The 54,226-nt window shown below is 62.0% G+C and carries 62 protein-coding genes and 1 pseudogene (1 of these 63 cut by a window edge); 44 read left to right on the plus strand and 19 right to left on the minus strand.

The genetic code is table 11. The annotated features are described in order from the left end of the window. Positions 1–61, minus strand: a pseudogene (locus ACB034_RS19960) (type VI secretion system tube protein Hcp); the annotation flags it as partial. Between the two features lie 425 nt (positions 62–486). After that, positions 487–2,592 carry a TonB-dependent hemoglobin/transferrin/lactoferrin family receptor gene (locus ACB034_RS19965; RefSeq protein WP_371173571.1) on the minus strand — a complete coding sequence of 702 codons (2,106 nt, stop codon included), beginning with the start codon at positions 2,590–2,592 and terminating at the stop codon, positions 487–489. A gap of 189 nt (positions 2,593–2,781) precedes the next feature. Between ACB034_RS19965 and ACB034_RS19970 the strand changes: the two genes are divergently transcribed. The 3 genes from ACB034_RS19970 to ACB034_RS19980 are packed head-to-tail and all read left to right on the plus strand — an operon-like array spanning position 2,782 to position 4,746. Then, positions 2,782–3,747, plus strand: coding sequence for a ChaN family lipoprotein (locus ACB034_RS19970; RefSeq protein WP_371173572.1), 966 nt, complete (start codon positions 2,782–2,784; stop codon positions 3,745–3,747). A gap of 24 nt (positions 3,748–3,771) precedes the next feature. Then, positions 3,772–4,326 carry a cysteine hydrolase family protein gene (locus ACB034_RS19975; RefSeq protein ID WP_371173573.1) on the plus strand — a complete coding sequence of 185 codons (555 nt, stop codon included), beginning with the start codon at positions 3,772–3,774 and terminating at the stop codon, positions 4,324–4,326. Positions 4,327–4,362: 36 nt separating this feature from the next. Then, positions 4,363–4,746, plus strand: a complete 384-nt coding sequence (locus tag ACB034_RS19980; RefSeq protein WP_026457790.1) for a hypothetical protein — start codon at positions 4,363–4,365, stop codon at positions 4,744–4,746. A gap of 78 nt (positions 4,747–4,824) precedes the next feature. Here the strand turns inward: ACB034_RS19980 and hutZ are convergent, their stop codons facing one another. Beyond that, the gene (hutZ, locus tag ACB034_RS19985) at positions 4,825–5,382 is read right to left on the minus strand and encodes a heme utilization protein HutZ (RefSeq protein WP_026457789.1); all 558 of its coding nucleotides are present in this window, start codon (positions 5,380–5,382) and stop codon (positions 4,825–4,827) included. After that, complete coding sequence (gene hutX / locus ACB034_RS19990) at positions 5,379–5,891, minus strand: heme utilization cystosolic carrier protein HutX (protein WP_371173574.1); 513 nt, start codon at positions 5,889–5,891, stop codon at positions 5,379–5,381. The genes hutZ and hutX overlap by 4 nt, the downstream gene beginning before the upstream one ends. A 171-nt stretch (positions 5,892–6,062) precedes the next feature. Between hutX and ACB034_RS19995 the strand changes: the two genes are divergently transcribed. The 5 genes from ACB034_RS19995 to pepE all read left to right on the plus strand — a co-directional run bounded on the left by ACB034_RS19995 (position 6,063) and on the right by pepE (position 11,220). Beyond that, entirely contained in the window at positions 6,063–6,914 is an 852-nt protein-coding gene (locus ACB034_RS19995) for a hemin ABC transporter substrate-binding protein (RefSeq protein ID WP_371173575.1), read from the plus strand. Beyond that, positions 6,911–7,942, plus strand: coding sequence for a FecCD family ABC transporter permease (locus tag ACB034_RS20000; protein WP_371173576.1), 1,032 nt, complete (start codon positions 6,911–6,913; stop codon positions 7,940–7,942). Before ACB034_RS19995 ends, ACB034_RS20000 begins: the two co-directional genes overlap by 4 nt. Before the next feature lie 11 nt (positions 7,943–7,953). Next, complete coding sequence (locus ACB034_RS20005) at positions 7,954–8,748, plus strand: heme ABC transporter ATP-binding protein (RefSeq protein ID WP_371173577.1); 795 nt, start codon at positions 7,954–7,956, stop codon at positions 8,746–8,748. A 214-nt stretch (positions 8,749–8,962) separates the two neighbouring features. Next, positions 8,963–10,330, plus strand: a complete 1,368-nt coding sequence (locus ACB034_RS20010; RefSeq protein WP_371173578.1) for an endonuclease/exonuclease/phosphatase family protein — start codon at positions 8,963–8,965, stop codon at positions 10,328–10,330. A 164-nt stretch (positions 10,331–10,494) separates the two neighbouring features. Beyond that, positions 10,495–11,220 carry a dipeptidase PepE gene (gene pepE / locus ACB034_RS20015; protein ID WP_371173579.1) on the plus strand — a complete coding sequence of 242 codons (726 nt, stop codon included), beginning with the start codon at positions 10,495–10,497 and terminating at the stop codon, positions 11,218–11,220. An 87-nt stretch (positions 11,221–11,307) separates the two neighbouring features. Here pepE and ACB034_RS20020 read toward each other — a convergent pair whose 3' ends face one another. From ACB034_RS20020 to dnaB, 3 genes are all read right to left on the minus strand, one after another. Further along, complete coding sequence (locus ACB034_RS20020) at positions 11,308–11,727, minus strand: secondary thiamine-phosphate synthase enzyme YjbQ (protein ID WP_061475656.1); 420 nt, start codon at positions 11,725–11,727, stop codon at positions 11,308–11,310. Continuing rightward, positions 11,727–12,800 (minus strand): alanine racemase, encoded by a 1,074-nt coding sequence (alr, locus tag ACB034_RS20025; protein WP_371173580.1) that lies wholly within the window; start codon positions 12,798–12,800, stop codon positions 11,727–11,729. Before alr ends, ACB034_RS20020 begins: the two co-directional genes overlap by 1 nt. A gap of 210 nt (positions 12,801–13,010) precedes the next feature. Next, the gene (gene dnaB / locus ACB034_RS20030) at positions 13,011–14,405 is read right to left on the minus strand and encodes a replicative DNA helicase (RefSeq protein ID WP_123245446.1); all 1,395 of its coding nucleotides are present in this window, start codon (positions 14,403–14,405) and stop codon (positions 13,011–13,013) included. 364 nt (positions 14,406–14,769) lie between these two features. Here dnaB and ACB034_RS20035 point away from each other — a divergent pair, with 364 nt between their 5' ends. Beyond that, a complete protein-coding gene (locus ACB034_RS20035) occupies positions 14,770–15,627 on the plus strand; it encodes a Tim44 domain-containing protein (protein ID WP_223380023.1) in 858 nt (285 codons plus the stop codon). Positions 15,628–15,808: 181 nt separating this feature from the next. Here ACB034_RS20035 and ushA read toward each other — a convergent pair whose 3' ends face one another. Beyond that, the gene (ushA, locus tag ACB034_RS20040) at positions 15,809–17,533 is read right to left on the minus strand and encodes a bifunctional UDP-sugar hydrolase/5'-nucleotidase UshA (RefSeq protein ID WP_371173581.1); all 1,725 of its coding nucleotides are present in this window, start codon (positions 17,531–17,533) and stop codon (positions 15,809–15,811) included. A 267-nt stretch (positions 17,534–17,800) separates the two neighbouring features. Here ushA and ACB034_RS20045 point away from each other — a divergent pair, with 267 nt between their 5' ends. The 3 genes from ACB034_RS20045 to ACB034_RS20055 all read left to right on the plus strand — a co-directional run bounded on the left by ACB034_RS20045 (position 17,801) and on the right by ACB034_RS20055 (position 19,573). Continuing rightward, a complete protein-coding gene (locus ACB034_RS20045) occupies positions 17,801–18,145 on the plus strand; it encodes a DUF2956 domain-containing protein (RefSeq protein ID WP_371173582.1) in 345 nt (114 codons plus the stop codon). A 113-nt stretch (positions 18,146–18,258) separates the two neighbouring features. After that, positions 18,259–18,594, plus strand: coding sequence for a hypothetical protein (locus ACB034_RS20050; RefSeq protein ID WP_371173583.1), 336 nt, complete (start codon positions 18,259–18,261; stop codon positions 18,592–18,594). Between the two features lie 109 nt (positions 18,595–18,703). Further along, positions 18,704–19,573, plus strand: a complete 870-nt coding sequence (locus ACB034_RS20055) for a tetratricopeptide repeat protein (protein ID WP_371173584.1) — start codon at positions 18,704–18,706, stop codon at positions 19,571–19,573. 32 nt (positions 19,574–19,605) lie between these two features. Here ACB034_RS20055 and ACB034_RS20060 read toward each other — a convergent pair whose 3' ends face one another. Both ACB034_RS20060 and fkpA read right to left on the minus strand, forming a co-directional pair. After that, entirely contained in the window at positions 19,606–21,012 is a 1,407-nt protein-coding gene (locus ACB034_RS20060; RefSeq protein WP_371173585.1) for a sigma-54-dependent transcriptional regulator, read from the minus strand. 149 nt (positions 21,013–21,161) lie between these two features. After that, entirely contained in the window at positions 21,162–21,959 is a 798-nt protein-coding gene (gene fkpA, locus ACB034_RS20065; protein ID WP_026457833.1) for an FKBP-type peptidyl-prolyl cis-trans isomerase, read from the minus strand. A 118-nt stretch (positions 21,960–22,077) separates the two neighbouring features. Between fkpA and ACB034_RS20070 the strand changes: the two genes are divergently transcribed. Further along, positions 22,078–23,046, plus strand: coding sequence for a WD40 repeat domain-containing protein (locus ACB034_RS20070; protein WP_371173586.1), 969 nt, complete (start codon positions 22,078–22,080; stop codon positions 23,044–23,046). A 14-nt stretch (positions 23,047–23,060) separates the two neighbouring features. Then, positions 23,061–23,276: a SlyX family protein gene (locus ACB034_RS20075; protein WP_042027198.1), complete on the plus strand. Its 216-nt coding sequence runs from the start codon at positions 23,061–23,063 to the stop codon at positions 23,274–23,276. A gap of 76 nt (positions 23,277–23,352) precedes the next feature. Here ACB034_RS20075 and slyD read toward each other — a convergent pair whose 3' ends face one another. After that, positions 23,353–24,024 (minus strand): peptidylprolyl isomerase, encoded by a 672-nt coding sequence (slyD, locus tag ACB034_RS20080; RefSeq protein WP_268856450.1) that lies wholly within the window; start codon positions 24,022–24,024, stop codon positions 23,353–23,355. A gap of 141 nt (positions 24,025–24,165) precedes the next feature. Further along, a complete protein-coding gene (locus ACB034_RS20085; RefSeq protein WP_042025330.1) occupies positions 24,166–24,369 on the minus strand; it encodes a YheV family putative zinc ribbon protein in 204 nt (67 codons plus the stop codon). 39 nt (positions 24,370–24,408) lie between these two features. On the opposite strand from ACB034_RS20085, the gene ACB034_RS20090 reads away from it, so the two are divergent. From ACB034_RS20090 to ACB034_RS20115, 6 genes are all read left to right on the plus strand, one after another. Continuing rightward, positions 24,409–25,068 carry a hypothetical protein gene (locus ACB034_RS20090; protein WP_042025328.1) on the plus strand — a complete coding sequence of 220 codons (660 nt, stop codon included), beginning with the start codon at positions 24,409–24,411 and terminating at the stop codon, positions 25,066–25,068. Positions 25,069–25,216: 148 nt separating this feature from the next. Beyond that, the gene (locus ACB034_RS20095) at positions 25,217–26,116 is read left to right on the plus strand and encodes a chemotaxis protein (protein WP_223380017.1); all 900 of its coding nucleotides are present in this window, start codon (positions 25,217–25,219) and stop codon (positions 26,114–26,116) included. A gap of 53 nt (positions 26,117–26,169) precedes the next feature. Then, complete coding sequence (locus tag ACB034_RS20100) at positions 26,170–27,156, plus strand: hydrolase (RefSeq protein ID WP_371144994.1); 987 nt, start codon at positions 26,170–26,172, stop codon at positions 27,154–27,156. 145 nt (positions 27,157–27,301) lie between these two features. Further along, positions 27,302–27,526 carry a YheU family protein gene (locus ACB034_RS20105; protein ID WP_042072725.1) on the plus strand — a complete coding sequence of 75 codons (225 nt, stop codon included), beginning with the start codon at positions 27,302–27,304 and terminating at the stop codon, positions 27,524–27,526. Positions 27,527–27,578: 52 nt separating this feature from the next. Continuing rightward, on the plus strand, positions 27,579–28,448 hold the full coding sequence (locus ACB034_RS20110; protein WP_026456725.1) for a phosphoribulokinase: 870 nt from the start codon (positions 27,579–27,581) through the stop codon (positions 28,446–28,448). A gap of 15 nt (positions 28,449–28,463) precedes the next feature. Next, positions 28,464–28,997 carry a DUF4136 domain-containing protein gene (locus tag ACB034_RS20115; protein WP_371173587.1) on the plus strand — a complete coding sequence of 178 codons (534 nt, stop codon included), beginning with the start codon at positions 28,464–28,466 and terminating at the stop codon, positions 28,995–28,997. Between the two features lie 116 nt (positions 28,998–29,113). On the opposite strand, the gene ACB034_RS20120 is transcribed toward ACB034_RS20115, so the two are convergent. Continuing rightward, complete coding sequence (locus ACB034_RS20120; protein WP_026456727.1) at positions 29,114–29,410, minus strand: MliC family protein; 297 nt, start codon at positions 29,408–29,410, stop codon at positions 29,114–29,116. A 49-nt stretch (positions 29,411–29,459) separates the two neighbouring features. Then, positions 29,460–29,864 carry an OsmC family protein gene (locus ACB034_RS20125; RefSeq protein WP_371173588.1) on the minus strand — a complete coding sequence of 135 codons (405 nt, stop codon included), beginning with the start codon at positions 29,862–29,864 and terminating at the stop codon, positions 29,460–29,462. Positions 29,865–30,190: 326 nt separating this feature from the next. On the opposite strand from ACB034_RS20125, the gene crp reads away from it, so the two are divergent. From crp to ACB034_RS20145, 4 genes are all read left to right on the plus strand, one after another. Then, a complete protein-coding gene (gene crp, locus ACB034_RS20130; protein ID WP_005335304.1) occupies positions 30,191–30,829 on the plus strand; it encodes a cAMP-activated global transcriptional regulator CRP in 639 nt (212 codons plus the stop codon). A gap of 115 nt (positions 30,830–30,944) precedes the next feature. Then, the gene (locus tag ACB034_RS20135; RefSeq protein ID WP_223380014.1) at positions 30,945–31,745 is read left to right on the plus strand and encodes a putative RNA methyltransferase; all 801 of its coding nucleotides are present in this window, start codon (positions 30,945–30,947) and stop codon (positions 31,743–31,745) included. A 367-nt stretch (positions 31,746–32,112) separates the two neighbouring features. Next, on the plus strand, positions 32,113–33,225 hold the full coding sequence (locus ACB034_RS20140) for a porin (protein ID WP_042072732.1): 1,113 nt from the start codon (positions 32,113–32,115) through the stop codon (positions 33,223–33,225). Positions 33,226–33,402: 177 nt separating this feature from the next. Beyond that, positions 33,403–34,035 (plus strand): murein L,D-transpeptidase catalytic domain family protein, encoded by a 633-nt coding sequence (locus ACB034_RS20145; RefSeq protein ID WP_342011114.1) that lies wholly within the window; start codon positions 33,403–33,405, stop codon positions 34,033–34,035. A 55-nt stretch (positions 34,036–34,090) separates the two neighbouring features. Here ACB034_RS20145 and ACB034_RS20150 read toward each other — a convergent pair whose 3' ends face one another. After that, positions 34,091–34,522, minus strand: coding sequence for a universal stress protein (locus ACB034_RS20150; protein ID WP_026457772.1), 432 nt, complete (start codon positions 34,520–34,522; stop codon positions 34,091–34,093). A 174-nt stretch (positions 34,523–34,696) separates the two neighbouring features. On the opposite strand from ACB034_RS20150, the gene ACB034_RS20155 reads away from it, so the two are divergent. Continuing rightward, positions 34,697–35,458, plus strand: a complete 762-nt coding sequence (locus ACB034_RS20155; protein WP_371173589.1) for a hypothetical protein — start codon at positions 34,697–34,699, stop codon at positions 35,456–35,458. 25 nt (positions 35,459–35,483) lie between these two features. On the opposite strand, the gene ACB034_RS20160 is transcribed toward ACB034_RS20155, so the two are convergent. Further along, positions 35,484–35,936, minus strand: a complete 453-nt coding sequence (locus ACB034_RS20160; protein ID WP_042072769.1) for an RNA methyltransferase — start codon at positions 35,934–35,936, stop codon at positions 35,484–35,486. 204 nt (positions 35,937–36,140) lie between these two features. On the opposite strand from ACB034_RS20160, the gene ACB034_RS20165 reads away from it, so the two are divergent. Continuing rightward, entirely contained in the window at positions 36,141–37,232 is a 1,092-nt protein-coding gene (locus ACB034_RS20165) for a PfkB family carbohydrate kinase (RefSeq protein ID WP_371173590.1), read from the plus strand. Beyond that, on the plus strand, positions 37,226–38,134 hold the full coding sequence (locus ACB034_RS20170) for a pseudouridine-5'-phosphate glycosidase (protein ID WP_371173591.1): 909 nt from the start codon (positions 37,226–37,228) through the stop codon (positions 38,132–38,134). The genes ACB034_RS20165 and ACB034_RS20170 overlap by 7 nt, the downstream gene beginning before the upstream one ends. A 44-nt stretch (positions 38,135–38,178) precedes the next feature. On the opposite strand, the gene ACB034_RS20175 is transcribed toward ACB034_RS20170, so the two are convergent. From ACB034_RS20175 to ACB034_RS20185, 3 genes are read right to left on the minus strand one after another with little or no spacing between them, the layout of a single operon-like run. Continuing rightward, entirely contained in the window at positions 38,179–38,376 is a 198-nt protein-coding gene (locus ACB034_RS20175) for a hypothetical protein (RefSeq protein ID WP_061475672.1), read from the minus strand. 42 nt (positions 38,377–38,418) lie between these two features. After that, complete coding sequence (locus ACB034_RS20180; protein WP_371173592.1) at positions 38,419–39,480, minus strand: methyltransferase; 1,062 nt, start codon at positions 39,478–39,480, stop codon at positions 38,419–38,421. 12 nt (positions 39,481–39,492) lie between these two features. Then, a complete protein-coding gene (locus ACB034_RS20185) occupies positions 39,493–39,888 on the minus strand; it encodes a hypothetical protein (RefSeq protein WP_225633250.1) in 396 nt (131 codons plus the stop codon). 274 nt (positions 39,889–40,162) lie between these two features. Here ACB034_RS20185 and ACB034_RS20190 point away from each other — a divergent pair, with 274 nt between their 5' ends. The 17 genes in view from ACB034_RS20190 to ACB034_RS20270 are tightly spaced (at most 11 nt apart) and all read left to right on the plus strand, a layout consistent with a single transcriptional unit that may run on beyond the window. Further along, positions 40,163–40,867 (plus strand): beta-ketoacyl synthase chain length factor, encoded by a 705-nt coding sequence (locus ACB034_RS20190; RefSeq protein ID WP_371173611.1) that lies wholly within the window; start codon positions 40,163–40,165, stop codon positions 40,865–40,867. Next, complete coding sequence (locus ACB034_RS20195) at positions 40,852–41,646, plus strand: lysophospholipid acyltransferase family protein (RefSeq protein ID WP_371173593.1); 795 nt, start codon at positions 40,852–40,854, stop codon at positions 41,644–41,646. Before ACB034_RS20190 ends, ACB034_RS20195 begins: the two co-directional genes overlap by 16 nt. Next, entirely contained in the window at positions 41,627–41,887 is a 261-nt protein-coding gene (locus tag ACB034_RS20200; RefSeq protein ID WP_026457248.1) for a phosphopantetheine-binding protein, read from the plus strand. The genes ACB034_RS20195 and ACB034_RS20200 overlap by 20 nt, the downstream gene beginning before the upstream one ends. A 4-nt stretch (positions 41,888–41,891) precedes the next feature. Next, on the plus strand, positions 41,892–42,137 hold the full coding sequence (locus tag ACB034_RS20205; protein ID WP_371173594.1) for an acyl carrier protein: 246 nt from the start codon (positions 41,892–41,894) through the stop codon (positions 42,135–42,137). Continuing rightward, complete coding sequence (locus ACB034_RS20210; protein ID WP_371173595.1) at positions 42,137–42,703, plus strand: hypothetical protein; 567 nt, start codon at positions 42,137–42,139, stop codon at positions 42,701–42,703. Before ACB034_RS20205 ends, ACB034_RS20210 begins: the two co-directional genes overlap by 1 nt. After that, positions 42,700–44,076 carry an AMP-binding protein gene (locus ACB034_RS20215; protein ID WP_371173596.1) on the plus strand — a complete coding sequence of 459 codons (1,377 nt, stop codon included), beginning with the start codon at positions 42,700–42,702 and terminating at the stop codon, positions 44,074–44,076. Before ACB034_RS20210 ends, ACB034_RS20215 begins: the two co-directional genes overlap by 4 nt. Then, positions 44,076–44,441 (plus strand): hydroxymyristoyl-ACP dehydratase, encoded by a 366-nt coding sequence (locus ACB034_RS20220; RefSeq protein ID WP_371173597.1) that lies wholly within the window; start codon positions 44,076–44,078, stop codon positions 44,439–44,441. Before ACB034_RS20215 ends, ACB034_RS20220 begins: the two co-directional genes overlap by 1 nt. Continuing rightward, positions 44,438–46,114 carry a glycosyltransferase gene (locus tag ACB034_RS20225; protein WP_371173598.1) on the plus strand — a complete coding sequence of 559 codons (1,677 nt, stop codon included), beginning with the start codon at positions 44,438–44,440 and terminating at the stop codon, positions 46,112–46,114. The genes ACB034_RS20220 and ACB034_RS20225 overlap by 4 nt, the downstream gene beginning before the upstream one ends. 7 nt (positions 46,115–46,121) lie before the next feature. After that, the gene (gene hutH / locus ACB034_RS20230) at positions 46,122–47,672 is read left to right on the plus strand and encodes a histidine ammonia-lyase (RefSeq protein WP_371173599.1); all 1,551 of its coding nucleotides are present in this window, start codon (positions 46,122–46,124) and stop codon (positions 47,670–47,672) included. Beyond that, positions 47,665–48,087, plus strand: coding sequence for a thioesterase family protein (locus ACB034_RS20235; RefSeq protein ID WP_268856463.1), 423 nt, complete (start codon positions 47,665–47,667; stop codon positions 48,085–48,087). Before hutH ends, ACB034_RS20235 begins: the two co-directional genes overlap by 8 nt. After that, positions 48,084–48,686, plus strand: coding sequence for an outer membrane lipoprotein carrier protein LolA (locus ACB034_RS20240; protein ID WP_371173600.1), 603 nt, complete (start codon positions 48,084–48,086; stop codon positions 48,684–48,686). Before ACB034_RS20235 ends, ACB034_RS20240 begins: the two co-directional genes overlap by 4 nt. Then, the gene (locus ACB034_RS20245) at positions 48,673–50,988 is read left to right on the plus strand and encodes an MMPL family transporter (protein ID WP_371173601.1); all 2,316 of its coding nucleotides are present in this window, start codon (positions 48,673–48,675) and stop codon (positions 50,986–50,988) included. Before ACB034_RS20240 ends, ACB034_RS20245 begins: the two co-directional genes overlap by 14 nt. An 11-nt stretch (positions 50,989–50,999) precedes the next feature. Continuing rightward, the gene (locus ACB034_RS20250; RefSeq protein WP_371173602.1) at positions 51,000–51,542 is read left to right on the plus strand and encodes a DUF3261 domain-containing protein; all 543 of its coding nucleotides are present in this window, start codon (positions 51,000–51,002) and stop codon (positions 51,540–51,542) included. Further along, complete coding sequence (locus tag ACB034_RS20255) at positions 51,539–52,705, plus strand: beta-ketoacyl-[acyl-carrier-protein] synthase family protein (protein WP_371173603.1); 1,167 nt, start codon at positions 51,539–51,541, stop codon at positions 52,703–52,705. Before ACB034_RS20250 ends, ACB034_RS20255 begins: the two co-directional genes overlap by 4 nt. Then, entirely contained in the window at positions 52,702–53,163 is a 462-nt protein-coding gene (locus tag ACB034_RS20260; protein ID WP_371173604.1) for a thioester dehydrase, read from the plus strand. Before ACB034_RS20255 ends, ACB034_RS20260 begins: the two co-directional genes overlap by 4 nt. Next, positions 53,160–53,885 (plus strand): 3-ketoacyl-ACP reductase FabG2, encoded by a 726-nt coding sequence (locus ACB034_RS20265; protein ID WP_371173605.1) that lies wholly within the window; start codon positions 53,160–53,162, stop codon positions 53,883–53,885. Before ACB034_RS20260 ends, ACB034_RS20265 begins: the two co-directional genes overlap by 4 nt. Continuing rightward, a protein-coding gene (locus ACB034_RS20270; RefSeq protein ID WP_371173606.1) for a beta-ketoacyl-ACP synthase crosses the window boundary here: on the plus strand, positions 53,882–54,226 show its 5' end (the start). It continues 900 nt past the right edge of the window; the window shows 345 of its 1,245 coding nt (coding positions 1–345); its start codon is at positions 53,882–53,884; its stop codon lies off the right edge, out of view. The genes ACB034_RS20265 and ACB034_RS20270 overlap by 4 nt, the downstream gene beginning before the upstream one ends.

Below are 54,226 nucleotides of genomic sequence, written 5' to 3' on the forward strand. Positions count from 1 at the left end.
CACCCGCGGTGATGTTGCCCTGGGTTTTACCTTCGATGCTGATATAACATGGAGTTGGCATGGATATGCTCCTGATAGATTAGTGAAATGAGATAGCACTCGAGCGAATCTATTAGCAGCGTCCATGCCAAACAAAAAACTATATAAATATCATATAGATAAAAACAAACCTCTACCCCAATCACCACGACTTACGCAAGTTCTCGCGCAAACTTGCTAAGCGAGCTACCAAATACTGCAATGACAGTGATAAATATCATCATGAAAGCAAGATGTTGCGCATATCAGCATTTATGACTGCCGAGATGGTCTCGATAACCCCCCTCTACCAACATTCCCTCTGTGCGACCAAGGTGCCAGCCACTTTTCCGTGACCTCGCGTCAATCCTTGTCACTGAAGCAGAGATAAAAAAATCCCCGCCTGATCGGGCGGGGATGTGTGCGGGGATCCCTGCTCCCCTCCTGACTGCGTGTGCTGCTTGTTATTTAGAAGACGTACTTGATCCGTGCGCTCAGGTTGCGGCCCGGCTCGGTCATGGCGCTGTTGTCCGACCCTTCGGCACGGCCGGCGATGCGTTCATAGCTGGTGTACTCCTTGTCAAACAGGTTGAAGACTCCAACGTTGAGCTGCAGATCGGCCATCGGATTGAACTGGGCATACATGTCCACTACGCCCCAGCCTGCGCTCTTGACGTATTCGTTACCCTTGCTGTCCTTGCGAACCTTGCCCATGTCGTCGGCAAAACGCAGCGCCGTGTTGAAGTTCCACTTAGCCTGTTCGAGACGCACCCCCACGCTGCCATTAAGCGGGCTCAGGCTGTTGATGTAGTTGCCATCCCCATCCTTGCCTTCGATATAGGCCAGGTTGCCCCAGACGTTGACAATGTCGTTCAGCCAGTAATCCGCCTTGGCTTCAACCCCCTTGGTGGTGGCCTTGCTCAGGTTCTGATACTGATAGACGGAAGTTCTGCCTTCCGTGCCCACCTGCACCATCTCGATGAAATCATCAAACTTGTTGTAGAAGCCGGAGACTTCGTAGCTCAGACCGTGACTGCTGCCGCGCACGCCGAGATCGATGCCGTCGCTGCTCTCCGGATTGAGGTTCGGATTCGGCTCGATACGATAGCCGTAGGCCTGGTGATTGAGGGTGGAGAAGGCGGTGTCATACATGGGAGCCTTGAAACCATGGCTGTACTGGGCGAACAGGTTGGCCGCCTCATGGGCCTTGAATACCAGGCCCAGCTTGGGCGACAACTCCCCTTCGGAGAACTTGTGCAGCTTGTCTCCGGTGTAGGCGGGATCATTGTCCGGGTTCATGCGGTAATAGTCGTAGCGGGCCCCCGGCGTCAGCACCCAGCGCTCGCCAAACTTGATCTCGTCAAAAGCCCACAGTGAGCCACGCTCGCTGGTAGTTGAGGGGAAACTCAGCTCGTTGTAGCCGACAAAATCCCCCGGGGTGGTGGGCCCCTTGTAACGGGATCGCTCGTTGTCCGTATGTTCGTACTCGGCCCCCCAGGCCAGGCGGTGATTGCCAATCGCCTTGTGGAACTGCAGCTGGGCTCCTGCGCTAGTTTGCTCAAACTCGTTGTTGTCCAGCGAGTTCTTGGTCACATAGGGGTTGCCCGGGCTGACCGGGTACTTGGAAGAGGCATATTGATCCAGGGTCTGCTTGGTGCGGGAGTAGTAGACCTTGCTGTCCATCCGATCGGCCCAGCCGAGGTTGAGCGCGATGCCGTGATCCAGCACCAGGGAGAGGTTGTCGGTCTGCTTGTCAGTGATGGACTGCTCGAAGACGCGGGCAGTGCCTGTGCCCACCTTGTTGAGTTTGATGGCATCCGGCTCCTCGCCATCGGTCAGGTAATCGACGGTCAGCTTGAGGAACTGCTCATCGGAGAGGTTCCACTTGCTCTTGAGCAGCAGGGCGTGGGTACCGATATCGAAATCGCTCTTGCTGGAGTCATAATTCTGGGTCACGCCACCATCTCGCCAGGTATAGCGCAGCAGGTTCTCCACCTCGCCGGTACGCAGGGCGCCGGTAAAGCCCGCCATCTTCTGGTGGCTGCCAGAGGCATAGCCGCTGGTCACGTCCAGATAGCTGTCCCTGCCTTTAAGAAAGTCGCCGGCATCCTTGGTGGTGATGGCGATGACGCCCCCCAGCGCATCTGAACCATATGCCGCAGAAGCCGGCCCCTTGGCCACTTCCACCTGCTTGATCATGTCGGTGTCGAAATAGCTCTGACCCACGCCCCCCTTGCTGTAGGCATCGTTCAGGCGCACGCCGTCACGCACCACCTTGACCCGGTTCTCCCCCATGCCACGAATGATGAAAGTCTGGGCATCCCCCTGACCGCCCAGCACGGTCACGCCCGGCTCGTAGCGGAACAGATCGGCGGCATCGGTTACTACCTGTTCTTCAATCTGCTTGGCGGTGATCACCGAGATGGGACCGGAAACATCTTCCAGTTTTTGCTCCATCCGTGAGCCGCTGACGACCACGACCTCATCCGCCTGGTGGCTGGCGGCAAAGAGTGGGGTGGAAAGCCCTGCTGCCACAGCCATGGCAACCAGAGAGAGTGAGTTATGATGGGTCACAGCGAATCCTTGTTGAGAATAGTTATCAATCAAGGCGCATATTACTCACCACCAAACAAAGATCAATAAAAAGAATCATTATCATTTGAAAGCAAACTTCTTGCTCTTACACTGTCGGCGGCTGTTACCCTTTAATCCTGTTTTTCATCCGCGATGCCTGCGCATCCCGAACCATTTGCCGTGAGATCCATGATGAAACGACTCCCTCTGCTCGCCCTGCCCCTGTTGCTGGCGGCCTGTGCCACTCAACCCGTACCACCTGCATCGTTGCAGACCCTCTATGACTACCAACTGAGCAGCGATCGGCAGGATCCCCTCACTCTGGAGCAGGCCATCGCCCGTGTGGCCGATGCCGACATCATACTGGTGGGCGAATTGCACACGCACCCCGCCATCCATCTGCTGCAATCCCGCCTGCTGGCCGGATTGAATGACAGCGCCGCACAGACAAGGCGGCAGCTAATCCTCTCCATGGAGCAGTTCAGCCGGGCCGATCAGGCTACCCTGGATGCCTATCTGGCAGGGCGCATCGGCGAAGCGGCGCTGATCCGCGAAGGCCATGCCTGGCTCAACTACCCAAGCGACTACCGCCCCCTGGTGGAATTTGCCAAAACCCATCGGCTGCCAGTGATCGCCGCCAATGCCCCCAAACCTCTGGTGAGCTGTGTCGGCCAGGAGGGGCCCGAGTGGCTGGACAAGCTTCCCGCCAACCGGCGCAGCCAGCTGGCTCGCGAGCTGACGTTGGGGAGTGATGCCTATCGCCAGAAGTTTATGGCCTCCATGCACCACGGCGATGCCGACAGCAACGCCCGCCGTTTCGCCGCCCAGACCAGCTGGGACGACACCATGGCCGAGAGCATGGTGGATTACCTCGCCAGCCACCCGGGCCGGCAGATCATGCATATCGCCGGCAACTTCCATGTGGAAGGGGGCCTGGGGCTCGCCAGCCGCATCGCCAGTCGCAATCCGGCGCTCAAGGTGGCCCTGATAGTGCCGCAAACCGGTGACACGCCCGCCGCCGGGCGCCCTGCCGATGTGACGGTCACCGTCATGCCGCTGCCGGCACGCTGGCAAAGCAGTGCCGAGATGAAGCAAGATATGGAGGCGCTGCATCAATCTCGCAGCCGTGACTGCAGCCAGTGGCTGCAACCCTAATCATCAAGGAGACGGCGAGCATATATGGACGTGTTACTGATCATCGACGTGCAGCAGGGGTTATTCACCGAGCCCCGTTACCGCCAGGAGCAGGTACTGGCCAATATCAACCGTACCGCGGCCTATATAAGGCAGCACCATGGCCGGGTCATCTACGTCCAGCACGATGGCCCGCCCGGTAGTGAGCTGGTACCGGGCACGCCGGGCTGGCAACTGCATCCGGCGCTGCAACCGGCCAAGGGGGACAGCCGGGTACGCAAGGAGGGCTGTGACAGCTTCCTCGATACCGAGCTCGCCTTCCTGCTGGCCGAACAACCGGTCGACAGACTCATTCTCTGCGGATGTGCCACCGATTTCTGCGTCGATACCACGGTGCGCAGCGCGGCTTCCCACGGCTTCGAGGTGCTGGTGCTGAGCGATGGCCATACCACGGCCGATCGTCCCCACCTGGGTGCGGCGCAGATCATCGAGCATCACAACTGGATGTGGCGCCACCTCAGCCTGCCGCAGGGGCACGGTGTCACCCTGCTCAGCACGGATGAGCTGCTGGCAGTAACACCCGCTGTGCAGCCATGTTAATCTGCGAGCCTCGTTTAGTTTTCACCGGAGTCTGTCGTGCGCCTGTTGCCTGTCACCCTGTTGCTGCTGTTTCCCCTGCTCAGTGCCTGCTCCGGCTTGCCCGGGCAGGGTTATGACGGGCCTGAGCCCCTGTTCCTGACCCATATCAGCGAAGAGGGAAGCAAGCGCTTCACCTTCGAAGCCGCGCCCAACGACACCCTGCCGCGCGGGCTGTCGGCCGCCCAGCACCAGCGACTGCTGGAGCAGCGGGAGGAGCTGCAACAGGATCTGCTGACCGAGACCCTGGCCCGCAAGCAATATTGCCGCGACGGTTACATAGTGCTGAGCCAGAACTCCTGGCGACTGCGGGGGGAGTGCAACGAGACAGCGACCGAGGCCGACCGTGGCGCCTTCCCGAACAGGGGTACCTGGCAGGATTGAGGCGCTGCGCACCGGTGCAAGATATCAATGAAAACGGGCAGCCAGTGGCTGCCCGTTTTGTCATGGTATGACTGGCACTCAGAGAGGTGCATCGGCCGGGCTGGTCAGCTCGGCGCCATTGTCGATGCGCTTGTGCCCTTCCACCAGATGGACGAAATCCACCAGCTCGTCGCCGGAGACGCGAAACGCCTGGCCGAAGCCCTTGACGAACAACCCCTGCTCGGGCTTGAGGCGAAACAGCACGAAATCCTTGAGATTGGAGAGACCGCGGACAATCTCGCCAAAGCGCCCTTCCAGCGCGCCGACCGCCTTCTGCCAGCGCACATCGTCGCGAGCCACCACTTCGGCCACCGCATCGAAGGTGAGGCGCTTGCGGGCAAACAGCTCGCGGGCACCGGTTTCATCCTCGATCAACATCAGCGACACTCTGGGCACCTGCTGCAGGTTGCGGGCGTGACGGGCGATCTCGGAGATCAGCACATAGTAACCATCTTCCTGCAGCACGAAGGGGGCATAGCTGGCATTGGGATTGCCTTCGCTGTCGACCGTGGCCAGCTGCAGGGTGCGGCAGTGGTCGCGAAACTCGCGGATCTCCGGTTGCAGGCGGTTTTGCAGACGTTCCTGACGCTCACTCATGCTTTGACTTCCTCTTGAGACGGGTGGCGCAGGGCCATAAAACGGGTCACCTGATCTGCCAGCAACTGGCGTTTCTCGTCACGCCCCAGGTAGATCTTGAAGATGCAGCGGCCACTCTCGGCGAAGAACTGGAACGAGTGTCCCTCCTTGCCCATGAACAGCTTGCTGACCAGCGCAATCCCCATCACCCTGTCGAGCTTGAGGTGGCCGTGCAGCTCGCCATCACGTCCCATCAGGTTGTAATAGCCGCGCGCATCCTTGCCCTTCGGGAAAGGCGCCTTGACCTCGAAGATGGAGCCTTCCGACTCGACTATGGTGGTCACCGGCCCCCAGTCGGCCAGATCCTCCAGCAGCCCCTGGGCACGCTCCGGTGGCAACAGGGTCACCAGCTCGGCTGGCAGATGGCGCACCACCTCCCATTCGCTGACGACCAGCTGGGCCGCCAAGGTTGACGGATGAGCGCCGGGATCCTGTTCCAGCAGCGCATGAATGCGTTGTGCAATGCTCATGTTCTCTCCCTCTGCGAGGCCCGTTCGCCCCGCGATTCATCATGGCGGTTACTCTAATAAAGCACCAAAACCAATGCAATTGATAATTGCTATCATTATCAGTGCAATTTTATTGCGGCCTTGATATTCTCGGCGACACACCCGTTTCATTGATCCTTTTCGGAGGTTAGCATGGGCCGTCGTCTTGCCCTCGCACTCACCCTGTTGGGCTGCTCAGCCCTCCTTGCCCCCCTGGCGGTATCGGCGAATCCAGCAGAACGTATCGTCAGCATAGGTCCGGCCACCACGGAACTCATCCTCGCGCTGGGCGGTGAACCCAGCCTGATCGCCACCGATGTCAGCAGTCCGCTGCCCAAAGGATTACCCAAGGTAGGCTACCACCGCGCCCTCGCAGCCGAAGGGATCCTGAGCCTCGCCCCGACCCGGGTGGTCGGCAGTGACGAGATGGGCCCGGCGCCCACGCTGGATCAACTGCGCCGCGCCGGCGTCAAGGTGGATGTGTTGAAGACGGCCCCCACCCTGGCCAACCTCACCGAGCGCATCGATACCCTGGCCGCTCTGCTGGGAGATAAGCAGGCCGGCACCAGACTCAAGGCCGAGATCCGGGCCCAGACCGACAAGCTGGCGGCTCAGGCCAAACAGAACAAGCCGCTCAAGGTCGCCTTCCTGCTGCTGCACAAGGGACAACCCACCAGCATTGCGGGTGGAGATACCACCGCCAGCGCCCTCATCGAACTGGCGGGCGGCATCAATCCGGTCGCCAGCCTGCGCAACTACAAACCCGTCTCTGCCGAATCCCTGATCGAGATGCAACCCGACCTGGTGCTGGTGAGCGGCCGCGACTGGCAGCAGTATGCCGATCCGGCCAGCGTGCTGGCAGAAGTGCCCGCCCTGGCGGCCACTCCGGCCGGCAAGCGCAAGGCCATTCACGCCATCGACGGTCACGCCCTGCAAGGGGGACTGAGCCTCAACTCACTGCAGCAGGCGAACCAGATCGCCCAGTGGATCAAGCAGGGATCATGATGCGCCTGCCCCTCCCCTGGTTGCTGGCCATCACCACGGCCCTGCTGGCCCTGCTGCTGCTCGGTTCTCTGGCAACCGGCCCCATGACCCTCACCATGAGCGAGAGCATCAAGGCGCTGTTTGCCGGTCAGGAGAGCGGGATTGCAGCGCACAAGCTGCTGATCGTGCAGGAGATCCGTCTGCCCCGTACCCTGCTCTGCATCGCGGTGGGAGGCATACTCGGGCTCTGCGGCGCCGTGATGCAGGGGCTGTTTCGCAATCCGCTGGCCGACCCTGGCATCATAGGTGTCTCGGGCGGTGCGGCGCTTGGGGCTGCGCTTGCCATCGTGCTCCTGACTCCCCTCAACCAGCAGTGGCAGGCCACTCTGGGGATCGGCCTGCTGCCCCTGCTCGCCTTTCTCGGTGGAGCGCTGACCACGACCCTGGTCTATCTGCTCGGCACCCGGGAGGGGGGCACCTCGGTCACTGTCATGCTGCTGGCCGGGGTCGCCATCACGGCGCTCTCCGGCGCCGTGATCGGCCTGCTCACCTATCTGGCCGACGATCAGATGCTGAGGGATTTGAGCCTGTGGCAGATGGGCACTTTGGCAGCGGGCAAACCGGCGGATGTGGCGCTGGCACTGCTGACCCTTGCGACCCTGATCTGGCTCTTCCTGCGCGATGCCAATCCGCTCAACGCCCTGCTGCTTGGCGAGGGGGAAGCGCGCCACCTGGGGGTGGATGTGCAGGCGCTCAAGCGCCGCCTCATCTTGCTCACTGCCGCCGGCGTCGGCGTGGCGGTGGCCGTTTCCGGCATGATCGGCTTCGTCGGTCTGGTTGTGCCCCATCTGGTGCGGCTGATGGCGGGACCCAATCACGTCAGGCTGCTGCCACTCTCGGCCCTGCTGGGGGCCGCCCTTCTGCTTGGCGCCGACATGCTGGCCCGCACCCTGCTGGCCCCGGCCGAATTGCCGGTGGGCATCATCACGGCCCTCCTGGGTGCCCCCTTCTTCATCTGGTTGCTGATCAAGGGCCGTCGCGCCCTCTAAGACGGATTGCTATGGATCACCTTGCCCCCTCCCCCCTCCTGACCTGTCAGCAGCTTGGCCTGCACCGCGGCCAGCGCCGGATCCTCGACAGGCTGGATCTGACCCTCGAGAGCGGTACCCTGACCGCCCTGCTCGGCCCCAACGGGGCGGGCAAGAGCACCCTGCTCAAGTGCCTGACCGGTGAACTGGAGCACGAAGGCAGCATCACCCTGTTTGGCCAGGATCGCAGGCTTTGGGACAGCAACCAGCTGGCCCACAGAGTCGGCGTCTTGCCGCAGAGCTCGTCGCTCAACTTTCCGTTTCTGTGTGAGGAGGTGGTGGCCATGGGGCGACTGCCCCACAGCGAACTGGCCAAACGGCGCGACGAGATAGTGCTGGCCGCCATGACCCACGCCGGGGTAGAACACCTGGCCAAGCGGCTCTATCCCGGCCTCTCTGGCGGCGAGCGGCAGCGGGTGCAGTTTGCCCGGGTGCTGGCCCAGATCTGGCAAGCCCCTGACGAGGTGCAGCAGCCGCGCCTGCTGCTGCTGGATGAGCCCACCTCGGCCCTCGATCTGAAATACCAGCACCAGTTGCTGACCATGGCCCGCGCCCTGGCGAGCCGCAACACCGCCGTGCTGGTGGTGCTGCACGATCTCAATCTGGCGGCCCGCTACGCCGATCGGCTGGTGATGCTGGAACAGGGAAAACTGATGGCGGACGGGACACCGGCCGAGGTGCTGACCCCGGCGCTGATTGCCCGCCTCTACGACTATCCGGCCCAGGTGCTCCACCACCCCGACAGCGGTCTGCCCATGGTGCTTTGAAGGCTGGCCACCAAACCAACTTCCCTCTATTGGGTCCCGGATTGCGTCGGGATTCGTCGCTGTGCTTATCGGCAGCGAGATATCCATCAAGGTTCAACAAACGCTGTGAATGCTTTCACACTTTTGCCAGACAAGGGGTTTCAGTTCTCAAGCGAGCACTATAATGGCGCGGCATTGAAAATGCTTAACCCATTGATGCTACGGAACAATTATAATGAAGAACAAACACAGAACCCTGCTGGCCGCGGCCATCGCCCTCGGGCTGCTCGCCGGCTGCAACAGCGACAACGACTCCAAGGCCCCCGATCCCATGGTCCGTTTTGCCACTTTCAATCTCTCGTTCGACCGCACAGCCCCCGGCATGCTGGCCGGCGAACTGTCCCTGACCCGCACGGCTCAGGATGCCCTGCTGGCCCGCTACCAGGAGGGTGACTCCAGCCTGAGCGAGGCAGAGAAGACCACCGCCAAGAACGTGCAGCAGATCCGCAATATCGCCGAGATAGTCCAGCGCACTCGCCCCGACGTCTTCCTGCTCAACGAGTTCGACAACGACGGCAAAGGCGAGAACACGGCCGCCCTCAATGCCTTTAACGACAACTACCTGGCTCACGCCCAGCATTCCGACGTCACCGCTATCAGCTATCCGGTACGCCAGAGTTTTGCCACCAATACCGGTCTGATGAGCGGCTTTGACCTCAATCAGGATGGCAAGGTCAACACGGGGCCGGACGATGCCTGGGGCTTTGGCAACTACCACGGCCAGTACGCCTTCGCAGTCATGTCGAAATATCCGGTCGACACCAAACAGATCCGCACCTTCCAGACCTTCAAGTGGAAGGACATGCCCGGTGAAACCAACCCCGTCATCGATGACTGCAGTAACCCCAAGGCCCCGATCCCGGCCAGCCGCCAGTGTGGCGATGCCTGGTATGACGACGCGGCCTGGCAGCAGTTCCCGCTCTCGTCCAAGAACCACGCCGATGTGCCGGTGCGGATCAAGACGCCGCAGGGGGAAGAGGTGGTTCACTTCCTCATCTCCCACCCGACACCGCCCATTTTCGGCAATGCGGCGCGCCACAACGTCAAGCACAACCGGGCCGAAATCGCCTTCTGGAATGACTACGTCAACGGCCTCGACTACATGACGGATGACAAGGGCACCAAGGGTGGGCTGGCCAAAGATGCCAAGTTCGTCATCGCCGGGGATCTCAACGCCGATCCGCTTACCGGCGACGGCGATCTGAGCGCCATCAAGGCGCTGCTGGACAATGCGCGGATGAACCAAGCTGTCACCAATGGCTCACTGATCCCGGTCAGCGAAGGGGGCCCGGAGTGCCTGGCCAGCGGCACCGATTGCAAGCGCAACAACAATCGCCCCTCGCCGGAGCGCATCACCAGCAGTAGCGGGTTGCAGCTGGATCACGTCATCCCCTCCGCCAACCTGGAGGTCGCCAGCAGCGGTGTGTTCTGGCCGGCAAGCTTCGAGGCAGGTTACCACCTGGTTTACGACGCCAAGCTTGGCATCGCGAAAGGGGTGAGTTCGGATCACCGCCTGGTGTGGGTCGATCTCAAGCTCGACTGATCCTGACGCATCGCAAGAGGGGGCTGTGGCCCCCTCATCGTTTCTCCGGCCAAAGTCGGGAAGATCACAAAACCACGCCACCAATCGGGCTAGAATAAACCCTCCTGTCGCCCCTGCCGTGGCGGGCGATCCTCCCGTGCCTTCATTCATCGAGGACTTGTTTCATGGAACTGCTTCTTCTTAGCAACGGTAAAGCCAACGAATTTCCGGGCCTGCTCGGCTGGGCCCGCGAGCGGGTGCAGAGCCTGCTCGCCCGCAAGCAGGTCAAGCGTATCCTGCTCATTCCCTATGCGGTGATCCGCAGCGACTGGGATGAACGCGCCCGGGATCTCGGTGACAGCCTGGGAGTCGAGGCCATCAGCATCCATCACTTCGACGATCCGGTGGCCGCCATCAACCAGGCCGAGGCCATCTTCATCAGCGGTGGCAACACCTGGCGTTTGAACCAGCAACTGCACGAGCAGGGGCTGGTCGTGCCAATCCAGCGCGCCGTGCGCGAGCGTGGCGTCCCCTATGTGGGCTGGAGCGCCGGCTGCAACGTGGCCACCCCGAGCATCCGCACCACCAACGACATGCCGGTGTGCAACGCCGCCGTGTTGCCGGCGCTGGGTCTGTTTCCGCTGCAGATCAACCCCCACTACCTGGACGCCAGCATCAGCGGCCACATGGGAGAGACCCGCGATGAGCGCCTCGCCGAGTTCTGCACCATCAACCCGAGCGAATACGTGGTGGCCCTGCGCGAAGCGAGCCTGCTACAGGTGAGCGGTGACACCCTGGAGTACTGGAGTGCTCGCGATCAGGACTTCAAGATCTTCAAGCACGGTCAGGAACCGCAAGCCTTTATGGATGCAACCCCGCTGGCCGAGCTGACCCCGTTCAGGGTGCGCTAGAAGCCCACACTGCCAGTCACAAAAACAGAGAGGGATGGCTCAAGGCCATCCCTCTTTTTCATTCTGCCCAACACCACCGACAGCCGCTTACTCCCCCTGCAGGGTCACCAGGATCTTGCGGGCGCCGCCGTCAATGCGATGCTCGCCGAGCCAGATCCCCTGCCAGGTGCCGAGGGCCAGCCGGCCGTCACGCACCGGCAGCAGCAGGCTCACCCCGAGCAGGGAGGATTTGATGTGGGCCGGCATGTCGTCCGGTCCCTCACAGGTGTGGCGATAGTAGGGGGCATCTTCCGGCGCCAGCCGGTGCAAGTGCGCCTCCATATCGGCGCGTACGCTCGGATCGCAATTCTCGTTGAGGGTGAGTGACGCCGAGGTGTGCTGCAACAGCAGGTGCGCCATGCCAACTCGGTAATCGGCAAGCTCCGGCAGCCTGGCCACCAGCTCGTCGGTCACCAGATGAAAACCCCGGGAGCGGGGCTTCAGGGTCAGCAGGCGCTGCTGCCACATCAGACGTACTCCATAAAGACGCGGGAGGTGAGCTTGGTGATGAGCTCGTAAGGGATGGTGCCGATCTCTTCGGCCACCCGCTCCACCGGCAGCCCCTCACCCCACAGCACAGCCTCGTCCCCCGCCTTGTCGGTGGCGTCCGGGCCCAGATCCACCGTGCTCATGTCCATGGAGACCCGGCCCACCAGGGGCACTATACGACCATTGACCAGAACGGGTGTGCCGTTGGGGGCCATGCGTGGATAGCCGTCACCATAGCCGATGGCAATCACCCCGAGCCGGGTATCGCGATCCGCCACCCAATTGGCGCCATACCCCACCGGCTCACCCGCCTTGTGATCGCGCACTGCGATAAGTTGAGTGCGCAAGGTCATCACGGGTTTCAGGTCGTAATCCGCCGCCACCGTATCGGGGAACGGCGAGACGCCGTAGAGGATCACCCCTGGACGCACCCAGTCGCAGTGGGAGTCAGGCCAGGCCAGGATGCCCGCCGAGTTGGCCATGGCGCGCTCGCCCAAAAGCGGCGCAGTCAGCTTGCTGAACAGATCGATCTGCTCACGGGTGGTGGGTTGTTCCAGCTCATCGGAGCGGCTGAAGTGGGTCATGATGTTGAACGGTTGCACCACATTCTTGCACTTGCCGAGGCGCTCGATAAAGGCGGGCATCTCCTCGGCCCGTACCCCGAGCCGGTGCATGCCGGTATCGAGCTTGAGCCAGGCTACCACGGGGGCGGGCAGCTCGGCTTGCTCCAGCGCCTCGAGCTGTTCCCAGGTGTGCACCGCGGTCTGCAGGTTGTTGGCCGCCAGCACCGGCAGGTCGGCGGCGCTGAAGAAGCCCTCCAGCAGCACGATGGGCTTGACCACGGCGCAGGAGCGCAGCATCAGCGCCTCTTCGATGCGGGCCACCGCGTAGGCGTCCGCATCCACCAGGGTGCGGGCGACCGGCAGCAGACCGTGGCCATAGGCGTTGGCCTTGACCACCGCAATGATCTTGCATTGGGGAGCATGGCGTTTGACCACGGCGAGGTTGTGGCGCAGGGCCGCTGTATTGATTTGGGCGATAGCCGCTTTCATCTGTTTTCCCTTACGAGGGCATGATAACGCGCCAACGCGTCAGGCACCGGGTGGTGTCAGCCCTCAAATGTCATCGTCTAAGGCCGGACCGGCAGAATTGTCGAACCGGGAAAACTGTTTCTGGAGGCGGGGGTGGCCTTCTTGCGAACACCCTCCCCGTCAGGATCGCAATGGTGACTCCCGAGATAGTGTCACCCTGCGGATTGTTCATCAGTAGTCATCATCAAACGCCGGACCCGCGTAGTTGTCAAAGCGCGAGAACTGGCCCTGGAAGGTGAGGCGCACACGACCGATGGGGCCGTTACGCTGCTTGCCGATGATGATCTCGGCGATCCCCTTGTCGGGGCTGTCGTCGTGGTACACCTCGTCGCGGTAGATGAACATGATCAAGTCCGCATCCTGCTCGATGGAGCCCGATTCCCGCAGATCCGAGTTGACCGGGCGCTTGTCGGCGCGCTGTTCCAGGCTTCGGTTCAGCTGGGAGAGCGCCACCACAGGGCACTGCAGCTCTTTCGCCAGCGCCTTGAGGGAGCGGGAGATTTCACCGATCTCCAGGGTACGGTTATCGGAGAGGCTGGGTACCCGCATCAGCTGCAGGTAGTCCACCATGATCATGCTGATGCCGCCGTTGTCCCGCGCCACCCGGCGGGCGCGCGAGCGCACTTCGGTCGGGGTGAGGCCGGAGGAGTCGTCGATGTACATCTTGCCCTTCTCGAGCAGCAGCCCCATGGTCGAGGAGAGACGGGCCCAGTCCTCGTCGTCGAGCTGACCGGTCCGCACCTTGGTCTGGTCGATGCGCCCCACCGAGGCGAGCATACGCATGATGATCTGCTCGGAGGGCATCTCGAGGGAGAAGATAAGCACCGGCTTGTCGGCGGTGAGGGCCGCGTGCTCGCACAGGTTCATGGCAAAGGTGGTCTTGCCCATGGAGGGACGAGCCGCGACGATGACCAGGTCCGAGCGCTGCAGGCCGGCAGTCATCTTGTCCAGATCGTTGTAACCGCTGGAGACACCGGTCACCCCGTTGTGCGGGGTCTTGAACAGCTCTTCAATCTTGTCGACGGTCTGTTCGAGGATGAGCTTGAGGGGCTGGGGCCCTTCGTTGGCGCTGGTGCGCTGCTCGGCAATCTGGAACACCTTGCTCTCGGCGAGATCCAGCAGGTCGTTGGAGGTGCGCCCCTGGGGCTCGTAGCCCGCTTCGACTATCTCGTTGGCGACCGAGATCATCTCCCGCACCACCGCGCGCTCACGCACGATTTCAGCATAGGCGTTGATGTTGGCGGCACTCGGGGTGTTCTTGGCGATCTCCACCAGATAGGCGAAGCCACCGGCCTCTTCAAGCTGCTCGGAGCGTTCCAGCTCCTCCTGCAAGGTGATGAGGTCGATGGGGTTGCCCGCATTGGAGAGGCGGGTCATGGCCTGGAAGATCAGACGGTGCGGGCGGCTGTAGAAATCCTTGTCGATCACCCGTTCGGCGACCCGATCCCAGGCCTCGTTGTCCAGCATCAGGCCGCCCAGTACGGACTGTTCGGCCTCAAAAGAGTGGGGAGGTACTTTCAGCTGTTGTGTCTTGGCGTCTTTTTTCGCCGTCACTTGCTCTGCCATACACATAAAAACCGCAGCGGGAAGGGGACGGGAATTTTACAAAAGAAAGCCAGGCACGGCGAGCCCTATTCTGGCTTATTCACACCATCATGAAGGGCCAGACCAGGGTCTGCTCCCCCTTGCTGCTTCTGGTTTTGCTTCGCAGTTTGCGTTCCTTGCGACTCAATCGTCTGCTTTTCATGCTGCATGCTCCCATTCTTGACGCCTGATGCCAGGCAACTCGTTCATGAATAATTCATGCCAAAGGTGATATTGATGAATACAAGCTGCGACACATTTAGGGACAGGCAGCCTGCCATGCGTCTTGCTGAGCTAGCCAACGCGGAGCATGCCCCACCCACAGACGAGAGTGAAAAGAGTCAAAATGAAAAAGATGCTGACCCTGTTTGCCGTGATCCTGGCCATTGGCCTGGGGGCACCTCATGCCGAGGCCAAGAAGTTTGGCGGCAGCAAATCCTTTGGTAAAAGTTACAAAACTGCGCCGGCCCAGCCTGCGGCCAAACCGGTCGACAACAAGAATCCGACACTGAACGCCCAGACTCCGCCGAAGAAGAGCGGCATGATGGGGGGTCTGCTGGGCGGCCTGCTGGCCGGCGGTCTGTTTGCCTACCTGCTGGGCAGCGGGGCCTTTGAAGGCATGCAGGGCATGGACTTCCTGCTGATCGCCCTGCTGGCCCTGGGTGCTGTGTTCCTTTTCCGCGCCCTGCGCAAAGGCAAAATGGCGGCGCCACAGCAGCAACAGGCGGCCTACGCTGGATATCAGGCTCCGCAGGCTGCCCCGCAGCAGTTCGAGCAGAGCCACAGCGCGCCGCAAGCCACCGGCTTTGCCGACAGCGATGTGCCGTTCCGCCTGCCGCCCGGCTTTGACATGAACGGCTTCCTGGCCGGTGCCCGCGACCACTACCGCACCCTGCAAGAGGCCTGGAACAAGAACGATCTGGAGAAGATCCGCGAGTACGTGAGCCCGGAGCTGTTCGAGCAGCTCAAGGCCGAGCGTGCCGAGCTGACCGGTGAGCAGCACACCGAGGTGATGTATGTGGATACCCAGCTGGTGCGTGCCGACTACGGCAGCGACTGGGCCCAGGTGAGCGTACGCTTTAGCGGTCGCTACATGGATCGCCAGGAGCAGGTCGAGGAAGACATCAAGGAGGTGTGGCACCTGGAGCGCGATCTGGCCAAAAACAATGCCCCCTGGCATATCGTCGGTATCGAGCAGCTGTAAGCAGTCATTGGCTTCAGCGCAAACCGGCATCAAGAGGCGACCCTGGGGTCGCCTTTTTTATTGCTCTCTGTCCCCGGGGCGCGGCCTGACACGAAAGGCGCAGACTCAACCATAACAAAGGGCAGCCACTGGCTGCCCTTTGTGCGTAACGGCGATGACTCTGCCTCGGGATTAACGTCGATCAGTTGCAACCGTCAGTAGAGGTGGAGTTCAGGTAACTCACCTCACCGGCAGGCTGATAGTCAGCCACATTGATGGTCTTCTTGATCTCGATGTACTCCTTCAGCACGGCCGCGTCCACCAGCCCGGCATTGATGGTGTCGATCTTGGGATAGCCATCGCCACCGGCGGCGCTGAAGCTCGGGATGGCGAAGCTGTAGGTCGCCGCCGGATCGAACGCCTTGCCACCAATGCTGGTGATGTTCACGCTCTTGGCCTGGCAATCCACCGCCATGTTGATGCCGCCAAACTGGGCATAACCGCCGGTATTGCGGGTCTTGGTGGCAACCTGTCCCAGGTAGCTGGCCAGCTCACTGCCATTCATGACGGCCTTGTTGACCGTGTTGCCGAACGGGTGCACCAGCAGCACGCTGCGATAGGTGATATCGCCGGCCGGGATGCTGTCCCGCACGCCGCCGGAGTTGACGATACCGAAGTCGGTTGCCAGCTTGCTGGAGGTGGCGGTCGTGATCAGGCGCCCCAGATTGGTCTGCATGTTGCGCACGCTGGCGCGATCGCCGACCAGCAGGCCATCGCTGGAACCGATCACCACGCTCAGCTCCTGCTGACCCTTCTCCTGATAGCCAAGCAGGGTGTTGTAGAGTTCGGGATCCTTGGTGATCTCGTCCTGAACGAACTGCATCTTGGCCGGATCCTTGGTGGCGGCACCGGCCGCGTCGATGGGATCACCCTTGGCATTGCGCTTGACGAGGTTGACCGGGATCAGCTCATAGCTGGTGAGGGTCAGCTTGCCATTCTGGTAGTCAAACTGGGCACGACCCACATACTTGCCCCACTCGTGGGCCTGCATGATCCAGGTACCGTTCTGCTGATCGGGCAGGCAGTCATCACCCGGTTTGAAGTCGGCATACTTGTTCGCCGTCCCCGGCTCCATGCAGACCGGGTTCTGGGAGTGGCCACCAATGATGGCATCCAGGGTGCCTGCTGGCAGGGCGCGGGCCATCTCCACATCCCCCGGGGCATTGCTGCCATGCTGGCCATCGGCATAGTGGCCCATGTGGGTGATGGCAAAGACCAGGTTGGCCTCATTTTTGTCACGGATCTGCTTGCCCAGTTGGGCCGCTTCGGTGGTGGGATCGCGGAACTCCAGGGTCTTGACGTTGTTGGGGTCGACCAGCTGGGCGGTGTCTTCCGTGGTCAGACCGAGCACCGCGACCTTGAGGCCGTTATCCAGCCTGAATACCTTGTAGGGGTCGAAGTAGTGCTTGCCGCTGGCCTTGTCATAGATGTTGGCCGACAGCATGGGGAACCGGGCCCACTCACGCTGCTTCTCCAGCACATTGAGGGGGTTGTCGAACTCGTGGTTGCCCACCGCCATGGCGTCGTAGCGAATGCTGTTCATCGCGACGAAATCGGGCTCGGCATCCTGCAGATCCGACTCGGGCACCCCTGTGTTGACGTCACCACCGGAGAGCACCAGCACTTCGCTGCCGGCGGCCCTGGCTTCGGCGCGCAGCCGCTCGACCAGGGTCTTCTGGGCCGCCATGCCATATTCGTTCTCGGTGTTGTGCCAGAAACGGCCATGGGTGTCGTTGGTGTGCAAAACAGTCAGCTTGCAGACATTTTCAGTGCAGGGGGCAACGGTGTCATTGCCAGAGGAATTACAGCCAGTCAGGGCAGCCAGCACGGCCAGCGCCACGGTGCCCCTGATGAAGTTCTTATTCATATCCATATCACCTTGATTATGTTGTTATTTATGACCCGATCCGGCGGGTCGGGCGCCAATATAACAAACAACAGATGACGATTTTTCATCAATGACTCACAAAATGCGTTAATTGTGATCCTTGGCTCAACATCCGGATTTCCACCGTTTTTTCGTCTCTTTTTATGAGTGGTCGCGCAAAATTCGGCACCGGGGGATGGCAAGCCGCTTCTTGCCACACCTTTGTGGCATACTCTCCCACCCCATCGGAGTCCGAGGAGAGAGTAGATGGCCAAATACGACAAGATTTCCCCAGAAACCCAGCAGGACGCGATGAAGATTGCCCGCGCCAACCAGAAGCCGGGGCAGACCAAGGAGCAGACCCAGCTGATCGCCCAGGGGATCCAGAAGGGCATAGATGAATACAAGAAGCAGATGAAGGCGCGAGCCCGCGAAGCCAATCGCCAGAAGAAGCAGCAGGCCAAAGCCAGACAACAGCAGAGTGAAAACCAGCTCGATGAACAGGACGAGTCGCTCGAACTGGTGGAAGTGACCCGCCAGCATCCCCTGCCCTGGGCACTGCTGGTATTGAGCTGGCTGGGCTTCGCCGCAGCCTGGCTCTGGCTGCGCTGACCCCGGCGCTGCAAACCTTTGCCTGGGATCTTCTTCACAGCCCTGGCCCATATGGCTGGTCATCGCCGCCCCGAGCTGATTAAATCCCGCCACTCGTTTTCAGGACATCTGCTATGAACCCGGCTCCGTTCTACCTGCTCGCCCCCTTCGTGCTGTTTCTCGTCACCATGCTGCTCTATCGCATCTCGCCACTGCGGGCGGTGGCCAGCGGCAATGTGCGCTGGTTTATTCTGCCCGCCTTCACCCTGTTCATCCTGCTCATCGTGATCAATGGCGCGGCCGATCCGGCCCTGCGCAATCCAGCCTTCCACTGGTTGATGCCAGGCCTGGGATTCGCGCTCAGCCTGTTCCCGGCCCTGCCCAAGGCGCTGGTGCCCCGGCTCGCCATCAAGGAAGGCGCCTTCGCCGCTCTGGGCCTGATGCTGATGAGCCTGGCCATGGTCTACTGACAAAGCGGCTGTGGCGACATGACCCAAGGGGCGCTCTGTGACGGGTGCCCCTTGTACAAACAATGGCCTGCAGGCATCTTGGTGACAGGATCGCCTGCAAGGAGGCCGAATGGACAATCCGCCCGATTTCATGGCGCTGTGGGATTATCAGGATCCCGCCGCCAGTGCCCTGCGTTTTCATGCTCTGCTGCCCGAGGCGCACGCCGCCGCCGACCTGCAGTATGAACTGGAGCTGCTCACCCAGATAGCCCGCACCCATTCGCTGCAACGCCAGTTTGCCGAGGCGCACCAGCTGCTCGACGAGATAGAACCCCGCCTCACTGATGCCACCCCGCGGGCGCGCCTTCGCGTCCTGCTGGAGCGAGGTCGCAGCTTCAACTCCGCCGGCGACAAGGCCAGTGCCAGGACGCTGTTTGAACAGGCCTGGCAACAGGGGCTGAAACACAAGGAGCTTTATCTCGCCATCGATGCGGCCCACATGGTGGCCATCGCCGCCCCGCTGGAGGAGCAAAGCCGCTGGCATCAGCTGGCGATGGAGCTGGCGGAGCGCAGCCAGGATGAGCGGGTGCGCGGCTGGCTCGCCCCCATCTATAACAATCAGGGGTGGACCCTGTTCGAACTGGGCCGTTTGGAAGAGGCCCGCCAGTGTCAGCAAAAATGCCTGGCCTGGCACGAGCAGCATAACAACCCGGCCAAGGCCTTTATCGCCCGCTGGAGCCTGGCCCGCCTGAGCCGGGCCCAGGGGCTGCACGAACAGGCGCAGGCCGAGCTCACGCAGTTGCAGGCCGACATGGCTGCCGCTGGCGCCCCCGAGGATGGCTATGTATTCGAAGAGCTGGGGGAGAATGCGCTGGCGCTGGACGATCCGGCGGCGGCCGAATATTTCGCCCGCGCCTGGTTTTTGCTGTCGCGCGATGAGTGGTTCAAGCGCCAGGGGGGGGAGCGGCTCGCCCGTCTCAAGCGGCTCGCCAAGCTTTGACAACGCAGGGGCGGCCTGGCGCCGCCCCTGATTCAGACGAGATTGGCCTCTTCCCATCCCTGCTTCTTGCGATAGATGGTCGAGGGGCTGATCTCGAGCAGGGCCGCGGCCTTGGGTATGTTGCCGTCACAGCTGGCGATGGCCTGTTCTATCACCTCTTTTTCCACCAGCCAGAGCGGGCGGATCGGCCCATGGGCAGGCCGCTCCGGCGCGCTGGCCACAGCAGGCTGGGCCACAGGGGCCGCCCCGTTCAGGGAACGTCCGCCATTGAGCGGGGGCGGCAAAATATCCTGGCTCACCTGATCCTTGTCGTTCAGCACCACTATGTTGCGCACCACGTTCTGCAGTTCACGCACGTTGCCGGGCCAGGGGTAGTCGAGCAGCACCCGCGCCGCCTGGGCATCGAAATCCTTGAAGCGCTTGTTCTCTTCCTTGGCGTAGCTCTGCAACAGGCTGCGGGCCAGCAGCAGGATGTCCTCGCCCCGCTCGCGCAACGGCGGCAGGTAGAGGGGGATGACGTGCAACCGGTAGTAGAGATCCTCGCGAAAACGCCCCGCCTTCACCTCCACCAGCGGATCCCGGTTGGTGGCGCAGACGAAACGCACGTCCACCGTCTCCAGCTTGCTGCTGCCGACGCGCTGCAGGGTGCCGGTCTGGATGAAACGCAAGAGCTTGCTCTGCAGGTCGAGATCCATCTCGCAGAGCTCGTCCAGAAACAGGGTGCCGCCGTCCGCAAGACTCGCCGCCCCCTTGCGATCCCCCTGGGCGCCGGTGAAAGAGCCCTTCACGTGGCCGAAGATCTCGCTCTCCATCAGATCGTGGGGGATAGCGGCGCAGTTGAGTGCGATGAAGGGCTGATCGCGGCGAGGGCTGCACTGGTGAATCGCCTCGGCACACACCTCCTTGCCGGTACCGCTCTCTCCTGTGATGAACACGGTGGCCTTGCTTGGGGCCGCGCTCTCTATGATGCGATAGACAGCCTGCATCGGCATGGAAGCACCGATGAAGCCGGCGAAGGAGTGACGCTCGAAGTTTTCCCGGTACTGGGCCACCAGCGAGCTTAGTTGCTGGTGTTTCAGGGCGTTGCGCGCCGTGGCGCACAGCCGCTTGCTGTCAAAAGGTTTGGTCAGGAAGTCAAAGGCGCCGAGGCGCATCGCCTCTACCGCCACGTCCACCGAACCATGAGCGGTGATCACCACCACGGCGCAGGGCAGCTGCTGTTCGGTGATCTGCTGCAGAATGTCCATGCCGGACATGTCCGGCAGCTCCAGATCGAGCAGCACCACGGGCGGGGGGCTCGCCATCAGCTGGTCCAGCGCCTGCTGGCCACAATCGGCCAACACTACCTCATAACCATCCTGACGCAGGTACTGCTCATAGACGACCGCCAGACTCCGGGTATCTTCCACCAACAGCACACGCGGTTTGTTTTCAGCCACAGGATTCATCCTTGTCATTGATTGTGCGCTTTTATTTTGCAACCTTTCTCGGGCAAACCCAAGGTGACGCCCCTCCAGTTATCCCGCGGATCCCGAAGAGACACAAGAAAAAACGGCTCCCTAAGGAGCCGTTTTTACGCAAGATGAACTTACTTTTTAGCGTCGTCAGCCGCCGGCTTCTCGATGTCCAGCAGTTCAACGTCAAACACCAGCACGGCATTGGCCGGGATGGTGCCTGCACCATGCTCGCCATAGGCCAGCTTGGACGGCAGGAAGAACTTGAACTTGGAGCCAACCGGCATCAGTTGTACCCCTTCGGTCCAGCCCGGGATCACCTGGTTGAGCGGGAAGGTCGCCGGCTCGCCGCGATCGACGGAGCTGTCAAACTTGGTGCCATCGGTCAGGGTGCCGGTGTAGTGCACCTTGACGATATCGGTGGCCTTCGGCTTGGCGCCTGTACCCATCTTCTCGACCTGATACTGCAGGCCGGATTCGGTGGTCTTCACGCCCTCTTTCTTGGCATTGTCAGCCAGGAAGGCTTCGCCCTTCTTCAGGTTCTCAACGGCATCTTTCTCGGCCTTGGCCTTGGTCAGCTCGTTGATCTTGGCGTCGTACTGCTGCAGAACCTTCTGGATCTCTTCATCGGTCATCTTGGCGTCTTTGCCCAGACCGTCAGTCACCCCTTTCAGGATCACGGCGTTGTCCAGCTTGATGCCGAGCTCTTGTTGACGCTCCAGGGTGTTGGCGATGTAACGACCCATGGAGAGGCCAATCGCATAACCGGATTGCTCTTCAAAGCTCTTGGCTTCAGCCTTGGTCGCCTCTGCAGGCTTGCTGGCCTCTGCCTTCACCTCGGCGGTATTGGCCGCCGGCTTCTCGTCTTGGCAAGCAGTCAGACCCACGGCAACCGCCGCAGCCAACAGGGACACCTTCAGAAATTTATTCATCAGTTTCTCCAAACTTCAAATACCGCTCTCGGTTCCATCGTGAAATGAGAGGTTTATCGTGACAAGCGCCTTATACTAACGCCGTGATTGCAGGTAACAACAGCGTGAGACCGCAAAAATGTTAAAAAGTGCTATTTATCTGGTAAGCCTCTGCTTGATGCTGACTGGCTGCGAGCAAAGCGCCCGGCCAGACCAGCAAATTACCCTCGCCAGCACAGGCCTGCTGACCGCCGATCTCTCCAGCGATGGCAAGCAAGCCATCGTCTCCAGCTTGAGTCAGGGTATCGTGGTATGGGACCTTGAGCAAAACCGCCAACGCTGGCGCTGGACGCAATCAGACGCACCGGACAACCTGGTGTTCATTACCCGTTTTGCCGAAGGCAACGACCACGCCGTCACCGCAACGTCAAATACCTTCGCCATCTGGGCCCTCCAGAATGGGCATTCGCAAGGCTACTACTCCCTTCCTGAATCCAGGCTGAGGGACATCGCCCTGTCTGCAGATGGCCGTCAAGTGCTGATCGGTCGGGAAGATGGCAAGGCGGAGGTGGTCGACACCCAGAGCGGACGCCGCCTGCAATTTCTGGGGCATACCGAGCAGATCAATACGGTGGATCTCTCCGCCAATGGCCGCTATGCCCTGACCGGTGGCAACGACTACAGCGCCTATCTGTGGGATACCCAAAGTGGCCAGGTAGTGTGGCGTTTCAACCACGGCGGCCGGGTAGTGATGGCCAGACTGGAGCCCAGCGGCCGCTACGCCTTCACCGCCGACAGCCGTCAGGCCAGCATCTGGGATCTGAAAACCGGTAAAGAGATGAGCCGGCTGCAGTTTGATCACCGTTTCGAGGTGTACAGCAGCGCCCGCTTTGCCAACGACGGCAAATGGCTCATCACAGGAGCCCCGTCACGCCAGCTCTCCCTGTGGCGGGTGAGCGATGGCACCTTGCTGCAGAGCTGGCGCGTCGCCCCCTATCCCAAGGCCAAACCGCCCAGCGCTGTGGTCTACGGCGTGGCTTTGCGCGACAATAGCCACCTTGTCAGCGCCAGCTCCAGTGGTCTGGCCGAAATCTGGACAATCAAGTAAGGACCCGAAGGCCCATGAGTCAGCAAGTAAACGATCGTATCGAAACCCTGGAAACCCGTCTTGCCTATGCGGAATACACCATAGAGCTGCTCAACGATGAGGTCACCACCCAGGGGCGCGAGCTGGATCGGCTCAAGCATCAGATCCAGCTGCTGGTGGACAAGCTCAAGAGCGTGCAGCCGAGCCAGATTGCCAGCATGTCCGAAGAGACGCCCCCCCCTCACTACTGATCCGGTGACGCCAGCCACCAGTTCATAAAAAAACCCGCGCCAGGCGCGGGTTTTTTTATCTCGGGTCGAACCCGGATCAGTGGTGATGGCCCTTGCCACCGCAACCGCCGCCACCGCAGCAGCCGCCGTGACCATGGTCGTCACCGTGATCATGGTCGTGACCGTGGCCAGCACCGCCGCAGCAACCACCATGGCCATGCTCTTCTTCATGATGGTGATGACCACCACCACAGCAGCCACCGTGATCGTGGTCATGATCATGACCATGATCGTGGCCGCAACCACCGGCACCGTGAACGTGACCGTGAGCCAGCTCTTCGGCGGTGGCGGCACGCACGTCCTTGATCTCGACCTTGAAGCCCAGGGTCACGCCAGCCAGCGGATGGTTGCCATCCACCTTGACGAAGGACTCGGACACTTCAACCACGGTCACCGGGCGGTGGCCGTCATCGGTCTCGGCCACGAAAGTATCCCCTTCGGAGACTTCCATACCGTCGAACAGCTCGCCCGGCACTTCCTGCACCAGAGACTCGTCATATTCGCCGTAGGCCTGGCTCGGGGTCAGGGTCACTTCGAAGGCGTCACCTACCGCGCGACCTTCCAGCTCGGCTTCGAGGCCGGAAACCAGATAGCGAGTACCGTGCAGATATACCAGCGGCTCTTTGCCGACAGTGCTGTCGATGACTTCACCGTGCTCGTCGGTGACTGTGTATTCCAGCGTAACCACGCTCAGAGGAGCTACTTTCATGTCAGGATCCTGCGGATAGAAAAAAACGGGCTCAGAATACCCTAAAAAGCGGGCCACGCCTATGGCGGACCCTGCCAGCGGGTGTTGAAAAAAGCGACAGCGGGATCGAAGTGACACCCCTCACCCAATCCCGTTACCCCGTCAGGGGCGGAATACCCCGATCACCTCTTCGGTCTCCCGGGTCATCTCATCGACCTCGGCCGGCGTCTGCACCTGGGTATCGCCGCAGGAGACGCAGGTCACCTTCTCGACTCCATGCTCCAGATACAGCATCATGTTGTCCATCTTGCCGCACGCCGGGCAGACTGCACCGGCAATGAAGCGCTTTTTACGTCTGGTTTCCATTTTTGTTACCTCCAGGCAGCATCATATCAGGGTTTTTACATGCATCACGCCATCGAGTACCACCATTTTTCCAGCCAGGGCCTGCAAGCCGGTCATCGCAAACGTACCCCGGTCGGGCAGTTGTTGCGGGTGACCAGAGGAGCCGCGCTGCTAAGACTCGGTCAGCATGAGCTGTTGCTCCCGGCCGGCCGCTGTTTCTGGCTCTGTGCCGATGCTCTGGCCGCCTTCAGCCCGCTGGCAGATTGCGATTACGACCTGCTGAGCGTCTCCCTGCGAGCGCCGCAACCCGGGCAGGCCGGCTGGCTGCAAGCCTCGCCGCTGCTCGATGCCCTGCTCGATTCGCTGGCTCAATGGCAGCGGCCACAGGATTGGCAGGGGGCCTATGGCCACCGGCTGCAGGTCATTCTCGATGAGGTGCAACAGTGCCCCATCAGTCAGCAGGGGAATGAAACCCTGCAAGCGGACTGGCAGGCCATCGCCAGCGGCCATCCCGATGCGCTGCAAACGTGGGCCGAGCGGGCCGATGCGCCAGTCCCGGGCGATGCCCTGCAACAGCAGTGGCAACTGCTGCAGGCCCTCAGACTGCTCAAGGGAGGCAGCAAGGCAGCTCAGGTTGCCGGCAAACTGGGTTATCCCGATGAAGCGGCGCTGCAACAGGCTTGTCAGCGCTGGGGCGTGACACCGGGCGAGGGGCAATAAGCGCCCTCCCCCGCCAGCGAAGAAAAACGGCCAGGCGAGTCCAGTTTTTTGGCCGCCGGTCGTTAACAAGAGAGGATCATCCCCCCTCTTATCCTTTATGCTGGAACCATAAGTGACGGCCAACGTTTCGACCAACAGGACATCTGCCATGACGAGCAAAGCCAATCAATCCCAGGGCATGTTGCTGTTTCATCTCTCAGCCAACCAATCCTTCGCCATCGGCACCCTCAAGGTAAAGGAGATAGTGCCCTATACCCAGCTGACCGCGCTGCCCCAGTCCCACCCGACCGTGCTGGGGGCAGCCAATATGCGTGGCACCACCATTCCGGTGATCGACATGGCCATGGCGGTGGGATATCGCCCCATCCAACGGGAAGAGATACAACACTGTTTCATCATCATCACCGATTGTCGCCGTACCCTGGTGGGCTTTCTGGTGCGCGGCATCGACAAGATCACCGAGTGCAACTGGCGCGATATCGCCCCGCCGCCTGCCGCCCTCGGTCACAACGTCTTCGTGACCGGAGTGACCCGGGTCAACGGCCAGCTGATCCAGCTGCTGGACGTGGAGCTGATCCTGTCACGGGTCTACCCTGACGATCCCAGCCACCTCTATCCGGTGCTGACCGACGTGCAGCGGGAGCGGATCAAGCCGATGCGGATCCTGCTGGTGGATGACTCCTCCGTCGCCCGCCGCCAGCTGATGGCGGCACTCGATTACATCAATATCCCCTACGAGGTCTGCACCAATGGCAAGGATGCGCTGACCCTGATGCAGGAGAGAGCTGGCCAGCAGACCCCCATCGATATCCTGGTGAGCGATATCGAGATGCCGGGGCTCGATGGTTATGAGCTCGCCTTCGAAGTGCAGAGCGACAGCAAGCTGGCGGGTGCCTACATCATCCTGCACACCTCCCTCTCCAGCGAGATCAGCGTGGAGCGGGCCCATCAGGTGGGGGCTCACGAAGCGCTGACCAAGTTCGAGGCCAACGAGCTGATCCAGGCCATGCTGCGCGGTGCCGAGCACCACGACCGCCTGCAGCACTGACCACAGAGGCGGGGAGGACACTTCCCGCCATTACAACCGGAACCGACAGACCCATGTTGACCGAGAGTCACTTTCAGGCCCCCTGGTGGGCCCGCAACCCCCATCTGCAAACCATATTGCCAAAATGGCTGCGCCGGACCCCGGCCCGCTTCGTGGCCGAGCGGTTTGAACTGACGGACGGGGATTTCGTCGACCTCGCCTGGAGCGGGGAAATGGCCCAGGATGCCCAGCCGCTGGTGGTGGTGTTCCATGGCCTGGAGGGAAGCATTCACTCCCACTACGCCAAGGGATTGTTTGGCCACCTGCAGCAGGAAGGGAGAGAGGCGGTGCTGATGCACTTTCGGGGTTGCAGCGGCGAGCCCAATCGCCACCTGCAGGCCTATCACTCGGGGGCCATCGGCGATGCGCAGGAAGTGATTGCCGAGCTGAGCCGACGCTTTCCGAGCAAGCCCTTGATCGCCATCGGCTTTTCGCTGGGCGGCAACATGCTGGTCAATCTGCTGGCTCGCGCCTGTCCGGCGGCACTGACAGCGGCCGTGGTGATTTCGGCCCCCCTGCAGCTGGAAAGCTGTGCCAACCGGGTCAACCAGGGCTTCTCCAAGGTCTATCAGAACTATCTGCTGCGCACCATGCGCCGCAACCTGTTAAACAAGATCCACCAGCAACAGAAAGCGGGCGAGCGCTGGCAACCACAGCAGGTGCGAAGCATTGCCACCCTGCGCGACTTTGACGAGCAGGTCACCGCCCCGCTCCATGGCTTCACCAACGCCGGCCACTACTACCAGAGCTGCTCCGGTCTGCCCCTGCTGCGACAGATCCCGATCCCGACGCTGATCATCCACGCCGCCGACGATCCCTTCATGTCGCAGGCAGTGATCCCGCGCCCCGAACAGCTCAACCCCATGGTGCGCTATGAGCTCAGCCAACGTGGCGGCCATGTGGGATTCCTGCACGGCACACCCTGGCGACCCAGATTCTGGCTGGATGAGCGGATCAGCCGCTGGATAACCGAGCAAGCACGGGCCACCACCCAGAACTGACACATCTCGGCATCTTGCCCGGCTGCACATTCTGAGCCATCGCCAGGTGACACTTAAGTGCCTGCGGGGCGTAAAAAGGAGTTGCACTCGGGCAAGCGGGCATAACAATGACCCGACAGCCCTTTTTTTGTTGTGAGACTTACCGATGATCATCCCCTGGCAAGAGCTGGATAGCGAAACCCTGACCAATCTCATCGAACATTTCGTACTGCAGGAAGGCACCGAATATGGCGAGCAGGATGTGCCCCTCGCCCGCAAGGTCGAGACCGTCAAAGCCCAGTTGCAGCAAGGCTCCGCCGTCATCGTCTACAGCGAGTTGCACGAGTCGGTCAACATAGTGCCCAAGGATCGCTTCATCGAGTCGGCTTGACCGGGCACGAAGCCTGCCTTTATAACGGAACTCCCAAGGAAGAGAGCATTCTATGTCGGCCAAGCATCCCATTATTGCGGTTACCGGTTCGTCCGGAGCCGGCACCTCCACCTCCACCATCGCCTTTCGTTCCATGTTTCATCAACTGGGTTACAACGCGGCCGTGGTGGAGGGGGACAGTTTTCATCGCTACACCCGACCGGAGATGGATGTGGCGATCCGCAAGGCGCGCGAACAGGGGCGCCATATCAGCTATTTCGGCCCGGAAGCCAACGACTTCGGCCTGCTGGAGTCGTTTTTCCAGGAGTACGGCCAGCAAGGCAGCGGCCAGTATCGCCGTTATCTGCACAGCTTCGACGAGGCGGTCCCCTTCAACCAGATGCCGGGTACCTTCACCCCTTGGCAGCATCTGCCGAGCGAGACCGATCTGTTGTTTTATGAGGGGTTGCACGGCGGCGTGGTCACCGACGAGCACAACGTGGCCCGCCACGTGGACCTGCTCATCGGCGTGGTGCCCATCGTCAACCTGGAGTGGATCCAGAAGCTCATTCGCGACACTTCGGAGCGCGGGCACTCCCGCGAGGCGGTGACCGACTCCATCGTCCGCTCCATGGATGACTACATCAACTTCATCACCCCCCAGTTCTCACGCACCCACATCAACTTCCAGCGGGTGCCGACGGTGGACACCTCCAACCCCTTCAGTGCCAAGGTGATCCCGAGTCTGGACGAGAGTATGCTGGTGATACGGTTTCGCGGCATCAAGCAGGTGGATTTCCCCTACCTGCTGTCGATGATCGATGGCTCTTTCATGTCACGCATGAATACCATCGTCGTACCGGGCGGCAAGATGGGTTTTGCGATGGAGCTGATCCTGCGTCCCCTCATCCAGCAACTGATCGAAACCGGCAAGATCACCTGAGCCAAGGAGTTTATGATGCGGTTAGCGTTTATCTCTGTGGGATTGGCGGCCCTGCTGGGTGGCTGCAGCACGGGTCCGGCTGCGCCGACCGTCGAGGCGGGCACCATGGTGGTTCGGCCGGCCAGTGACTGGCCATTCGGCGCGACACCGCGCTACGCCCTGGCCGAACAGTTCCAGTATGCCGGGGCCCATGCCGAAGGGTGGCTCGATCCCCTGCAGCAGGCGGTCAGCCAGCAGCTCAATGGCAAAGGGTGGCAGAGCGTGCCCCTCGATGAGGCGGATCTCTGGGTCGCCATCGGCGTCGCGGGTGAAAAGGATGTCAGCGACGGCCAGATCTTCGCACGCCTTGGCATGACGCCGGGATTGCAGACCAAGGCCGGTGAGCGCAAAGGCACCCTGGCCATCGTACTGCTCGATCGGCGCACCCAGCAGGAGGTCTGGAGCAGCGCCATCTCTCTGGCCAGCGATGTCGCCATTGCCGATAGCCAGCGCCAGCAACTGAGCCAGCAGCTGGCCGCCGAACTGCTCTCCTCGGTGCCCGGCCACTGACCCGGGTTTGGCACAGATGCAAAAGGGCGGCTTGTCTCTGGCAAGCCACCCTTTTTTGACCCAGATATCACCACGACATCGGCAACAGACTCAGGTCATGGAACGAGACCTTATGCTTACTGCAGGGTGCAGGTCAGCTGGGTGACATTCTTCTGTACCAGCGTGGCCTGTTTGTCCTGCTTCATGAAAGTGGTCACGCTGTCCGAGTATTTCTCGCCTGATTGTGACTCCACCCGATCCAGCTTGTAATAGAGCCCACCATAGGGGAATTGCACCATGTCAGCCTGGGGATCATAGGTGACGGCCAGCATCACCTCCCCGCACTGGTACTGGCTGTACTGGTACTGGGTAGGTTGCGGGCTGCTGCACGCCGCCAGACCCAACAGAGGAAGCAGAACGATCATTTTTTTCATTGCACTTTCCTTATGTCGTGGCGTTATCAACGAAACAACGCTCGGGTTATCAGGCTTCAAGAATTTGATAACTGTGAGTAATTTGTACCGCTTTTTCCAACATCAGGGAAACGGAACAGTATTTTTCCATCGACAGATCCACCGCACGGGCCACCTGCTTTTCGGCCAGCTCCTTGCCGGTGACGACAAAGTCCAGGTGGATCTTTTCAAAAACCCGTGGCACCGAATCTGCCCGCTCGCCAGCCAGTTCCACATGGCAGGCGGTCACAGACTGACGCGCCTTCTCCAGGATGGAGACCACGTCGATGGAGCTGCAACCACCGACCGCCAGCAGGATCATCTCCATCGGGCTTGCCCCTTCACCAGGGTTGGCACCATCCAGCACCACCTTGTGGCCGGACTCGCTCTCTCCTGTAAATTTCATGCCCTCTACCCAGCTGACCTTGGCTTTCATCTCACGCATCCTCGTATTGTCATTATGCTCATGATGTCCATAGCATACCCCACTCCCCCTCCGTTCGGCACCCTTGTGCCCATACCGACGCCGTAACGGATGAGTTGGAATGGAAATAGATCAAAATCAACATATCCCCCGCTCATCTTCCCTAAAATGACGCGAACGGCGCAGCAGGCATGACTCCAAGGGATCCTCAAAAGCCCGCAAAGCCTTGTCAGCACAGACAAAGGCTCTTATCCTACTGCGACCACTACAAGGAATGGCAAGGTTGGCAGCTTGCCCGGACGCACAAGTCCATAAAAAGACACTACAGAGGAATTCTCATGGTTATTGGCAAACCGCAAAGCGATCCCACCCTGGAATGGTTCTTGTCGCACTGCCACATTCATAAGTATCCCGCCAAGAGCACCCTGATCCACGCGGGTGAAAAAGCGGAAACCCTCTACTACATCGTCAAGGGCACTGTGGCCGTCTTGATCAAGGACGATGAGGGCAAAGAGATGATCCTCTCCTACCTGAACCAGGGCGACTTCCTGGGTGAGATGGGGATGTTCGAGGAGAACGAGAATCCTGAGCGTTCCGCCTGGGTTCGTGCCAAGGGCTCCTGCGAAGTCGCAGAGATCTCCTACAAGAAGTTCCGCCAGCTGATCCAGGTCAACCCGGATATCCTGATGCGCCTCTCCGGCCAGATGGCCAAGCGTTTGCAACATACCAGCCAGAAAGTCGGCAACCTCGCCTTCCTGGATGTGACCGGCCGGATCGCCCAGACCCTGCTCAACCTGGCCAAACAGCCGGATGCCATGACCCACCCGGATGGCATGCAGATCAAGATCACCCGTCAGGAGATCGGCCAGATCGTCGGCTGCTCCCGCGAAACTGTCGGCCGCATCCTCAAGATGCTGGAAGAGCAGGAGCTCATCTCCGCCCACGGCAAGACTATCGTGGTCTTCGGCACCCGCTGATCGACCCGACACCGGCTACCGGATAAAAAAGGCTGCTACGGCAGCCTTTTTCGATCCGCTCCCCTATAATCCCGAACGCCCTTCCCCTTTCATGGCATCAGCCAGGAGAGTTTTTATGCATCTTCAATGTCCCCGTTGCCGCAGCCCCCTGCATCTTCACGAAGCCTCTCGTGGGGTCTACTGCGCCAACAAGCACCACTTCGATCCTGCACCGGAAGGCTATCTGGATCTCATCCCCGGCAAGAAGAATCCCAAGGACAGCGACAGCCGCGCCCTGATGCGTGCCAAGCGCCATTTTCTGGAACAGGGACACCAATTGCCACTCATCGAGGCGATGGCCGCCCTGCTCGCCCCACTCGGTGCCCATGAGCTGATCCACCTCGGCTGCGGCGAAGGCTACTACTGCCGCGCACTGGCCGAGCGGCTGCCCGGCTGGCAATTTGGCGGCGTCGATATTGCCAAGAACACCATCTTCGCCGCCAGCAAGGCACAGCCGGAGGGCCAGTTCGTCATCGCCGATCCGGTCCGCGCGCCCCTGCAGCCCGGCACGGCCCAGGTATTGCTGGTCAACGATCTCAAGGTCAAGACGGAGCAACTGGTCAGCTGGCTGGCACCGGGCGGTTATCTGCTCTATCTGCAACCCGGGCCTCGCCACCAGTGGCAGCTGAGAGTCAGTCTCAATCCGGTGAGCATGGAACATCCCTTGAGCTGGCCATCTCTCACCGGCCTCGAGCTGGTGGGGCAGGATCGTTGCCAGTTCGCCATGACCATGGATCAGGCCCTGCGCACCTTTATTCTGGAAACCAGTCGCCTCGGCTGGCGAGCCAACGGCGAACAACGTCACGCCTTCACCCATCAGGGGCCGGACCTGCTGGAGCAGGATCTGTTGCTCACCCTGTGGCAAAAACCCTGCTGATCTTCCCGAGGGGCGCTCCATTCGCCCCTCTGTTTTTCCCTCACCTCCCTGTTTTGCCGCGATCTCCTGTGTGATCGGCCTCACAACCTGCCACTTCCGGTTTACGGGATACTATTGGCTCACATCCACATCCCTGCTCACTCATCCTTACCAATTAACCCATTGAATAAAATTAAGTTAATTTTTTATGCTACTTTTTTAATCGCAAGAAATTAACTGTCGTAGCGGATGCCCCAAGGTTAATTAAGCATTGATGCATTCAGCGCCAGTCAAGGTTTCGACTCCTACCTTGTGGGTATCGGAGCCCCTCCGATCCAATAGAACCGAGAAACAGGTTCGGAAGTCTTATTACAGAGGAATAAGCATTATGAAAAAGTCTGCACTGACTCTTGCCATCTCCAGCCTGTTGCTGGCCGGTGGTGCCAATGCCGCAACCGTATACAACCAGAACGACACCAAACTGGACATCGGTGGTCGTGCTCAGGGCATGTACTACGGTACTGATGACGACAGTTCCGAAGGCGACGCCAGCTACTTCCGTGTAAACATGAGCGGTGAAACCAAGATTGCCCCGGAAATGAAGGCTTTCGGTTTTGTCGAGTACAACCTGCCGACCTCCGGTTCTGACAACGATGAACTGCGTTATGCCTACGCCGGCATCAAGCACGATCGTTTCGGTGCCTTCAGCTACGGCCGTCAGGACGGTCTGTTCCGCATCGTTAACGACTACACCGACGTACTGCCCGAATGGGGTGGTGACGGCCTGGGCAAAGGCACCGAAGTATTCGGTACCGGTCGTACCAACGGTCTGGCCCAGTACCTGTACACTTACAACGGTCTGACCCTGGGTGCCCAGTTCACCGGCAACAATGATCCGCAGAACTCCGGTCGCAGCGCCATTGAGCAGAGCTACAGCGGCAACGCCTACACCGGCAACAGCTGGAACACCAAAGGTTCTGCTGAAGGCTTCGCCGTAGCGGCCTCCTACGATTTCGATATGGGTCTGGGTCTGTCTGCTGCCTACAACCAGGCTGGCAAGACTGACGAGCAGTCCCGCTATGCTGCCTTCGGTGGCAACGACGATGCCAAGTTGATGGGTGTCGGCGTCAAGTACGCAACCGGCGACCTCTACCTGGCTGCTACCTATGCCCACGGTGAAGACTACATGTTCATCGGCAATGGCTACAACGGCTACGCCGAGAAGCATGACGGTTACGAAGCCGTTGCCCAGTACACCATCGGCAAGTTCAAGCCGTCTCTGGCTTACCTGCGCACCGACGTGAAAGATGATGCACGCGGTATCGATGACACCTACACCGAGTACGTTTCCATCGGTGCCTGGTACTACTTCACCGACAACTTCAACGCCTATGTTGATTACAAGCTGAACCTGCTGGACGAAGAGAACGGTTCCAGCACCAGCAAGCTGGGCCAGAACACCGACGACATCGTCGCTGTTGCCCTGCAATACAACTTCTAAGCAATTGGAAGTGTGTTACCCCCTGTGAAAGCAATGCCTATTGTATGAATTTCTTTCCGGCCGCTCTGCGGCCGGTTTTTTTATTGCGCCCTTTCAATACCTTGCATATAACTATCGAGCGGATAACGGACTATCTGCGAAAGCTTGGACGGCCGGGAATAGCGAGGTAATTCACGGATGAGAGAATACGCCCGACACAGACACTGGCTGGCGTGGCTGCTGTTGCCACTGCTGCTGGTCGCCATCAGCCTGGACAACCAGGCCCATGCAAGCTGGGATCAGACGCTCTACCGCCAGCTGGGACTGGCAGGCAAGCTGGACAGGGAGACGTTTCGCAAGGCGCTTTACGGTTACCAGAGCGTACGCCACAAGCAAAAACCCATCCTTACCATCATCGATTACAGCAAACCATCCAACCTGCGCCGTCTGTTTGTCATCGATATGAAGCGGCACAAACTGCTCTATCACACCTGGGTCAGCCATGGCCGCAACTCCGGTGAGCTGGCCGCCCGTCAATTCTCCAATCAGCCCAATTCCCTGAAGAGCTCCCTCGGGGTCTACCGTACCGCGGAGACCTATCAGGGCAAGCATGGCTACTCGTTGCGCCTCGATGGCCTGACCCCGGCCCTCAATGGCAATGCCCGCAAACGGGCCATCGTAGTACATGGCGCGGCCTACGCCAGCCCTTCCCATCTGCGCAAGCACAACAAATTGGGTCGCAGCTGGGGATGCCCCGCCCTGCCCAAGGAGCAGGCCAGGGCCATCATTGATGCTATCAAGGGGGGCAGCGTCATCTACGCCCATGGTTGAGGCAACAAAAAGGGCCAGCAAACGCCGGCCCTGATCATCCCATCAGCGCAACGCCCTATTTGCGCACCACCAGCACGGGGCAAGGGGCATGACGCACCACGGATTCAGCCACGCTGCCCACCAGCAGATGGGTGATCCCCGAGCGGCCATGACTGCCCATGACGATCAAGTCCACCTCATCCTCTTTTGCCTGGATGACGATCTCGTCTGCCGCCCGGCCAAAACGGATATCGAAGGTCGCGGGAATGGGTAGCGTCGCTATCAGTTCCTTGAGCTGGGTTCTGGCCTGACGCTCCATCTCATGGGTAATCTCGATGGCCGTCATGTGCAGGATCTTGTAACTGTCGAAGCCGTGCAGTTGATCGACCACGTGGATCAGCTTGAGCTGGGCCTGATGGGTCTGGGCCATGAAGACGGCGTAGTCGAGTACCGCTTGAGACATGTGGGAAAAATCGACGGGGCAGAGCAGCGTCTTGATCGATGACATAAGCAGTCTCCTCTTCTGTTGTTGGGTCACTATTGAATCTTTAACCCCATCATAACAACTACTTGAAAAAGAACCCTCGACCCTGTCGCAAAATGAGCATCCGAGTTTTTCTGCGCATAGCCGCTACCCATACCTTGGTATAAAGTAAAGGCTCAGCATGACTCGCTTGTCACCATGGAGCCTGTTCTGACTCTACTGCGTATCGGTTTTCTGTTGCTCTGTTGCCTGTGCGCCTCTTTTGGCAGCCGCGCAGCGTCCCTTCATGTCTATTGCGATGACTGGCCCGGCTTCTGCCAAGCGGATGGCAAGGGGGTCTATCTCGAGCTGGTGCGCACCATCTACCAACCCCATGGTTACCGGGTAATCCACCATATTGTGCCCTACAAGCGCTCCCTGGCCTTGATCGCCAAGAAAGGGGGGGACATGGCGATGGGGGTCTATCTTGACGAAGTGCGCGGAGTGCGGCAGCCATATTTTCCCGCCTCTGCCGATGATCTGACGGTGATCATGCTCAAGCAGTGGCAACCCCAGTGGCGGGGAGAGTCCAGCCTGCAGGGACAGCATGTGTTATGGCGACGGGGCTGGGCGCTGGACAAATACATCCCGGTCACCATGAAGTGGCACGAGATAGACAGTGACGAGGTGGCCCTGCAGCTGTTGAACAAGGGGCGCTATCGCTACTTCCTGACGGCCGGGGTGCTCTATCCCGACGGTGAACTCCCCACCGGTCTGTACCGGACCTTTCTGCGCTGGATCCCCACCTACCCCATTTTTTCCGATACCGCAGAGGGGGCGAAGCTGCAGCGGATCTGGGATCAAGACATGGCCTCCCTGATCCGTCAGGGCACACTGGCCGATATCTATCGCCACAACCATCTCTATGACTACTATCAGGGATTCATCAAGGAGCTGGAAAAGCAGGCCGCTCCCCGATGACATCAAGGCGAGACACGGTTATCCCCTAGTCAGCCCTGTGCTGCTTGGCCAGGCGGTCATAGAGGATCACGTTGACCGATGCAGCCAGATTCATGCAACCCCGGGTCGGCACATACACCACATCCCTGACCACACCATAGAGGGCGGGATCCAGGGTGCCATCCTCGGGTCCGAAGATGTAGAAAGCCCGCTCGGGATGCTGGTATTCCGGAAGCGGAGTGGCCCCTTCGATAAGATCCACCACCACGGGCACACAGTCCTCAGGGATAAAGGCCAGCAGATCATCGACCCCCAGTAACGGGATCTTGTCCACCATTTGCTTGGTATCGGTGGCAAACCGGCGCGCCAACTCAAAGCGATGGCCGGTGTAATAGACCTCATCCACCCCGTAGCAACCCGCCGCCCGCATCACCGAGCCCACATTTTCCGGTGACTTGGGATTGACCAGCCCCACACAGCAGAACGAACGTTTCACCATCATCTCTTCTCCTCTTTGCGGCCGGCATTATAAGCAGCAATGGCGCACCCGACCCGCAAAAAGTGCGCCTTCCGACCGCGTCGGCAGCGCCCGCTAACCCAATGACGATTTTTTGTGCGCTCGCCGACACTTTCCACACGCTGCGATAGCGCGAAAAGAGCGAATGGAAATAATAGACAAACGTTTGCAAATGGATGTTTGTCTATGACGGAGCGTGAACAAGAGATCCTCGCCCTGCTGCGCCAGGACCCCATGATCCCCCAGCAGGAGTTGGCAGATCGCCTCGGCATCAGCCGCTCGGCGCTGGCCAGCCATATCTCCAGCCTGATCCGCCAGGGATATGTGCAGGGTAGAGGCTATGTGCTGCGGGAAGGCCCCTACGTGGTGGTGGTCGGCGGTGCCAACATGGATATCTGTGGCACCAGCCATGGCCAGCTGCTGATTGGCGACTCCAACCCAGGCAAGGTGCGTACCTCAGCCGGCGGCGTGGGGCGCAACATCGCCGAAAACCTGGCCAGGCTCGGTACCGATACCCGGCTGCTGACCGCGGTGGGCAACGATCAATATGGCCATCACCTACTCGAGGTGAGCCAGAAGGCGGGGGTCGATGTGCGCCAGACCCAGGTACTGGACGGCCATGCCACCTCCTGCTATCTCAGCCTGCACGACGGCAGCGGCGAGATGAGCTGCGCCATCAACGACATGGCGATCATCGATCAGCTCACCCCCGCAAGGCTCACCCCCCTGGCCGGATTTCTCGCCGGCGCCCGGCTCTGGGTACTGGATACCAACCTGGCCATCCACACCCTCGACTGGCTGTTCGAGCGACAGGGGGAGCACGCCATCTTCGTCGACACCGTCTCGGTGGCCAAGGTGGAAAAAATTCGCCCCTGGCTCGGCCGGATCCATACCCTCAAACCCAATCGCAGCGAGGCGGAGAAGCTGTGCGGCATGACCATCGCCGGACCCGAGACCTGGTCCATGGCCGCCGCCTGGTTCCACCGTGCCGGGGTGCAGCGGCTGTTTCTGAGCCTGGGGGATCAGGGGATCTTCTACAGCGACGGCGAGCTGCAGGGCCATCTGCCAGTACTCGGCAGCCCGGTGCTCAATGTCACCGGCGGTGGAGATGCCTTCATGGCAGGGCTGGCCCACGCCTGGCTGCAGGGGCACGACATCGCCAGCACGGCCCGCTTCGCCCTGGGCTGCGCCGCCCTCACCGTCAATTGTTCCGATACCGTTTATTCCGGTCTCTCCAAGACCGCCGTTGACCGCATACTGGAGGAGTACTCATGCTGAACGCATACCTTGATATCCAGCCGGAAATCGCCGCAGCCCTGGCCGCAGGCAAACCTGTGGTGGCCCTCGAATCCACCATCATCTCCCACGGCATGCCCTATCCACAGAACGTGGAGACGGCCCGCCAGGTCGAGCAGGTGGTACGCGACAACGGCGCTGTGCCGGCCACCATCGCCATCATGGATGGTCGCCTCAAGGTGGGGCTGGATGGGGACTCCCTGGAGGCGCTGGGCCGCGCCGGCCACGCCGTCACCAAATGCAGCCGACGCGATATTCCCTTCGTGCTGGCACGCAAGGGGATGGGGGCCACCACGGTCGCCTCGACCATGATCATTGCCGCCATGGCGGGGATCCGGGTGTTTGCCACCGGTGGCATCGGCGGGGTGCATCGCGGCGCGCCCGAAACCTTCGACATCTCGGCGGATCTGCAGGAACTGGCGCAGACACCCGTCGCCGTCGTCTGCGCCGGGGCCAAGTCCATTCTCGACATCGGCCTGACCCTGGAGTATCTGGAGACGCAAGGGGTGCCCATCATCGGCTACCAGAGCGAGGAGCTGCCCGCCTTCTACACCCGCGAAAGCGGCTTCAAGGTGGATTACCGGCTCGATACTCCGGCGGCCATTGCCGAAGCGCTGCGTCTGAAATGGGAGCTGGGGCTGGCTGGTGGCGCCGTGGTGGCCAACCCCATTCCGGCCGAGCATGCCATGCCCAAGGCCGACATAGATGCGGCTATCGCTCAGGCTCTGGGTGAGGCGGAGGAGCAGGGGATCAAGGGCAAGGCCTCGACCCCCTTCCTGCTGGCCCGGGTCTGCGAACTGACCGGCGGCAATTCGCTCTCGGCCAACATCCAGCTGGTGCTCAGCAACGCCGCCCTAGGGGCGCGCATCGCCACCGCCCTGTAAATCAGGCTCCCCAATGAAAGAAGGGCCCGCGGGCCCTTCTTGTCTTACTGGTTCTGGATCTCGTTGCCAATCCCTTTGACCGTATCGCGCGTGCCATGACCGATCTCCCGGGTCACATCCCGCGTGGTATGGCCTATCTCGCGGGTCACATCACGAGTCGTATGGCCTATGGTACGCCCCGCCCCCTTCAACTCGGCGCAGCCCGCCAGCAACACGGCGGCAATCAGCAGCAGGTATTTCATCACGGCTCCATGCAATCAGTCAGGCTCTACTGTTTACCCGCTTCACAGCGGCGTCGCAACCAGCAGCGTATGGCCCGGCCCCGAAATGTCGTGATCGGCCTCCACATGGAACTCCGCCTCCCGCAGACACTGGTACAGCTCCTTCGAGTGATAGAAGCGACTGTTGCCATTGGCCAGGCAGGTGAAGTAGAGGGAGGTGGCATTGAGACTGAAGCTCGCCGCTTCGAACGGTTGCCGATCCCAAAACAGCTCCAGGATGCACAGGCGCGCCCCCGGCTTCATGCTGCGACGGATGCGCCGCAGCAGCGCGACGATCTCATCGTGGCCGAAGCAGTCGAGAAACTGGCTCATCCACCAGATATCCGCTTCACCGGGAAGCTGGCGCTCCTCAAGCAGGTTGACCGGATAACCCCGGACCTGACCTGCCAGCCCGGCCGCGCGGATCTGCTCGTCGGCCATGGCGATCTGCTCCGGCAGATCGAGGATGGTCACTTCCAGCTCGGGATTGCGCCGGGCGCACGAGAGGGCCCACTTGCCGGTGTTGCCACCGAGATCGTAGAGGTGACGGGGTTCGTAGCCAAAGACCAGATCCTGCACCTGCTTGAACGCCCAGTCCGAATAGAAGTGGTCGAAGCGAAACCAGCTGCCGCGCGCCGGCTCCGGCAGATCCTTGAGATGGGGATAGAGACTCTGCCAGTCGCCAAACTCCTTGATGCCAGCCGGAGTACCACTCTCGATGGCCTGTTGCAGATGGGCGAGGGGCTTGTAGCAAACGTGCTGGACAAAATCCATGTTGACCCGGGTCATGGGATCGCTCAACAGGTATTGCCCCACCTTGCCCAGATGGTAGCGCTCCTCGCGGACGTAGCAGATGCCGCCCCCCAGGCCCATGTCCAGCAAGACACCGACCGCATACTCGGTCAGACCGGTCTCATGGGCGAGAGTGGCTACAGTGGCCCCTTCCCGGGAGGCGGCCAGGCTGGCGAGGATGCCGGTCTCGCGCAGGCTCCAGGCGGCCTGGAACAGCATGGGGGCGAAGGCAATCCGCTGGGCCTGGCTGATGGCATCCAGTGCGTTATGGCTATCGGAGTGATAGTGATTCAAGAGACACCGACCTTACTTGTAGCTGCTGGCGCGATTCAGTTCGATCTGAATGGCCTGATTCAGCCCGTTGATCCAGCGGTTATAATTACGGTGAATTTTTCCGCTACCGTTGTCACTTAAATTGACGCTGCTCACATAATTAATGGAATAATTGAGAGTGTTATAGGGAATACTGATGTTTGCCTGATGTGAGCGAACTTGAATATGGCCGCTAATTAACCCGGGACGTTCTTCACGCATTACCCATTTCTTACTGACACCCGCATTAATAATTGCTTGAGAAATTGTCTGTTCGCTGAGATTGGCCGGTACCGGGCTATTGCTCATATTCATGACCGGTTGGGTCGTGGAGCAGCCTGCGGCCAGCGTTAATGTGAGGGCTGCAAGAATAAGTTTAAATATTTTCATTTTATTAACCTTTTTAAATTGTGACACCTGCCAAAAACCGCCCCAATAAAACAATAAAAACTGCAAGCTTTCAATAAATAAAGGAAGGTGAATTAACTTTCCATCACACCTATTGGCGAGCTCACACTTTCCCTCTGGTCATAAAGAAAAATAATGGTAATATGCAGCCCTATTTCAGAATCCTTAACCGGAGCTGAACCGACTTTCTGTGGGTCCGGTCACATCTCCCCTGGTATCACAGCCGTTAGCGCATCAAGGTCGTTTCGTGCACAGAATGCCCACTTTTTCCATCGTTGAAAGCCACGCTTTAGCTCCGGGCATGTCGACCCGTGAGCAGTGGCTGACGTGGGCTCAGGATGGCCTCTGGCTGCCTCCGGCACCCGCTGTGACGCCCCATATCCCCATGATGGTGGCCAGGCGCATGAGCCTGGGTGGACGCCTGGCGGTCGAGGTGGCGCTTGAGCTGCTTTCCCGCCATCCGGTGGATGGCGCCGTGTTTGCCAGTCGCCACGGTGAGCTGGATCGCTCCCTGGGCTTGCTCGGCGCCCTGGCCGAGCAGCGCAGCCTCTCTCCCACCGATTTCTCCCAATCGGTGCACAACACGGCCGCCGGATTGACCTCCATTCAGGGCAAGCAGCCCATCCCCATGAGCTCCCTGGCCGCCGGCACCGGCAGTGTTGCCGCAGCCCTGCAGGAGGCGATGGGCATGCTGGCCGACGGCATGGAACGGGTGCTGGTGGTCAGCTTCGAAGGCGCGATCCCCGCCTTCAGCCAGCCCTGGCTGCCCGATGAAGCGCCACCCCACGCGGTGGGCCTGGTGTTGACCAGGGGAACGCAGTGGCAAGGAGAGGTGATGACAACGCCCTCAGGCGCAACCGGCACAGGAGATGCCCTCGCCTGCTGGCGAGCACTGCTGACCGATGCGTCGCGTTTTTCTATTTTCGACGGGCGTCGGGAGTGGCTATGGCAGCGAAATTGAATCAGCTCTGGCGCTTGTTCGGCACCATGCTGGGGTTTACCCTGTTTGGCTTGGGTTGCCTGTTGCTGACACTATTCTGGTTTCCTTTGCTGTGGCTGTTTGTCCGTGGTGACATGCAGCGTCATCTTGCCCAGACCACCATCCGGGTCACCTTCCGTCTGTTTATCAAAATTCTCAAACTATTGGGTGTGCTGGATTACCGTTTCCACCATATTCCGCAGCAGCTGAACGGCGTGCTGGTGTTGGCCAATCACCCCAGCCTGCTCGATTACGTATTATTGGCGGCCCATATGCCGGAGTGCGACTGCATCGTCAAGGAGGCGCTCTGGCATAATCCTTTTGTCGCCGGTATTGTCCGCGCCGCCGGGTATATTCCCAACGTGGCGGCCGAAAAATTGTTGCCCCTGTGCAGTGAGCGCCTGCAACGGGGTGGCGTGCTGCTGATATTTCCGGAAGGCACCCGCACCACGCCGGGTCAGCCGCTGCAACTGCAGCGGGGGGCGGCCCACCTCGCCGTGCGCTGCAATGCCAGATTGCAACCGGTACGCATTCACTGCTCGGCCCCTTTTCTGACCAAGCAACACCCCTGGTTTCGGGTGCCCGCACACAAGCCGGTCTTTACGGTAGAATTTCTGCCCCAATGCCAGGTTCAGGAGATGTTGCTACAGGAAGAGACCCCTTCACTGGCGGCACGTCATCTGACCCATTATTTCAAACGGGTATTGAGCCCGACCCAACCCGCACCGCGATGGACTCAAGATGCAAGACACCTTAACTGAAGAAATCAAACAACTGATCATCGACAGCCTCAACCTGGAGGGCATGACGCCGGCCGACATCGACGCCGATGCCCCGCTCTTCAACGACGGCCTCGGGCTCGACTCCATCGATGCCCTGGAACTGGGCCTGGCGATCAAGGGTCGTTACGGCATAGTGCTCTCCGCCGATGACGAAAACACCCGTCGCCACTTTGCCAGTGTCACTGCCCTGGCGGCCCTCGTCGCCGCACAGCGAGGATAAGGCCATGACCAGAGACGACATCTTCAACGAGATCCGCAATGCCCTGGTCGAGCTGTTCGAGATCGACCCCGAGGCCGTGACCCTGGATGCCCAGCTCTATCAGCAACTCGAGCTCGACAGCATCGACGCCATCGATCTGGTGGTGCATCTGCAGAAGCTGACCGGCAAGAAGATCAAGCCGGAAGAGTTCAAGTCGGTGCGCACCGTCGCCGACGTGGTCGACGCCGTCGAACACCTGATCGCCGAGTAATGGTGCGGCGGTTCAACCTGCTGGCAGGCGCCCTGTTGCTGCTCTATCCCCTGCTGGTCTACTTTTGCCTGTCATCCGGGGAGGGGCGGCGGCTGACGCTCCTGCTGCTGCCACTGTTTGCCATTCGTCTCATCGCCGGCTCGGCGATGCCGGTGGCGTGGCAGTGGGCGACCCGCTGGCTCGGGGCCACCGGCCTGCTGCTGGTGCTCCTGAACCTCTGGTTTCGCGAGCACGACTGGCTGCTCTACTACCCGCTGGCGGTCAACGCCACCCTGCTGGCGCTGTTTGGCGCGAGCCTGCGCCAACCCATGACCATGGTCGAGCGGCTGGCGCGCCTGACCACGCCGGACTTGCCCGAACAGGGGGTTCGCTACACCCGCAAGGTGACGCAGGTGTGGTGCCTCTTTTTTATCGCCAATGGCGCCCTCTCCGGCTGGACCATCTGGCAAGGGGACCTGGCGCTCTGGAGCCTCTACAACGGCCTTATCAGCTATCTGCTGATGGGGGCCCTGATGGGCGGCGAGTGGCTGATTAGACAACGGGTGATGAAGCGGGGTACACCATGACGCTGCTGGATGAACTGCTGCTGGCCGATGGCAAGCGCACCGTCGCATTTGATGCCCAAGGTGACGTCACGCTGGCCATCTTGCGCCGCACGGCCCTGACGCTGGCCGACCAGCTGAAGAGCGGCTCTGCGACCCGCTGGGCGATCTGCATGAACGACAGCTACCACTTCACCGTCGCCCTACTGGCCTGCGCCATGGCTGGGCACGATGTAGTGCTACCCGGCCACCAGCGGCTTGCCGCCCTGGAGGAGCTGCTCGAACAAGAAGCCTTCGAGGGGGTGATCTGCGATGAGGCGCTCTCGCTTCCCTGCCCAGTGCTGCGGGTCGACAGTGTGTCTACCGACGACGGTCAGCCCGAGTTCAACCATGCCCCCTCCCTGGCGCCGACCCTCACCCTCTTCACCTCGGGCTCCAGCGGCCAGCCCAAGGCCATCGCCAAGCCCTGGTCACTGATCGAGGCGGAGGTGCGGGTGCAGGCGACCCTCTGGGGCGCCGCCCTCACGGGCGCACGGCTCTTTGCCAGCGTCAGCCACCAGCATATCTATGGCCTGCTGTTTCGCATCCTGCTGCCGCTGGCCCTCGGCGTGCCGTTTGCCCGCCGCCAGACCGACTACCCGGAGCAGCTGCTCGGCCAGCGCCAGCACTGGGCACTGGTCAGCTCGCCAGCGTTTCTCTCGCGCCTCGGCGCCGCTCTGAATGCCCCCGGCTGCCGACTGGTGGTCTCCTCCGGTGGCCCCCTCACGTATGAGGATGCACGCCAGTGCGCCGCCCTGCTCGGTCCCTTGCCGGTGGAGATCTACGGCAGCAGCGAGACCGGCGGCATAGGCTGGCGCCAGAGCAGCGGCCCGAACTGCCCCTGGACCCCCTTCCCCGGGGTCGAGGTCGGCTGTGACGAACAGCAGACCCTGTTGCTGAGCTCCCCCTTTATGGACGAGCTCTCCCCCTGGCGCGGGAGTGATCGCATCGCCCTGTGTGGCGAGCCGGGGCAGTTTCGCCTGCTGGGCCGCCTGGATCGCATCATCAAGCTCGAGGAGAAACGCATCTCCCTCGACGAGGTGGAACAACGCCTCCTGGCCCTCGATTGGGTGCACGATGCCGCCATCCTGCCCCTCGAGCAGGCTGGCCGCCAGATACTGGGGGTCGCCCTGGTGCTGACCCCGGAGGGGATGGCAAGTTTCACCCGCCTCGGTCACGGCGCCTTCTTGCAGGCCCTGCGCCAACGGCTTCGCCCCTGGCTCGAGCCGGTGGCGCTGCCGCGCAGCCTCAGACTCTTTCAGGCATTGCCTCTGACCGGCGCCGGCAAGCGCGACGGCGTCGCGCTGCGCCGCGCCTTCGACGAGCCGACCGCCCCCATTCCCGGAGAACACCCCTGATGGATATTTCACTGCTCCCAACGCAGTTGGCGCGTCAGGTCACCTCCGACGGCGTGCAACTGCTGCTGCGCCTTGATGCCAGCCTGCCCTGGTTTAGTGGCCACTTTCCCGGCGCCCCCCTGCTGCCCGGGGTCGCCCAGCTGCACCTGGCCATCCACTTCGCCCGCGAGGAAGGGCTGCTTGATGGTGAATTTCAGGGGATGGATCAGCTTAAATTTCAGCGCCCCCTGCGCCCGGATGAGCAGTGCTGGTTGATGCTACAGAGACAAGACAACGGCCAGCTGCGCTTCGAGTACCGGGTCGGCTGCGCCGAGACCCTGGCCGAGTTGCCTCTGGCGAGCAGTGGAAGGGTCAAGGTATCGTGACGCCCTGCCTTATCATCCCCTGCTACAACCACGCCGCGCCCCTTGCCAGCGTGCTCGATGAACTCGCCCCCCTCGGCCTGCCCTGCCTGCTGGTGGACGATGGCAGTGAACCGGTTGCCGCCGCCCGCCTGGACCAGCTGGCAGCCGAGCACGCCTCCTGGATCACCCTGCTGCGCCATGAGCGCAACCGGGGCAAGGGCGGGGCTGTCAAAACGGCCCTGCAGGCGGCAAAGGGCCTGGGTTTTAGCCACGCCCTGCAAGTCGATGCGGATGGCCAGCACGATCTCGCCCGCCTGCCGGATCTGCTGGCCGAGGCACAGCGTCATCCCGAGGCTCTCATCTCCGGCGCCCCCCAGTACGATGAGTCGGTGCCCAAGGGGCGCCTCTACGGCCGCTACCTGACCCATGTCTGGGTCTGGATAGAGACCCTCTCGTTCGAGATAAAAGACAGCATGTGCGGCCTGCGGGTCTATCCGGTGACAGCAAGCTGCGAGCTGCTCGAGCAGTGCGCCCTCGGTGAGCGGATGGATTTTGATATCGAGGTGATGGTGCGCCTGCACTGGCGCGGGGTACCGGTGCGCTTTATTCCGGTGAAGGTGCACTACCCCGAAGATGGCCTCTCCCACTTCAACCCGCTGCACGACAACCTGCGCATCTCCTGGATGCACACCCGGCTGGTATTGACCTTGCTGCGCGACGGCGCCGCCCACCTGCTGCGCTGGCCCAAGAGGCTGCTGAACAAGGGGAAGGCGCACTGGTCGCGCACTCCGGAGCGTGGCACCCTGTTCGGCATCCGCACCCTGCTGTGGAGCTACCGGCTGCTCGGGCGCCCCGGTTTCAGAGTGATATCGCTGCCGGTTATCGCCTACTTCTGGCTGACCGGCCGCCGCCAGCGTGAGGCCTCCCGCAACTATCTGGCCCGCCTCACCGCCCGCGCCGGGCAGCTTGGCCATCCCCAGCCCGAGCGGGTGGGGAGCCTGCGCCACTTCCTGCGCTTTGGCGAGGCGGCCCTCGACAAGCTGGCCGCCTGGCGCGGCGACATCCGCCTCGACGACATCGAGCTGGTCAACCGTGAGCACTACGAGGCCGCCCGCGGCCAGGGGGCGCTCATCATCGGCTCACACCTGGGCAATCTGGAGCTGTGTCGCGCCCTCGGCAGCCAGGAGCAGGGAGTGCGCATCACGGCCCTGGTCTTCACCCGCCACGCCGCCCGCTTCAACGCCCTGATGCAAGAGGTAAACCCCGATTCGGGCCTCAACCTGGTACAGGTGCAGGAGCTCGGGCCCGATACCGCCATCATGCTCAAGTCCCGCATCGAAGCGGGGGAGTGGGTGGTGATCGTGGGGGATCGCACCTCGGTGACCAAAGAGAAACGCGTGGTCTGGGCCGATTTTCTCGGGGAGAAGGCGCCCTTCCCATTGGGGCCCTTTGCCCTGTCGGCGGTGCTCGGCTGCCCCACTTATCTGATGTTCGGACTGCGGGAACAGGGGCGTTTTCGGGTCCATTTCGAGCCCTTTGCCGATGGCACTCCCCTGCCCCGCGCCGAGCGCCAGCAGCGTCTCGAGGCCAGGGTGCAACACTATGCCGACCGGCTGGAATACCACTGCCTGCGGGCGCCGCTGGAGTGGTTCAACTTTTTTGACTTTTGGCATCTGACCGATGAGCAGGATTGAGCAAGGTATGCACGAGATCGTATTCGGGGCCCGTCCCCTCACCATTGAAGAGGTGGTCGCCCTGGCCGAGCGCCGCGCCACCCCGACGCTCAACCCCGAGCCCGCTTTCCGTGCCCGCATCCAGCGCGGCGCCGACTATCTGGACCGGCTGCTGGCCGACGAGGGGGTCATCTACGGGGTCACCACCGGCTACGGCGACTCTGTCACCCGTGCCGTGCCCCTCGATCTGGTCGATGCCCTGCCCCTGCACCTGACCCGCTTCCACGGCTGTGGTATGGGCGAGAATCTCAGCCCGGCCGCCACCCGCGCCGTGCTGGCCACCCGCCTCAACTCCCTGGCACAGGGGGTCTCCGGGGTCAGCGTCACCCTGCTCGAGCGCCTCACCTGGCTGCTGGAGCAAGATCTGCTGCCGCGCATTCCCGAGGAGGGCTCGGTCGGTGCCAGCGGCGATCTGACCCCCCTCTCCTATGTGGCGGCGGCATTAGTGGGAGAGCGCGATCTCTATCGGGACGGCCAGCTGATGGCGGCGGCGGATCTCTACCGCGAGCTCGGCATGACCCCCCTCAAGCTGCGCCCGAAAGAGGGACTGGCGCTGATGAACGGCACTTCTGTGATGACGGCGCTCGCCTGCCTCGCCTTCGCCCGCTGCGACTACCTGATGCGTCTGTGTACCCGCATCACGGCGCTGGTGAGCGTGGCCATGGAGGGCAATGCCTTCCACTTCGACGAGCGCCTGTTTGCCGCCAAGCCCCACCCGGGCCAGCAGCAGATCGCCGCCTGGCTGCGAGCGGATCTGCAAAGCGGCGAGCTGCCCCACCACAGCAACCGGCTGCAGGACAGATACTCCCTGCGCTGCGCCCCCCACGTCATCGGCGTGGTGGCCGACAGCCTGCCCTGGTGGCGCCAGCTCATCGAAAACGAGCTCAACAGCGCCAACGACAACCCCCTCATCGACGGTGACGGGGAGCATGTGATGCACGGCGGCCACTTCTACGGCGGCCACATCGCCATGGCCATGGACAGCATGAAGGTGGCGGTGGCCAACCTGGCCGATCTGCTCGACCGCCAGCTGGCGCAGCTGGTGGACACCAAGTTCAATCAGGGGCTGCCGAGCAACCTCTCGGGCGCCAGTGAATCGCTGCGCTTCATCAACCACGGCTTTAAGGCGGTGCAGATTGGCGCCTCCGCCTGGACCGCCGAGGCCCTCAAGCACACCATGCCCGCCAGCGTCTTCTCCCGCTCCACCGAGTGCCACAATCAGGACAAGGTGAGCATGGGCACCATAGCGGCCCGCGACGCCCTGCGGGTGCTGACCCTGACCGAGCAGGTGGCCAGTGCCAGCCTGCTGGCCGCGGTGCAAGGGGTGGAACTGCGCCTCGCCCTGCAGGGCAAGGGGCGAGGCGCCCTTAGCCCGGCGCTGGCTCACACGGTGGAGGCGGTGCGCCGGAATCACCCCTTCCTGACTGAAGATCGCCCGCTGGAGGCCGAGCTGCGCGCCCTGATGGGGCGCCTGCAGGCCCGTCACTACCCGCTCTACGACGAGGTGCCCCATGGCTGAGCCCTGGCAACTGAGCGCCGAAGTCGACGTCACAGTCCCGTTTCACGACGTGGACATGATGGCCGTCGCCTGGCACGGCCACTACCTGCGCTACATCGAGCTGGCCCGCTGCGCCCTGCTCGATCGCATCGACTACAACTACCCGCAGATGGAGGCCTCCGGCTACCTCTGGCCGGTCATCGACGTGCGCATGAAGTACGTGGCGCCCCTGCGTTTTGGCCAGACGGTACGGGTGCGTGCCACCCTGGTGGAGTATCAGAACCGCCTCAAGATTGACTACCTGCTCTACGATCCCGCGACCAATCAACGCACCAGCAAGGGCTACACGGTGCAGGTGGCGGTCAGCAAGGAGAGTGGCGAGATGTGCCTCGCCTCGCCCCGGGTGCTGCTCGACAAGCTGGGGGTGAAAGAGTGAGAAAGTGCCTCTGGCTGCTGCTGGCCCTGCTCCCCTGGCCCCTGCTGGCCGGTCAGATCACCCTGGCCGAGGTGCAGCGTCAGCTCACCGCCGCCGATGCCCGCAGCGCCCGCTTCGAGCAGGAGCGCCAGATAAGTGGCTTGAGCCAACCCTTGCGATCCGGCGGCGAGATCCTGCTGGTCAAGGGCCAGGGGCTCTGGTGGCAGCAGCAAAAGCCCTTTCTCCTGACCCTGACGCTCACCCCCACCCGCATGGTGCAGCAGTTGCAGGGCCAGCCGACCCAGACCCTGGACAACCCCCAGTTGCTGGAGTTCAGCAACCTGATGCTGGCCCTGTTTGACCCGAGCGAAGCGGCGCTGGCGAGCTATTTTCGCCACACCCTCACCAGCGAGGAAGAGGAGTGGACCCTGACCCTCGAGCCCATCCGAGCTCCCCTCGACAAGGTCTTCGCCACCTTGGTGCTCAAGGGGAGCCATGAGCTCACGTCCCTCGCTATCCACGACAGGCAGGGGGATGTCACCCTGATCCGCTTTTCCAACTGGCAGCTCAAGCCCCTGCCACTGAGCGCCGAGGAGCAGTCCCGCTTTGATGCTCACTGAACGACACTGGCGCCTGCTGGGGCGGGCCTGGCTGCTGCTCTGCGTGGCGGTCTGCATCGCCCTGGCGCTGGCCCTGCCCCGCGCCCGTTTCAACACCAGCGTGATGGACCTGTTGCCCAAAGAGGAGCATCAGCAGTGGCACCCCGAGCTGCGCGCCGGGCTGCTCGCCAACCTGGACCGGCAGCTGGTGTGGCTGGTGAGCCTGCCTCCTGGCAAAGACGGTGAGGCGGCCGCAACCGAGTGGAGCCGACAGCTGCAAGCCATCGACGCCCTGGTGCAGGTGAAGGGGGCTCAGCCCGAGCTTGCACCCGCTTGGCAAGCCTATCTGCAGCAGATGGCCTGGCAGCACCTCACCCCGGCCGCCCGGGCGCGGCTGGAGGGGGGCGCCGGCGTCTGGAGCCAATGGGTGCTTGGGCAGATCTACTCCCCCTTCGGCGGCGTCTCCCGGGCCGAGTGGCAGGCAGACCCCATGTTGCTCACCCGCGCCGTCGTGCTCGAGCAAAAGAGCCCGATGCAGCTTGGCGAACAGGGCTGGTTGAGTGCCCTGGGGCCCGATGGCCAGCGCTGGTATCTGGTGCGCGCCGAGCTCAACCTCTCGGCCTTCGACATGGCCCGCAATCGGCAGCTGCTGGCCGAGCTGACCCGCGCCGAAGATACGCTGAAACAGGACTACCCCGGGGCCGAGCTGCTGCGCCGCGGCACCCTGTTTTATAGCCAGCACGCCAGCACCCTGGCCGAGCAGGATATCTCCACCATCGGTCTGGGGTCGCTCTTTGGCGTGGTGCTGCTGATCTGGCTGGCGTTTCGCTCCCTGCGGGCCCTGCTGCTCTCCCTGTTGCCGCTGGCCATGGGGATGCTGTGGGGACTCGGCGCCGTGCTGCTGGTGTTCGGGGAGATCCACGTCTTCACCCTGGTGATCAGCACCAGCCTCATCGGCATCTCCATCGACTATGCGCTCCACTTCATGAGCGAGCGGCGCCTGCACGGCCACGAGACGCCGGCCCAGACCCGCGCCCACCTGCTGCCGGGCCTGAGCCTGGCCCTGCTCACCACCCTCATCGGTTATGCCCTGCTCTGGCTCGCCCCCTTCCCGGGGCTGCAGCAGCTGGCGGTCTGCGCCCTGGCCGGCCTGCTGGCCGCCTTCCTGACCGTGTTGCTGCTCTTCCCCGCCTGGCTCGGGGAATTGTCACAGGGGCCGCTTCCCATCCGCCGCTGGCAAGCGCGCTGGATTGCCGCCTGGCGCGCGCCCGCTGGCCTGCGCCGCTGGCTGCCGCTGCTGGCGCTCGTCGTCAGCGCCATCGGCGTGAGTCGCCTGGTGGTGGATGACGACATCCAGAAGCTGCAACCCCTGCCGCACCAGTTGCAGGCGCAGGAGCGCCAGATCCAGCAGCTGACCGGCCAGCAGGGGGGCATGACCGGCTATCTGGTGGTCGGGCGCGATGGCGAGCAGGCCCTCACCCGGCTCGAAACTCTGGCTGGTCGCCTCGAGCAGGCCCGCCAGCGCGGGTTGCTGGAGCAATTCGTCGCCATCAGCCAGTGGCTCCCCTCCCAGGCCCGCCAGCAGGCGGACCATCACGCCATCATAGGGCTGCAACCAGGCGTCATCGCGACGCTCCAGGGAGCCGGCCTGCCGGTGGAGGCCAAGACGCGCCCCTTCTCGCCGCTTACACCAGAGACCTGGCTGGCGAGCCCGGTCAGCGAGGGGAGCCGGCTGCTCTGGCATTCTTTGCCTGATGGCCGGATCGGCATCTGGGTGCCACTCGCCGGCATTCACGATGCCGCAGCCCTAGCGCGGCTGGCCGACGAGAGTGACGGCGTGGTGTGGCAGGATCAGCGCAGCCAGTGGAGCCAGCTCTTCGCCGACTACCGCCTCAAGCTGGCCGAGCTGCTGCTGCTGGCGGTATTGCTGGTGACCGGGCTGCTCTGGCGGCGCGTCGGCTGGCGCGTCGCGGCGCGCATCCTGCTGGTCAACGCCCTGGCCATCGCCATGGGGCTGGCCCTGCTCGGTTTCAGCCAGCAGCCGCTGACCCTTTTCGGGGTGCTGGCGCTGAGCCTCATCTTCGGCATCGGCATCGACTATGGCCTCTTCTTCGCCCACTGCGGCGAGGACCCGGGACGCCAGCAGTCGACCCTGCTGGCTATTTTGCTCGCCCACCTCACCACCCTGCTGGCCTTCGGCCTGCTGGCACTTAGCCACACCCCGGCCATCGCCGGCTTTGGCATAGTGCTGAGCGGCGGGATCTTTACCGCGTTTTTGTTATCGCCCATGGTGCTGGCCCCGCGGCCAGCTGCGGAGTCATGATGAGATATCTGATGTGTTTGCTGTTGCTGCTGGGCGGCTGCAGCAGCCGGCAGGGGGTGGAGGCCTTTATCGCCCCGAACGTCCCCCTGTCGCTGCCGGCGCCCACCCTGGCCGAACCTCTCACCCGCCAGCAACTGCTGCTGGCCAGCGCCCAGGGCAAGCAGTACCAGCTGCTCACCGCCCTGGAGGCAGGCCCGCAAGGGATCACCCTGGTCGGCCTGATGCCCACCGGGGCACGCCTGTTCAAGGTGCAGTACGACCAAAGCGGCATTCATAGCGAGCGCCTGCTTCCCCTGCCGGGTAACGCCCTGCCGCCCCCCGCCCAGGTGCTGGCGGATGTCATGCTCTGCTACTGGCCCGTGGCCGACTGGCGGCCCCGCCTGCCCGCCGGCTGGCAGCTCAAGGACGAGGGAGATGTCAGGCGCCTCACCGATCCCGCCGGAGAGCTGGTCACCGAGATCCGTTACCACACCTGGCAAGGCCAGCGCGAGCCGGTCAGCCTGACCCAGCACCTCTTCGGCTATGCCCTGACACTGGAGAGCCTGGCCCCATGACCCTCTACGTTCACGCCTACAGCCTTATCAATGCCCTCGGCCGCGGCAAGGAGGCGGTGTGCGACGCCCTCAACGGGTGGCATAGCCGGGGTGAGAGCCCGCTTGATAAAGAACACTGGACCCTGGTCGATGGCCGCACCTCGCCGGTGGGGCGGGTGAGCGATCCGCTGCCCGAGGTGGCGCAACCCCGCCACGACTCGCGCAACAACCAGCTGCTGCTCGCCGCCCTGGCCGACATCGAAGCCGAGGTGAGCGCGGCCATCAGCCGGGTGGGGGTGGAGCGGGTAGCTCTGGTGCTCGGCACCAGCACCTCCGGCATCGGCGAGGCCGAAGCGGCCGTGGCGGCGCAGCTAAGAGGTGAAGCGATGTCACCCCGCTTCGACTATGCCCAGCAGGAGCTGGGATCCCCGTCGACCTTTCTTGCCGAGCATCTGGGCATACTGGGACCGGCGATGACCATCTCGACCGCCTGTTCGTCGAGCGCGCGGGCCTTTATCACGGCGCGCCGCCTGCTCGAGAGCGGCCAGGCCGATGTGGCCCTGGTCGGCGGTGCCGACGCCCTGTGCGGCCTCACCCTGAACGGTTTCGACAGCCTGGAGTCGTTGAGCGAGCGGCGCTGCCGTCCGTTTGCGGCGGAGCGCGACGGCATCAACATCGGCGAAGGAGCGGCCCTGTTTCTGGTGAGCCGCGATCCCGCCCCCCTGGCCCTGCTGGGGGATGGGGAGTCGTCGGATGCCTGGCACATCTCGGCGCCGCACCCGCAAGGGAAAGGGGCCGAGCGGGCGATGCGCATGGCGCTGGCGCGCGCCGGTCTCGAGGCCGAGCGCATCGACTACGTCAACGCCCACGGTACCGCCACCCGTCTTAACGACGAGATGGAGAGCCTGGCCCTGTCGCGCCTCTTCCCCCACGGGGTGGCGGTGAGCTCCACCAAGGTGCTGACCGGCCACACCCTTGGGGCGGCCGGGGCCACCGAGGCGGCGCTGTGCTGCCTGCTCCTGGAGCGCGCCCTGCCGCTGCCCCCGCAAGGGGAAGAGCAAGACCCGAGTCTTGCCCCGCTCACGCTGGTCAGGGAGGCCGGGGCGGCCCGCATCATCATGTCCAACTCGTTTGCCTTCGGTGGCAACAACGTGAGCCTTATCTTTGGCAAAGAGGCACCATGACTTTTCCTCCCATAGAACAACTGCTGCCTCACCAGGCGCCCATGTTGCTGCTCGATCGCGTCACGGTGTTTGCGGCGCAGAGCATCAGCTGCGAGACCCGGGTGGGCGAGCGGCACGCCCTGCTGCTCGATGCACAGGGCAATCTGCCCGGCTGGTGCGGCATCGAGCTGATGGCCCAGACCATCGCCGCCTGGGCCGGCTTGCAGGCGCATCAGCGTAGCGAGCCGGTGCGCATCGGCATGCTGCTCGGCACCCGCAAATACGAGAGCCAGCTGCCCACGTTTGCCGCCGGCAGCCTGCTGCGCATCGAGGCGCACTGCCTGCTGCAGGACGCCGGCATGGCCAGCTTCGAATGCCGCATCCTGCAAAGTGAGACCCTGTGCGCCAAGGCGCGCCTGAGCACCTACCAGCCCACGACAGCCCAACTGACAGACTTACTGGAGACCCAATCACAATGAACTCGACCGTATTGGTAACCGGCGCCAGCAAGGGGATTGGCCGGGCCATCGCCCTGAAACTGGCCGCCGACGGCTTTGCCGTGGTGGCCCACTATCACGGGGATCAACAGGGCGCCCAGGCGACCCTCAACGACATCGTCGCCCAAGGGGGGAGCGGGCGCCTGATCCAGTTCGATATCGGCGATCGGGAGCAGTGCCGCGAGCGCCTTGAGGCCGACATCGAGCAGCACGGCGCTTACTACGGCGTGGTCTGCAACGCCGGTATCGTGCGCGACGGCGCCTTCCCGGCCCTGACGGACGGGGAGTGGGACGACGTCATCCACACCAACCTCGACGGCTTCTACAACCTGCTCAAGCCCTGCATCATGCCGATGATCGGGCTGCGCCGTGGCGGGCGCATCGTCACCCTGTCGTCAGTCTCCGGCATCATGGGCAACCGTGGCCAGGTGAACTACAGCGCCTCCAAGGCGGGCCTTATCGGCGCCACCAAGGCGCTGGCACTGGAGCTGGCCAAGCGGCGCATTACGGTCAACTGCGTGGCCCCCGGCCTTATCGACACCGGCATGGTGAGCCCCGAGGTAGAGAGCGAGGCGCTCAAGATGATCCCCCTCAAGCGGATGGGACAGGCGGACGAGGTGGCGGGTCTGGTCTCCTATCTGATGTCCGACATCGCCGGCTACGTGACCCGACAAGTGATTTCCATCAACGGAGGCCTGATATGAACCGACGTGTCGTCGTCACCGGCATGGCCGGTGTGACCGCCTTTGGCAACGACTGGGCCAGTGTGAAGGCAAGCCTGCAGGCAGGACGCAGCGCCGTGGTGACCATGCCGGAGTGGGCCGTCTACGACGGGCTCAACACCCGGCTGGCGGCCCCCATCACCGATTTCTCCCTGCCGGCCCACTATCCGCGCAAGAAGACCCGCGCCATGGGTCGCGTCTCAGAGATGTCCACCGTGGCCACCGAGCTCGCGCTGGAGCAGGCAAGGCTGCGGGGTGATCCTGTGCTGACCGATGGCCGTACCGGCATCGCCTACGGCTCCTCCACCGGCAGCACGGCCCCC

The organism is Aeromonas sp. S18(2024) (assembly GCF_041402525.1).
Taxonomy (GTDB): domain Bacteria; phylum Pseudomonadota; class Gammaproteobacteria; order Enterobacterales; family Aeromonadaceae; genus Aeromonas; species Aeromonas enteropelogenes.

Coding starts and splice junctions, on each gene's coding strand:
- ACB034_RS19970 (WP_371173572.1), top strand. CDS start 2,782: ATGATGAAACGACTCCCTCTGCTCGCCCTGCCCCTGTTGCTGGCGGCC.
- ACB034_RS19975 (WP_371173573.1), top strand. CDS start 3,772: ATGGACGTGTTACTGATCATCGACGTGCAGCAGGGGTTATTCACCGAG.
- hutZ (WP_026457789.1), bottom strand. CDS start 5,382: ATGAGTGAGCGTCAGGAACGTCTGCAAAACCGCCTGCAACCGGAGATC.
- hutX (WP_371173574.1), bottom strand. CDS start 5,891: ATGAGCATTGCACAACGCATTCATGCGCTGCTGGAACAGGATCCCGGC.
- ACB034_RS19995 (WP_371173575.1), top strand. CDS start 6,063: ATGGGCCGTCGTCTTGCCCTCGCACTCACCCTGTTGGGCTGCTCAGCC.
- ACB034_RS20000 (WP_371173576.1), top strand. CDS start 6,911: ATGATGCGCCTGCCCCTCCCCTGGTTGCTGGCCATCACCACGGCCCTG.
- ACB034_RS20005 (WP_371173577.1), top strand. CDS start 7,954: ATGGATCACCTTGCCCCCTCCCCCCTCCTGACCTGTCAGCAGCTTGGC.
- ACB034_RS20010 (WP_371173578.1), top strand. CDS start 8,963: ATGAAGAACAAACACAGAACCCTGCTGGCCGCGGCCATCGCCCTCGGG.
- pepE (WP_371173579.1), top strand. CDS start 10,495: ATGGAACTGCTTCTTCTTAGCAACGGTAAAGCCAACGAATTTCCGGGC.
- ACB034_RS20020 (WP_061475656.1), bottom strand. CDS start 11,727: ATGTGGCAGCAGCGCCTGCTGACCCTGAAGCCCCGCTCCCGGGGTTTT.
- alr (WP_371173580.1), bottom strand. CDS start 12,800: ATGAAAGCGGCTATCGCCCAAATCAATACAGCGGCCCTGCGCCACAAC.
- dnaB (WP_123245446.1), bottom strand. CDS start 14,405: ATGGCAGAGCAAGTGACGGCGAAAAAAGACGCCAAGACACAACAGCTG.
- ACB034_RS20035 (WP_223380023.1), top strand. CDS start 14,770: ATGAAAAAGATGCTGACCCTGTTTGCCGTGATCCTGGCCATTGGCCTG.
- ushA (WP_371173581.1), bottom strand. CDS start 17,533: ATGAATAAGAACTTCATCAGGGGCACCGTGGCGCTGGCCGTGCTGGCT.
- ACB034_RS20045 (WP_371173582.1), top strand. CDS start 17,801: ATGGCCAAATACGACAAGATTTCCCCAGAAACCCAGCAGGACGCGATG.
- ACB034_RS20050 (WP_371173583.1), top strand. CDS start 18,259: ATGAACCCGGCTCCGTTCTACCTGCTCGCCCCCTTCGTGCTGTTTCTC.
- ACB034_RS20055 (WP_371173584.1), top strand. CDS start 18,704: ATGGACAATCCGCCCGATTTCATGGCGCTGTGGGATTATCAGGATCCC.
- fkpA (WP_026457833.1), bottom strand. CDS start 21,959: ATGAATAAATTTCTGAAGGTGTCCCTGTTGGCTGCGGCGGTTGCCGTG.
- ACB034_RS20070 (WP_371173586.1), top strand. CDS start 22,078: ATGTTAAAAAGTGCTATTTATCTGGTAAGCCTCTGCTTGATGCTGACT.
- ACB034_RS20075 (WP_042027198.1), top strand. CDS start 23,061: ATGAGTCAGCAAGTAAACGATCGTATCGAAACCCTGGAAACCCGTCTT.
- slyD (WP_268856450.1), bottom strand. CDS start 24,024: ATGAAAGTAGCTCCTCTGAGCGTGGTTACGCTGGAATACACAGTCACC.
- ACB034_RS20085 (WP_042025330.1), bottom strand. CDS start 24,369: ATGGAAACCAGACGTAAAAAGCGCTTCATTGCCGGTGCAGTCTGCCCG.
- ACB034_RS20090 (WP_042025328.1), top strand. CDS start 24,409: ATGCATCACGCCATCGAGTACCACCATTTTTCCAGCCAGGGCCTGCAA.
- ACB034_RS20095 (WP_223380017.1), top strand. CDS start 25,217: ATGACGAGCAAAGCCAATCAATCCCAGGGCATGTTGCTGTTTCATCTC.
- ACB034_RS20100 (WP_371144994.1), top strand. CDS start 26,170: ATGTTGACCGAGAGTCACTTTCAGGCCCCCTGGTGGGCCCGCAACCCC.
- ACB034_RS20105 (WP_042072725.1), top strand. CDS start 27,302: ATGATCATCCCCTGGCAAGAGCTGGATAGCGAAACCCTGACCAATCTC.
- ACB034_RS20110 (WP_026456725.1), top strand. CDS start 27,579: ATGTCGGCCAAGCATCCCATTATTGCGGTTACCGGTTCGTCCGGAGCC.
- ACB034_RS20115 (WP_371173587.1), top strand. CDS start 28,464: ATGCGGTTAGCGTTTATCTCTGTGGGATTGGCGGCCCTGCTGGGTGGC.
- ACB034_RS20120 (WP_026456727.1), bottom strand. CDS start 29,410: ATGAAAAAAATGATCGTTCTGCTTCCTCTGTTGGGTCTGGCGGCGTGC.
- ACB034_RS20125 (WP_371173588.1), bottom strand. CDS start 29,864: ATGAAAGCCAAGGTCAGCTGGGTAGAGGGCATGAAATTTACAGGAGAG.
- crp (WP_005335304.1), top strand. CDS start 30,191: ATGGTTATTGGCAAACCGCAAAGCGATCCCACCCTGGAATGGTTCTTG.
- ACB034_RS20135 (WP_223380014.1), top strand. CDS start 30,945: ATGCATCTTCAATGTCCCCGTTGCCGCAGCCCCCTGCATCTTCACGAA.
- ACB034_RS20140 (WP_042072732.1), top strand. CDS start 32,113: ATGAAAAAGTCTGCACTGACTCTTGCCATCTCCAGCCTGTTGCTGGCC.
- ACB034_RS20145 (WP_342011114.1), top strand. CDS start 33,403: ATGAGAGAATACGCCCGACACAGACACTGGCTGGCGTGGCTGCTGTTG.
- ACB034_RS20150 (WP_026457772.1), bottom strand. CDS start 34,522: ATGTCATCGATCAAGACGCTGCTCTGCCCCGTCGATTTTTCCCACATG.
- ACB034_RS20155 (WP_371173589.1), top strand. CDS start 34,697: ATGGAGCCTGTTCTGACTCTACTGCGTATCGGTTTTCTGTTGCTCTGT.
- ACB034_RS20160 (WP_042072769.1), bottom strand. CDS start 35,936: ATGGTGAAACGTTCGTTCTGCTGTGTGGGGCTGGTCAATCCCAAGTCA.
- ACB034_RS20165 (WP_371173590.1), top strand. CDS start 36,141: ATGACGGAGCGTGAACAAGAGATCCTCGCCCTGCTGCGCCAGGACCCC.
- ACB034_RS20170 (WP_371173591.1), top strand. CDS start 37,226: ATGCTGAACGCATACCTTGATATCCAGCCGGAAATCGCCGCAGCCCTG.
- ACB034_RS20175 (WP_061475672.1), bottom strand. CDS start 38,376: ATGAAATACCTGCTGCTGATTGCCGCCGTGTTGCTGGCGGGCTGCGCC.
- ACB034_RS20185 (WP_225633250.1), bottom strand. CDS start 39,888: ATGAAAATATTTAAACTTATTCTTGCAGCCCTCACATTAACGCTGGCC.
- ACB034_RS20190 (WP_371173611.1), top strand. CDS start 40,163: ATGCCCACTTTTTCCATCGTTGAAAGCCACGCTTTAGCTCCGGGCATG.
- ACB034_RS20195 (WP_371173593.1), top strand. CDS start 40,852: ATGGCAGCGAAATTGAATCAGCTCTGGCGCTTGTTCGGCACCATGCTG.
- ACB034_RS20200 (WP_026457248.1), top strand. CDS start 41,627: ATGCAAGACACCTTAACTGAAGAAATCAAACAACTGATCATCGACAGC.
- ACB034_RS20205 (WP_371173594.1), top strand. CDS start 41,892: ATGACCAGAGACGACATCTTCAACGAGATCCGCAATGCCCTGGTCGAG.
- ACB034_RS20210 (WP_371173595.1), top strand. CDS start 42,137: ATGGTGCGGCGGTTCAACCTGCTGGCAGGCGCCCTGTTGCTGCTCTAT.
- ACB034_RS20215 (WP_371173596.1), top strand. CDS start 42,700: ATGACGCTGCTGGATGAACTGCTGCTGGCCGATGGCAAGCGCACCGTC.
- ACB034_RS20220 (WP_371173597.1), top strand. CDS start 44,076: ATGGATATTTCACTGCTCCCAACGCAGTTGGCGCGTCAGGTCACCTCC.
- hutH (WP_371173599.1), top strand. CDS start 46,122: ATGCACGAGATCGTATTCGGGGCCCGTCCCCTCACCATTGAAGAGGTG.
- ACB034_RS20235 (WP_268856463.1), top strand. CDS start 47,665: ATGGCTGAGCCCTGGCAACTGAGCGCCGAAGTCGACGTCACAGTCCCG.
- ACB034_RS20250 (WP_371173602.1), top strand. CDS start 51,000: ATGTGTTTGCTGTTGCTGCTGGGCGGCTGCAGCAGCCGGCAGGGGGTG.
- ACB034_RS20255 (WP_371173603.1), top strand. CDS start 51,539: ATGACCCTCTACGTTCACGCCTACAGCCTTATCAATGCCCTCGGCCGC.
- ACB034_RS20260 (WP_371173604.1), top strand. CDS start 52,702: ATGACTTTTCCTCCCATAGAACAACTGCTGCCTCACCAGGCGCCCATG.
- ACB034_RS20265 (WP_371173605.1), top strand. CDS start 53,160: ATGAACTCGACCGTATTGGTAACCGGCGCCAGCAAGGGGATTGGCCGG.